52 protein-coding genes and 4 tRNA genes (1 of these 56 only partly in view) are annotated in these 43,710 nt (G+C 56.0%); 52 read left to right on the top strand and 4 right to left on the bottom strand.

From position 1 onward, the window contains the following. Positions 1 to 72: 72 nt before the first annotated feature. From birA to bfr, 50 genes are all read left to right on the top strand, one after another. Complete coding sequence (gene birA / locus KCG87_RS19195) at positions 73 to 1,026, top strand: bifunctional biotin--[acetyl-CoA-carboxylase] ligase/biotin operon repressor BirA (protein WP_098965873.1); 954 nt, start codon at positions 73 to 75, stop codon at positions 1,024 to 1,026. After that, a complete protein-coding gene (locus KCG87_RS19190; protein WP_098965871.1) occupies positions 1,016 to 1,765 on the top strand; it encodes a pantothenate kinase in 750 nt (249 codons plus the stop codon). Before birA ends, KCG87_RS19190 begins: the two co-directional genes overlap by 11 nt. Before the next feature lie 7 nt (positions 1,766 to 1,772). After that, positions 1,773 to 2,210 (top strand): hypothetical protein, encoded by a 438-nt coding sequence (locus KCG87_RS19185; protein ID WP_027614313.1) that lies wholly within the window; start codon positions 1,773 to 1,775, stop codon positions 2,208 to 2,210. Positions 2,211 to 2,352: 142 nt separating this feature from the next. Next, positions 2,353 to 2,437: transfer RNA gene (locus KCG87_RS19180), tRNA-Tyr, on the top strand. Positions 2,438 to 2,461: 24 nt separating this feature from the next. After that, positions 2,462 to 2,535, top strand: a tRNA-Gly gene (locus KCG87_RS19175). A gap of 26 nt (positions 2,536 to 2,561) precedes the next feature. Then, positions 2,562 to 2,637 (top strand) — tRNA-Thr (locus KCG87_RS19170). Between the two features lie 84 nt (positions 2,638 to 2,721). After that, a complete protein-coding gene (gene tuf / locus KCG87_RS19165; protein ID WP_210685724.1) occupies positions 2,722 to 3,915 on the top strand; it encodes an elongation factor Tu in 1,194 nt (397 codons plus the stop codon). A 53-nt stretch (positions 3,916 to 3,968) separates the two neighbouring features. Next, positions 3,969 to 4,044: transfer RNA gene (locus tag KCG87_RS19160), tRNA-Trp, on the top strand. A 45-nt stretch (positions 4,045 to 4,089) separates the two neighbouring features. Next, the gene (gene secE / locus KCG87_RS19155; protein WP_041074957.1) at positions 4,090 to 4,458 is read left to right on the top strand and encodes a preprotein translocase subunit SecE; all 369 of its coding nucleotides are present in this window, start codon (positions 4,090 to 4,092) and stop codon (positions 4,456 to 4,458) included. Positions 4,459 to 4,467: 9 nt separating this feature from the next. Continuing rightward, positions 4,468 to 5,001, top strand: coding sequence for a transcription termination/antitermination protein NusG (gene nusG / locus KCG87_RS19150; RefSeq protein WP_025113545.1), 534 nt, complete (start codon positions 4,468 to 4,470; stop codon positions 4,999 to 5,001). A gap of 117 nt (positions 5,002 to 5,118) precedes the next feature. Further along, on the top strand, positions 5,119 to 5,550 hold the full coding sequence (rplK, locus tag KCG87_RS19145; RefSeq protein ID WP_003228756.1) for a 50S ribosomal protein L11: 432 nt from the start codon (positions 5,119 to 5,121) through the stop codon (positions 5,548 to 5,550). Continuing rightward, positions 5,550 to 6,245 carry a 50S ribosomal protein L1 gene (gene rplA / locus KCG87_RS19140; protein ID WP_003228754.1) on the top strand — a complete coding sequence of 232 codons (696 nt, stop codon included), beginning with the start codon at positions 5,550 to 5,552 and terminating at the stop codon, positions 6,243 to 6,245. The genes rplK and rplA overlap by 1 nt, the downstream gene beginning before the upstream one ends. Positions 6,246 to 6,443: 198 nt before the next feature. Then, complete coding sequence (gene rplJ, locus KCG87_RS19135) at positions 6,444 to 6,944, top strand: 50S ribosomal protein L10 (protein ID WP_003228752.1); 501 nt, start codon at positions 6,444 to 6,446, stop codon at positions 6,942 to 6,944. Positions 6,945 to 7,018: 74 nt separating this feature from the next. Then, the gene (rplL, locus tag KCG87_RS19130) at positions 7,019 to 7,384 is read left to right on the top strand and encodes a 50S ribosomal protein L7/L12 (protein WP_007962228.1); all 366 of its coding nucleotides are present in this window, start codon (positions 7,019 to 7,021) and stop codon (positions 7,382 to 7,384) included. Positions 7,385 to 7,605: 221 nt separating this feature from the next. Beyond that, a complete protein-coding gene (gene rpoB / locus KCG87_RS19125; RefSeq protein WP_098965865.1) occupies positions 7,606 to 11,679 on the top strand; it encodes a DNA-directed RNA polymerase subunit beta in 4,074 nt (1,357 codons plus the stop codon). Between the two features lie 63 nt (positions 11,680 to 11,742). Further along, positions 11,743 to 15,942, top strand: coding sequence for a DNA-directed RNA polymerase subunit beta' (rpoC, locus tag KCG87_RS19120; RefSeq protein ID WP_027614261.1), 4,200 nt, complete (start codon positions 11,743 to 11,745; stop codon positions 15,940 to 15,942). 215 nt (positions 15,943 to 16,157) lie between these two features. After that, positions 16,158 to 16,529 (top strand): 30S ribosomal protein S12, encoded by a 372-nt coding sequence (gene rpsL / locus KCG87_RS19115; protein ID WP_003186084.1) that lies wholly within the window; start codon positions 16,158 to 16,160, stop codon positions 16,527 to 16,529. Positions 16,530 to 16,636: 107 nt separating this feature from the next. Beyond that, entirely contained in the window at positions 16,637 to 17,110 is a 474-nt protein-coding gene (gene rpsG / locus KCG87_RS19110; RefSeq protein ID WP_003228745.1) for a 30S ribosomal protein S7, read from the top strand. 30 nt (positions 17,111 to 17,140) lie between these two features. Beyond that, positions 17,141 to 19,246 (top strand): elongation factor G, encoded by a 2,106-nt coding sequence (gene fusA / locus KCG87_RS19105; RefSeq protein WP_007962223.1) that lies wholly within the window; start codon positions 17,141 to 17,143, stop codon positions 19,244 to 19,246. Between the two features lie 31 nt (positions 19,247 to 19,277). Further along, positions 19,278 to 20,471 carry an elongation factor Tu gene (gene tuf / locus KCG87_RS19100; RefSeq protein WP_024014521.1) on the top strand — a complete coding sequence of 398 codons (1,194 nt, stop codon included), beginning with the start codon at positions 19,278 to 19,280 and terminating at the stop codon, positions 20,469 to 20,471. Between the two features lie 158 nt (positions 20,472 to 20,629). Continuing rightward, positions 20,630 to 20,941, top strand: coding sequence for a 30S ribosomal protein S10 (rpsJ, locus tag KCG87_RS19095; RefSeq protein ID WP_003186070.1), 312 nt, complete (start codon positions 20,630 to 20,632; stop codon positions 20,939 to 20,941). 80 nt (positions 20,942 to 21,021) lie between these two features. Next, positions 21,022 to 21,657: a 50S ribosomal protein L3 gene (gene rplC, locus KCG87_RS19090; protein ID WP_003228738.1), complete on the top strand. Its 636-nt coding sequence runs from the start codon at positions 21,022 to 21,024 to the stop codon at positions 21,655 to 21,657. Between the two features lie 12 nt (positions 21,658 to 21,669). Next, positions 21,670 to 22,272, top strand: coding sequence for a 50S ribosomal protein L4 (rplD, locus tag KCG87_RS19085; RefSeq protein WP_003228735.1), 603 nt, complete (start codon positions 21,670 to 21,672; stop codon positions 22,270 to 22,272). Beyond that, positions 22,269 to 22,568, top strand: coding sequence for a 50S ribosomal protein L23 (gene rplW, locus KCG87_RS19080; protein ID WP_002555488.1), 300 nt, complete (start codon positions 22,269 to 22,271; stop codon positions 22,566 to 22,568). The genes rplD and rplW overlap by 4 nt, the downstream gene beginning before the upstream one ends. A 14-nt stretch (positions 22,569 to 22,582) precedes the next feature. Next, on the top strand, positions 22,583 to 23,407 hold the full coding sequence (gene rplB, locus KCG87_RS19075) for a 50S ribosomal protein L2 (RefSeq protein WP_003228734.1): 825 nt from the start codon (positions 22,583 to 22,585) through the stop codon (positions 23,405 to 23,407). A 16-nt stretch (positions 23,408 to 23,423) separates the two neighbouring features. Next, entirely contained in the window at positions 23,424 to 23,699 is a 276-nt protein-coding gene (gene rpsS / locus KCG87_RS19070) for a 30S ribosomal protein S19 (RefSeq protein ID WP_003228731.1), read from the top strand. A gap of 11 nt (positions 23,700 to 23,710) precedes the next feature. Then, positions 23,711 to 24,043, top strand: coding sequence for a 50S ribosomal protein L22 (gene rplV / locus KCG87_RS19065; protein WP_003103908.1), 333 nt, complete (start codon positions 23,711 to 23,713; stop codon positions 24,041 to 24,043). A 13-nt stretch (positions 24,044 to 24,056) separates the two neighbouring features. Continuing rightward, a complete protein-coding gene (gene rpsC, locus KCG87_RS19060) occupies positions 24,057 to 24,743 on the top strand; it encodes a 30S ribosomal protein S3 (RefSeq protein ID WP_003176422.1) in 687 nt (228 codons plus the stop codon). 12 nt (positions 24,744 to 24,755) lie between these two features. Continuing rightward, positions 24,756 to 25,169: a 50S ribosomal protein L16 gene (gene rplP / locus KCG87_RS19055; protein WP_003228729.1), complete on the top strand. Its 414-nt coding sequence runs from the start codon at positions 24,756 to 24,758 to the stop codon at positions 25,167 to 25,169. After that, positions 25,169 to 25,360 carry a 50S ribosomal protein L29 gene (gene rpmC / locus KCG87_RS19050; protein ID WP_002555481.1) on the top strand — a complete coding sequence of 64 codons (192 nt, stop codon included), beginning with the start codon at positions 25,169 to 25,171 and terminating at the stop codon, positions 25,358 to 25,360. Before rplP ends, rpmC begins: the two co-directional genes overlap by 1 nt. Positions 25,361 to 25,362: 2 nt before the next feature. Next, the gene (gene rpsQ, locus KCG87_RS19045) at positions 25,363 to 25,629 is read left to right on the top strand and encodes a 30S ribosomal protein S17 (RefSeq protein WP_003194644.1); all 267 of its coding nucleotides are present in this window, start codon (positions 25,363 to 25,365) and stop codon (positions 25,627 to 25,629) included. Positions 25,630 to 25,652: 23 nt separating this feature from the next. Then, complete coding sequence (gene rplN, locus KCG87_RS19040; protein ID WP_002555479.1) at positions 25,653 to 26,021, top strand: 50S ribosomal protein L14; 369 nt, start codon at positions 25,653 to 25,655, stop codon at positions 26,019 to 26,021. A gap of 11 nt (positions 26,022 to 26,032) precedes the next feature. Next, entirely contained in the window at positions 26,033 to 26,347 is a 315-nt protein-coding gene (rplX, locus tag KCG87_RS19035; protein WP_003186046.1) for a 50S ribosomal protein L24, read from the top strand. A gap of 20 nt (positions 26,348 to 26,367) precedes the next feature. Continuing rightward, complete coding sequence (gene rplE, locus KCG87_RS19030) at positions 26,368 to 26,907, top strand: 50S ribosomal protein L5 (protein WP_003210069.1); 540 nt, start codon at positions 26,368 to 26,370, stop codon at positions 26,905 to 26,907. A gap of 13 nt (positions 26,908 to 26,920) precedes the next feature. Then, positions 26,921 to 27,226, top strand: a complete 306-nt coding sequence (gene rpsN, locus KCG87_RS19025; protein ID WP_003228726.1) for a 30S ribosomal protein S14 — start codon at positions 26,921 to 26,923, stop codon at positions 27,224 to 27,226. Positions 27,227 to 27,435: 209 nt separating this feature from the next. Further along, positions 27,436 to 27,828, top strand: coding sequence for a 30S ribosomal protein S8 (rpsH, locus tag KCG87_RS19020; protein ID WP_007966178.1), 393 nt, complete (start codon positions 27,436 to 27,438; stop codon positions 27,826 to 27,828). A 12-nt stretch (positions 27,829 to 27,840) separates the two neighbouring features. Beyond that, the gene (gene rplF, locus KCG87_RS19015; RefSeq protein ID WP_007966176.1) at positions 27,841 to 28,374 is read left to right on the top strand and encodes a 50S ribosomal protein L6; all 534 of its coding nucleotides are present in this window, start codon (positions 27,841 to 27,843) and stop codon (positions 28,372 to 28,374) included. A 10-nt stretch (positions 28,375 to 28,384) separates the two neighbouring features. Then, on the top strand, positions 28,385 to 28,735 hold the full coding sequence (gene rplR / locus KCG87_RS19010) for a 50S ribosomal protein L18 (RefSeq protein ID WP_003186037.1): 351 nt from the start codon (positions 28,385 to 28,387) through the stop codon (positions 28,733 to 28,735). 3 nt (positions 28,736 to 28,738) lie between these two features. Next, positions 28,739 to 29,239: a 30S ribosomal protein S5 gene (gene rpsE / locus KCG87_RS19005; protein WP_003176409.1), complete on the top strand. Its 501-nt coding sequence runs from the start codon at positions 28,739 to 28,741 to the stop codon at positions 29,237 to 29,239. A 2-nt stretch (positions 29,240 to 29,241) separates the two neighbouring features. Continuing rightward, a complete protein-coding gene (rpmD, locus tag KCG87_RS19000; protein WP_003176408.1) occupies positions 29,242 to 29,418 on the top strand; it encodes a 50S ribosomal protein L30 in 177 nt (58 codons plus the stop codon). Positions 29,419 to 29,421: 3 nt separating this feature from the next. After that, positions 29,422 to 29,859, top strand: coding sequence for a 50S ribosomal protein L15 (gene rplO / locus KCG87_RS18995; RefSeq protein WP_003228720.1), 438 nt, complete (start codon positions 29,422 to 29,424; stop codon positions 29,857 to 29,859). Then, the gene (gene secY / locus KCG87_RS18990) at positions 29,860 to 31,188 is read left to right on the top strand and encodes a preprotein translocase subunit SecY (protein WP_003228718.1); all 1,329 of its coding nucleotides are present in this window, start codon (positions 29,860 to 29,862) and stop codon (positions 31,186 to 31,188) included. A 27-nt stretch (positions 31,189 to 31,215) separates the two neighbouring features. Further along, entirely contained in the window at positions 31,216 to 31,332 is a 117-nt protein-coding gene (gene rpmJ / locus KCG87_RS18985; protein ID WP_002555468.1) for a 50S ribosomal protein L36, read from the top strand. 130 nt (positions 31,333 to 31,462) lie between these two features. Beyond that, entirely contained in the window at positions 31,463 to 31,819 is a 357-nt protein-coding gene (gene rpsM, locus KCG87_RS18980) for a 30S ribosomal protein S13 (RefSeq protein ID WP_008374135.1), read from the top strand. A gap of 30 nt (positions 31,820 to 31,849) precedes the next feature. After that, on the top strand, positions 31,850 to 32,239 hold the full coding sequence (rpsK, locus tag KCG87_RS18975) for a 30S ribosomal protein S11 (protein WP_002555466.1): 390 nt from the start codon (positions 31,850 to 31,852) through the stop codon (positions 32,237 to 32,239). 18 nt (positions 32,240 to 32,257) lie between these two features. Further along, the gene (gene rpsD, locus KCG87_RS18970; protein WP_003176404.1) at positions 32,258 to 32,878 is read left to right on the top strand and encodes a 30S ribosomal protein S4; all 621 of its coding nucleotides are present in this window, start codon (positions 32,258 to 32,260) and stop codon (positions 32,876 to 32,878) included. Between the two features lie 22 nt (positions 32,879 to 32,900). Beyond that, positions 32,901 to 33,902: a DNA-directed RNA polymerase subunit alpha gene (gene rpoA / locus KCG87_RS18965; RefSeq protein WP_003186012.1), complete on the top strand. Its 1,002-nt coding sequence runs from the start codon at positions 32,901 to 32,903 to the stop codon at positions 33,900 to 33,902. Between the two features lie 42 nt (positions 33,903 to 33,944). Then, positions 33,945 to 34,331, top strand: coding sequence for a 50S ribosomal protein L17 (gene rplQ / locus KCG87_RS18960; RefSeq protein WP_003176402.1), 387 nt, complete (start codon positions 33,945 to 33,947; stop codon positions 34,329 to 34,331). Positions 34,332 to 34,570: 239 nt separating this feature from the next. Continuing rightward, positions 34,571 to 36,025, top strand: coding sequence for a catalase (locus KCG87_RS18955; RefSeq protein WP_027614253.1), 1,455 nt, complete (start codon positions 34,571 to 34,573; stop codon positions 36,023 to 36,025). A gap of 150 nt (positions 36,026 to 36,175) precedes the next feature. After that, positions 36,176 to 36,640 carry a bacterioferritin gene (bfr, locus tag KCG87_RS18950; RefSeq protein WP_003228714.1) on the top strand — a complete coding sequence of 155 codons (465 nt, stop codon included), beginning with the start codon at positions 36,176 to 36,178 and terminating at the stop codon, positions 36,638 to 36,640. A 64-nt stretch (positions 36,641 to 36,704) separates the two neighbouring features. On the opposite strand, the gene uvrA is transcribed toward bfr, so the two are convergent. Beyond that, positions 36,705 to 39,539: an excinuclease ABC subunit UvrA gene (uvrA, locus tag KCG87_RS18945; protein WP_027614251.1), complete on the bottom strand. Its 2,835-nt coding sequence runs from the start codon at positions 39,537 to 39,539 to the stop codon at positions 36,705 to 36,707. Positions 39,540 to 39,730: 191 nt separating this feature from the next. Between uvrA and KCG87_RS18940 the strand changes: the two genes are divergently transcribed. After that, positions 39,731 to 41,128 (top strand): MFS transporter, encoded by a 1,398-nt coding sequence (locus KCG87_RS18940; protein ID WP_027614250.1) that lies wholly within the window; start codon positions 39,731 to 39,733, stop codon positions 41,126 to 41,128. A 9-nt stretch (positions 41,129 to 41,137) separates the two neighbouring features. Next, a complete protein-coding gene (locus KCG87_RS18935; protein WP_007966163.1) occupies positions 41,138 to 41,656 on the top strand; it encodes a single-stranded DNA-binding protein in 519 nt (172 codons plus the stop codon). A 114-nt stretch (positions 41,657 to 41,770) separates the two neighbouring features. Here the strand turns inward: KCG87_RS18935 and KCG87_RS18930 are convergent, their stop codons facing one another. The 3 genes in view from KCG87_RS18930 to KCG87_RS18920 are tightly spaced (at most 17 nt apart) and all read right to left on the bottom strand, a layout consistent with a single transcriptional unit that may run on beyond the window. Continuing rightward, positions 41,771 to 42,928: a glutathionylspermidine synthase family protein gene (locus tag KCG87_RS18930; protein WP_098965860.1), complete on the bottom strand. Its 1,158-nt coding sequence runs from the start codon at positions 42,926 to 42,928 to the stop codon at positions 41,771 to 41,773. Between the two features lie 2 nt (positions 42,929 to 42,930). Then, positions 42,931 to 43,605 carry a DUF1190 domain-containing protein gene (locus tag KCG87_RS18925; protein WP_210558573.1) on the bottom strand — a complete coding sequence of 225 codons (675 nt, stop codon included), beginning with the start codon at positions 43,603 to 43,605 and terminating at the stop codon, positions 42,931 to 42,933. A 17-nt stretch (positions 43,606 to 43,622) separates the two neighbouring features. Next, a protein-coding gene (locus tag KCG87_RS18920; RefSeq protein WP_027614247.1) for a DUF350 domain-containing protein crosses the window boundary here: on the bottom strand, positions 43,623 to 43,710 show its end. The gene runs 338 nt beyond the window's last position; only the last 88 of its 426 coding nucleotides appear in the window; its start codon lies off the right edge, out of view — the gene reads right to left on this strand; its stop codon occupies positions 43,623 to 43,625.

Below are 43,710 nucleotides of genomic sequence, written 5' to 3'. Positions count from 1 at the left end.
GGTGCGCTTGATTTCTATGCAATCGCCCGGCTCATGGCTATTATTCGGACCTCATTGTGAGGCGAGACCTGCATGCTGACGTTGTTGAATCTATTAAAGGATGGTCGATTCCATTCCGGCGAGGCTCTGGGGGTTACCCTGGGAATCAGTCGAAGTGCGGTGTGGAAGCAGCTTCAGCATCTTGAGGCTGAGCTCGGGTTGTCCATAAACAAAGTCCGGGGCAGAGGCTATCAACTGGCTGCACCCTTGACGCTCCTCGACCCCCTGAAGATTAGTGCCTTAGCAGCGGTTTGGCCGATTACAGTCTTTGATTCCATCGATTCCACTAACGCAGAGGCGCTTCGCGCGATCAATCAGGGTCGAGCGGCGCCGTTTCTGGTATTGGCCGAACGACAGATTTCCGGTCGCGGTCGCCGAGGCCGCAAATGGGTAAGCCCTTTTGCTGAAAATCTCTACTACAGCCTGGTCCTGCGCATTGAAGGTGGCATGCGCCAGCTTGAGGGCTTGAGTCTGGTGGTCGGTTTGGCTGTTATGCATGCCCTGCGAAAGCTGGGGGTGGCGGGCGCAGGATTGAAGTGGCCCAACGATGTGCTGGTCGGGAACAAGAAAATCGCCGGTATTCTTCTTGAGCTAGTAGGGGATCCGGCAGATGTTTGCCATGTGGTGCTGGGTATAGGCATTAATGTGAACATGCAGGTTGCTGAGGAAGTTGACCAGCAATGGACGTCAATTCGACTCGAGACGGGTCAAACCTGCGATCGCAACGTCTTGGTGGCTGAGCTGAGCGACCAACTGCGCGGTTATATCCAGCGTCATCAGGTCCATGGTTTCTCTGCGTTCCAGGAGGAATGGGAAAAGGATCACATGTGGCAAGGTCGCCCGGTTTCTTTGGTTGCGGGCGTTAGTCATATAGAAGGCGTAGTGCTTGGTATTGATAGCCAGGGTGCGCTGCGCTTGAAGGTGGGCGGCGTGGAAAAAGTATTTAGTGGTGGTGAGCTCAGTCTGAGGTTGCGTGATGATTCTTGAGCTCGACTGTGGGAATAGCTTTATCAAGTGGCGCGTATTGAATACGGCTGCTGGCGGTCTTTTCGCGGAAGGTGTTGTCGACTCGGATCAAGCTCTGGTGGATAGCTTGTGCGCATTTGAGAACCTGTCGTTGCGCAAATGTCGGTTGGTCAGCGTAAGAACCAGCGAAGAAACTGCTGCGCTCACCCGAATTCTCGAGCAGACGTTCTGCATCTCGGTCGTGTGCGCCAAGTCGGCCAGTGAAATGTCTGGTGTCAGGAATGGCTATGACGACTATGAACGCTTGGGACTGGATCGCTGGTTGGCGATGCTCGGTGGCTTTCATCTGGCTGCCGGCGCCTGTCTGATTCTGGATTTTGGCACTGCTGTGACGGCCGACTTTATTAATGCCGAAGGTGAGCACCTTGGGGGATTCATTTGCCCAGGAATGCCCTTGATGCGTAACCAGTTACGTACGCATACCCGGAAAATCCGTTATGGGGACTTGGCTGCCGAAAAAGCGTTGACGAGCCATGCTCCGGGGCGCAGTACCGTCGAGGCGGTGGAGCGAGGGTGCTCTTTAATGTTGAGAGGTTTCGTTCTGACCCAGATGGAAATGGCTCGATCCTATTGGGGGGAGCGCTTTGCTGTCTTTATTACCGGTGGCGATGCTGGATTGGTGGCGGACGTCGTGCCTGATGCTCGGATCGTCCCTGACCTGGTATTTGTAGGGTTGGCGATGGCGTGTCCTTTAACTTGAGGTTTGTATGCGTTGGTTGTTCCTGCTGCTCGTTGTTCTCAATGTGTTCTATTACGTCTGGCATCAGCAGGAGGCGCCCTTGCGTGCAAAAGATGTCACTCCTCTCAGCATGTACCGCGGGTCCCAGCAAGATATTCGCTTATTGAGTGAGGCGACTGGTGACTCGGCGGGAGTGCAAGGCGCGCGCCATGCCGGACAGGAGTGTCTGTTTTTGGGTGGTTTGACTCAAGAAAGCAGCCTTTCCGCGCTACAGATGCGTCTAGCGGGCATGAGTGTGAAGGTTCAGGCATCGCAAAAGGATCTTCCCGAGCCTGGATATTGGTTACGCATTGCGCCCGAGAGCCAGCGTTTATTGGGGGATGTGCAGTTGCAGAACCTTTCCAAGGAATTCAATGAGTTAAAACATAAAATAATGCTGTGTGAGGGGGTTGCACCGCTGGAATAGTTTGCATAGAATGGCGCCCGCTCCACAGCGAACACCTAAACAGGTTGTCCAAGTAGAGCGGTGTCAACGCAGCTAACCTCAGGTTTTTAATGAGAAAATGCTTGACAGAAGGTCGGCATAGTATAGAATGCCGGCTCGCTTAGGAGGGGTTCCCGAGCGGCCAAAGGGATCAGACTGTAAATCTGACGTCTACGACTTCGAAGGTTCGAATCCTTCCCCCTCCACCATTTTTAGCGTGAGCTGCAAGCTCCGCGGGTATAGTTTAGTGGTAGAACCTCAGCCTTCCAAGCTGATGATGCGGGTTCGATTCCCGCTACCCGCTCCAAGTTTGCAGGTTGTGCAAAGTGTTACGCTCTTGTAGCTCAGTTGGTAGAGCACACCCTTGGTAAGGGTGAGGTCAGCGGTTCAAATCCGCTCAAGAGCTCCATATAACAAGGCAGATATGAAAATATCTGCCTTTGTTTTAATGGTAGATATCGTTCGTCTAATTCTTCTGTTGAGGGTGTTATCGATGGCTAAGGAAAAATTTGATCGTTCCCTGCCCCACGTCAACGTAGGGACCATTGGTCACGTTGACCACGGTAAAACCACTCTGACCGCTGCTCTGACTCGCGTCTGCTCCGAAGTTTTCGGTTCGGCCGTAGTTGAATTCGACAAGATCGACAGCGCTCCAGAAGAAAAAGCTCGCGGTATCACCATCAACACCGCACACGTTGAGTACAACTCGCTGATCCGTCACTACGCTCACGTTGACTGCCCAGGTCACGCTGACTATGTGAAGAACATGATCACCGGTGCTGCTCAAATGGACGGCGCTATCCTGGTTTGCTCGGCCGCTGATGGTCCGATGCCACAAACCCGTGAGCACATCCTGCTGTCCCGTCAGGTAGGCGTTCCGTACATCGTGGTTTTCCTGAACAAGGCTGACCTGGTAGACGACGCTGAGCTGCTGGAACTGGTTGAGATGGAAGTTCGCGACCTGCTGTCCACTTATGACTTCCCAGGCGACGACACTCCGATCATCATCGGTTCGGCTCGTATGGCGCTGGAAGGCAAAGACGACAACGAAATGGGCACCACTGCCGTTCGTAAGCTGGTTGAAACTCTGGATACCTACATCCCAGAACCAGTTCGTATGATCGACAAGCCATTCCTGATGCCAATCGAAGACGTATTCTCGATCTCGGGTCGCGGTACTGTTGTGACTGGTCGTATCGAGCGCGGTATCGTTCGCGTTCAAGATGCACTGGAAATCGTTGGTCTGCGTGACACCACTACCACCACCTGCACCGGTGTTGAGATGTTCCGCAAGCTGCTCGACGAAGGTCGTGCTGGCGAGAACTGCGGCGTTCTGCTGCGTGGTACCAAGCGTGACGACGTTGAGCGTGGTCAGGTTCTGGTTAAGCCGGGTTCGGTTAAGCCGCACACCAAGTTCACCGCAGAAGTTTACGTTCTGAGCAAGGAAGAAGGCGGTCGTCACACTCCGTTCTTCAAAGGCTACCGTCCACAGTTCTACTTCCGTACTACTGACGTGACTGGTAACTGCGAACTGCCAGAAGGCGTTGAAATGGTAATGCCAGGTGACAACATTCAGATGACTGTTACCCTGATCAAAACCATCGCGATGGAAGATGGTCTGCGTTTCGCTATCCGTGAAGGCGGTCGTACCGTCGGCGCTGGCGTCGTAGCTAAAATCATCGAATAAGCGGTTGTAATGTATTTTTCGGGCCGGCATAATGGTCGGCCTGATTTTGTTTTAGGTCAGTAGCTCAATTGGCAGAGCGACGGTCTCCAAAACCGTAGGTTGGGGGTTCGATTCCCTCCTGACCTGCCAGATTCACTCGGTGTGTCTGGCTTTCTTTTCACAGGATCTTCATAGATGACTCCTAAGGCTGAAGCTCAAGGCTCTCGCTTCGATCTGCTCAAGTGGCTTGTGGTAGCCGCTTTGGTGGTTGTGGGTGTAGTTGGCAATCAGTATTACGCTGCTTCGCCGATCCTGTACCGTGTACTCGCTTTGCTCGTAATTGCTGCTGTAGCTGCCTTTGTAGGCCTGCAGACTGCAAAGGGCAAGTCGTTCTTTGTACTGGTTAAGGAAGCGCGCACCGAGATTCGTAAAGTCGTATGGCCAACTCGCCAGGAAACCACGCAGACAACGTTGATCGTTGTTGCTGTGGTTATCGTTATGGCGTTGCTGTTGTGGGGTGTTGATTCCCTGCTCGGTTGGCTTGTTTCCTTGATTGTCGGCTAAGGGTGTCCCGTGGCTAAGCGTTGGTACGTTGTGCATGCTTACTCGGGTTACGAGAAGCATGTCATGCGCTCGCTGATTGAGCGCGTTAAGCTGGCTGGCATGGAAGATGGCTTCGGCGAAATTCTGGTTCCCACTGAAGAAGTGGTTGAAATGCGTAATGGCCAGAAGCGCAAAAGCGAACGCAAGTTCTTCCCAGGCTATGTGCTGGTACAGATGGATATGAATGAGGGTACTTGGCACTTGGTCAAGGATACTCCTCGGGTGATGGGATTCATTGGCGGTACCGCCGACAAGCCTGCTCCAATCACCGACAAAGAGGCGGAAGCCATTCTGCGTCGCGTGGCTGATGGTAGCGATAAGCCGAAGCCGAAGACTCTGTTTGAGCCGGGTGAGGTAGTTCGCGTTACTGACGGTCCATTCGCTGACTTTAACGGCACCGTCGAAGAAGTTAACTACGAAAAGAGCCGTGTCCAGGTGGCAGTGCTTATTTTCGGTCGCTCTACTCCGGTAGAGTTGGAGTTCAGTCAGGTCGAAAAGGTCTAGCTGAACAAGCATCCCAACCCCGCAGCCCTAGGCTGTGGGGTTTTGTCGTCACTGGGATAAACGCGCAAGTAACCGGGGAGCCTTTCGAGGCGTTCGAACCCGTAATTGGAGTGCCTCATGGCCAAGAAGATTACCGCTTACATCAAGCTGCAAGTGAAGGCCGCTCAGGCTAACCCAAGCCCACCTGTTGGTCCTGCTCTGGGTCAGCACGGCGTGAACATCATGGAATTCTGCAAGGCTTTCAACGCCCGTACTCAGGGTCTTGAAGCAGGTCTGCCGACTCCAGTGATCATCACTGTTTACAGCGACCGTAGCTTCACTTTCGAAACCAAATCCACCCCTGCTTCGGTTCTGCTGAAGAAGGCGGCCGGTCTGACCAGCGGTTCCGCTCGTCCGAACACCGTTAAGGTTGGCACTGTTACCCGTGCTCAGCTGGAAGAAATCGCGAAAACCAAAAACGCGGATCTGACTGCAGCTGATATGGATGCAGCCGTGCGTACTATCGCCGGTTCTGCTCGTAGCATGGGCCTTAACGTGGAGGGTGTGTAATGGCTAAGCTGACCAAGCGTCAAAAGGCTATCGCCGGCAAAATCGAAGCAGGCAAGGCCTACAACATTGTAGACGCTGCTGCTCTGCTGGCTGAGCTGTCGACTGTCAAGTTCAGCGAGTCGTTCGACGTTGCTGTAAACCTGGGTGTAGACCCGCGTAAATCCGACCAGGTTGTTCGTAGCGCTACTGTGCTGCCACACGGCACTGGCAAGACCGTTCGCGTTGCTGTGTTCACCCAGGGTCCAGCTGCTGAGGCCGCTCTGGCTGCCGGCGCTGACCGTGTAGGTATGGACGACCTGGCTGCCGAAATGAAAGGCGGCGACCTGAACTACGACGTAGTGATCGCATCCCCGGATGCCATGCGCGTTGTAGGTCAACTGGGTCAGATCCTCGGTCCACGTGGCCTGATGCCTAACCCGAAAGTCGGCACCGTAACTCCAGACGTAGCTACCGCGGTTAAAAACGCCAAGGCTGGTCAGGTTCGTTATCGCACCGACAAAAACGGCATCATCCACACCTCCGTTGGCAAGATCGGTTTCGATGCCGTCAAGCTGAAGGAAAACGTTGAGGCCCTGATCGCTGACCTGAAGCGTATCAAACCAGCTTCCTCGAAAGGTATTTACGTCAAGCGCGTTACCCTGAGCACCACTATGGGCCCAGGTCTGGTTATCGACCAGAGCTCGCTGGACGCGTAAGACAAAGGTTGGTGCGATTATTCGCGCCAATTGAAAGATTGGGGTCCCTGCCTGGCGGGGGCTATCCAAGACCGTAGGCGGCGCAAGCCTTAAACCACAAGCCTACGCAGATGGTGCTCCCGGTTCCTTACCGAATCAGACACCAAAACGACATTCGGTTTCGACCGAGTGAAACGGTAACAAGCAGGAGTTAAACCCGTGGCAATTAATCTCGAAGACAAGAAGGCCATCGTCGCTGAAGTCAACGAGGCTGCCAAAGTCGCTCTGTCCGCTGTCGTGGTTGATGCCCGTGGCGTAACAGTAGGCGCAATGACCGGACTCCGTAAAGAGGCTCGTGAAGCTGGCGTTTACGTACGTGTTGTACGTAACACCCTGCTCAAGCGCGCTGTTGCTGACACTGAATACAGTGTTCTCAACGACGTGTTCACCGGCCCGACCCTGATTGCATTCTCGAACGAACATCCGGGCGCTGCTGCCCGTATCTTCAAAGAGTTTGCCAAGGGTCAGGACAAGTTCGAGATCAAGGCAGCTGCGTTCGAGGGCAAGTTCCTCGCAGCTAATCAGATCGACGTACTGGCAACTCTGCCGACCCGTGACGAAGCAATTTCTCAGCTGATGAGCGTGATTCAAGGCGCTACCAGCAAGTTGGCTCGTACTCTGGCGGCAATTCGCGACCAGAAAGAAGCTGCCGCAGCCTAAGGCTCGTCAACTTCTCGCGTTTTTTGTTTATTTCGATGGTCGCGTAGGCCGTCCCCCAATTCAGGAATTGAGTCATGTCTCTGACTAACGAACAAATCATCGAAGCAATCGGCCAGAAATCCGTAGTGGAAATCGTTGAGCTGATCAAAGCGATGGAAGAAACCTTCGGTGTTACCGCTGCTGCTGCTTCGGCTGGCCCAGCTGTAGCTGCTGCTGCTGTTGAAGAGCAAACCGAGTTCAACGTTGTTCTGCTGGAAGCTGGCGAGAAGAAGGTTAACGTGATCAAGGCAGTTCGTGAACTGACCGGTCTGGGCCTGAAAGAAGCCAAAGAGAAAGTAGACGGCGCTCCTCAGGTTGTAGCTGAAGGCGTTTCGAAAGAAGCTGCTGAAGACGCTAAGAAGAAGCTGGAAGAAGCAGGCGCTAAAGTCGAGCTGAAATAAGTATCGACTTTGCTCCTCCAGCCCGAGCGTCAAGCGACAGGCTGATGGCTGGTGGCTCTTGCCACCGGCCTTTTTCCGTTATTGGCAGCCGACTGGGTCGGTGCTGATAAAGGCGCTGTAACCACCCGATGCGGTGGCGCAAACCATGGGGTTTGCACGATTTTCTGGCTGCTCCCGTCGGGAGGGGCCAAACAAGCAGGTGACCAAGCTGGGGAACGCTGATGGCTTACTCATATACTGAGAAAAAACGTATCCGCAAGGACTTTAGCAAGTTGCCGGACGTCATGGATGTGCCGTACCTCCTGGCCATCCAGCTGGATTCGTATCGTGAATTCTTGCAAGCGGGAGCGACTAAAGATCAGTTCCGCGACGTGGGCCTGCATGCGGCCTTCAAATCCGTTTTCCCGATCATCAGCTACTCCGGCAATGCTGCGCTGGAGTACGTCGGTTATCGCCTGGGCGAACCGGCATTTGATGTCAAAGAATGCGTATTGCGCGGTGTAACTTTCGCCGTACCTTTGCGGGTAAAAGTGCGCCTGATCATTTTCGACAAAGAATCGTCGAACAAAGCGATCAAGGACATCAAAGAGCAAGAAGTCTACATGGGCGAAATCCCATTGATGACTGAGAACGGTACCTTCGTAATCAACGGTACCGAGCGTGTTATCGTTTCCCAGCTGCACCGTTCCCCGGGCGTGTTCTTTGACCACGACCGCGGCAAGACGCACAGTTCCGGTAAACTGCTGTACTCCGCGCGCATCATTCCTTACCGCGGTTCGTGGCTGGACTTCGAGTTCGACCCGAAAGACTGCGTGTTCGTGCGTATCGACCGTCGTCGCAAGCTGCCGGCCTCGGTGCTGCTGCGCGCGCTCGGCTACACCACCGAAGAAGTGCTGGACGCTTTCTACACCACCAACGTATTCCACGTTAAAGGCGAAGGCCTGAGCCTGGAACTGGTGCCTCAGCGTCTGCGCGGTGAAGTGGCTGTCCTCGATATCCAGGACGATAAAGGCAAGGTTATTGTCGAGCAGGGCCGTCGTATTACTGCCCGCCACATCAACCAGTTGGAAAAGGCCGGGATCAAAGAGCTGGACGTGCCTCTGGACTACGTCCTGGGTCGCACCACCGCCAAGGTCATCGTGCATCCGGCTACCGGCGAAATCCTGGCAGAGTGCAACACCGAGCTGTCGACCGAAGTCCTGGCGAAAATCGCCAAGGCCGGCGTTGTTCGCATCGAAACTCTGTACACCAACGACATCGACTGCGGTCCGTTCATCTCCGACACGCTGAAGATCGACTCCACCAGCAACCAATTGGAAGCGCTGGTCGAGATCTATCGCATGATGCGTCCAGGCGAGCCGCCAACCAAAGACGCTGCCGAAACCCTGTTCAACAACCTGTTCTTCAGCCCTGAGCGCTATGACCTGTCTGCGGTCGGCCGGATGAAGTTCAACCGTCGTATCGGTCGTACCGAGATCGAAGGTTCGGGCGTGCTGTGCAAGGAAGACATCGTCGCGGTACTGAAGACTCTGGTCGACATCCGTAACGGTAAAGGCATCGTCGATGACATCGACCACCTGGGTAACCGTCGTGTTCGCTGCGTAGGCGAAATGGCCGAGAACCAGTTCCGCGTTGGCCTGGTACGTGTTGAGCGTGCGGTCAAAGAGCGTCTGTCGATGGCTGAAAGCGAAGGCCTGATGCCGCAAGACCTGATCAACGCCAAGCCAGTGGCTGCGGCGGTGAAAGAGTTCTTCGGTTCCAGCCAGCTCTCGCAGTTCATGGACCAGAACAACCCGCTGTCCGAGATCACCCACAAGCGTCGTGTCTCTGCACTCGGCCCTGGCGGTCTGACTCGTGAGCGCGCAGGCTTTGAAGTTCGTGACGTACACCCGACTCACTACGGTCGTGTATGCCCGATTGAAACGCCGGAAGGTCCGAACATCGGTCTGATCAACTCCTTGGCTGCTTATGCCCGCACCAACCAGTACGGCTTCCTGGAAAGCCCGTACCGCGTGGTGAAAGAGGGTGTGGTCACTGACGAGATCGTGTTCCTGTCCGCCATTGAAGAAGCCGATCACGTGATCGCGCAGGCTTCGGCGACCATGAACGACCAGAAAGTCCTGATCGACGAGCTGGTAGCCGTACGTCACCTGAACGAATTCACCGTCAAGGCGCCGGAAGACGTCACCCTGATGGACGTTTCGCCGAAGCAGGTAGTTTCGGTTGCAGCGTCGCTGATTCCGTTCCTCGAGCACGACGACGCCAACCGTGCGTTGATGGGTTCGAACATGCAGCGTCAAGCTGTACCAACCCTGCGTGCTGACAAGCCGCTGGTAGGTACCGGCATGGAGCGTAACGTGGCTCGCGACTCCGGCGTTTGCGTCGTGGCTCGTCGTGGCGGCGTGATCGACTCTGTTGATGCCAGCCGTATCGTGGTTCGTGTTGCCGATGACGAAGTTGAAACCGGTGAAGCTGGTGTCGACATCTACAACCTGACCAAATACACCCGCTCGAACCAGAACACCTGCATCAACCAGCGTCCGCTGGTGAGAAAGGGTGATCGCGTTCAGCGTAGCGACATCATGGCCGACGGCCCGTCCACCGACATGGGTGAACTGGCACTGGGTCAGAACATGCGCATCGCGTTCATGGCATGGAACGGCTTCAACTTCGAAGACTCCATCTGCCTGTCCGAGCGTGTGGTTCAGGAAGATCGCTTCACCACGATCCACATTCAGGAACTGACCTGTGTGGCCCGTGACACCAAGCTTGGCCCAGAGGAAATCACTGCAGACATCCCGAACGTGGGTGAAGCTGCACTGAACAAGCTGGACGAAGCCGGTATCGTTTACGTAGGTGCTGAAGTCGGCGCAGGCGACATCCTGGTGGGTAAGGTCACTCCGAAAGGCGAGACCCAACTGACTCCGGAAGAAAAACTGCTGCGTGCGATCTTCGGTGAAAAAGCCAGCGACGTTAAAGACACCTCCCTGCGTGTACCTACAGGTACCAAAGGTACTGTCATCGACGTACAGGTCTTCACCCGCGACGGCGTTGAGCGTGATGCTCGTGCACTGTCGATCGAGAAGTCCCAGCTGGACGAGATCCGCAAGGATCTGAACGAAGAGTTCCGTATCGTTGAAGGCGCGACCTTCGAACGTCTGCGCTCCGCTCTGGTAGGCCACAAGGCTGAAGGCGGCGCCGGTCTGAAGAAAGGTCAGGACATCACCGACGAAGTTCTCGACGGTCTTGAGCATGGTCAGTGGTTCAAACTGCGCATGGCTGAAGATGCTCTGAACGAGCAGCTCGAGAAGGCTCAGGCCTACATCGTTGATCGCCGCCGTCTGCTGGACGACAAGTTCGAAGACAAGAAGCGCAAACTGCAGCAGGGCGATGACCTGGCTCCAGGCGTGCTGAAAATCGTCAAGGTTTACCTGGCAATCCGTCGTCGCATCCAGCCGGGCGACAAGATGGCCGGTCGTCACGGTAACAAAGGTGTGGTCTCCGTGATCATGCCGGTTGAAGACATGCCGCACGATGCCAATGGCACCCCGGTCGACGTCGTCCTCAACCCGTTGGGCGTACCTTCGCGTATGAACGTTGGTCAGATCCTTGAAACCCACCTGGGCCTCGCGGCCAAAGGTCTGGGCGAGAAGATCAACCGGATGGTCGAAGAGCAGCGTAAAGTCGCTGAACTGCGTACCTTCCTCGACGAGATCTACAACCAGATCGGCGGTCGTAACGAAGATCTGGATAGCTTCTCCGATCAGGAAATCCTGGATCTGGCGAAGAACCTGCGTGGCGGCGTTCCAATGGCCACTCCAGTGTTCGACGGTGCCAAGGAAAGCGAAATCAAGGCCATGCTGAAACTGGCAGACCTGCCGGAAAGCGGCCAGATGCAGCTGACTGACGGCCGTACCGGCAACAAGTTCGAGCGTCCAGTTACCGTTGGCTACATGTACATGCTGAAGCTGAACCACTTGGTAGACGACAAGATGCACGCGCGTTCTACCGGTTCGTACAGCCTGGTTACCCAGCAGCCGCTGGGTGGTAAGGCGCAGTTCGGTGGTCAGCGTTTCGGGGAGATGGAGGTCTGGGCACTGGAAGCATACGGTGCCGCTTACACTCTGCAAGAAATGCTCACAGTGAAGTCGGACGATGTGAACGGCCGTACCAAGATGTACAAAAACATCGTGGATGGCGATCACCGTATGGAGCCGGGCATGCCCGAGTCCTTCAACGTGTTGATCAAGGAAATTCGTTCCCTCGGCATCGATATCGATCTGGAAACCGAATAACACGTGACGCGATCGAGAGCGGGGCAGGACTGCCCGCTCTCTGCTCCGCCAGGAGGAAAGGCCTTGAAAGACCTACTGAATTTGCTGAAAAACCAGGGTCAAGTCGAAGAGTTCGACGCCATCCGTATCGGATTGGCCTCGCCTGAGATGATCCGCTCGTGGTCGTTCGGCGAAGTTAAAAAGCCGGAAACCATCAACTACCGTACGTTCAAACCTGAGCGTGACGGTCTGTTCTGCGCCAAGATCTTTGGCCCGGTAAAGGATTACGAGTGCCTGTGCGGTAAGTACAAGCGCTTGAAGCACCGTGGTGTGATCTGTGAGAAGTGCGGCGTTGAAGTTGCGCTGGCCAAGGTTCGTCGTGAGCGCATGGCGCACATCGAACTGGCTTCGCCGGTTGCCCACATCTGGTTCCTGAAATCGCTGCCGTCCCGTATCGGCCTGCTGATGGACATGACCCTGCGTGATATCGAACGCGTTCTCTACTTCGAGAGCTACGTCGTTATCGATCCAGGCATGACCACCCTTGAAAAAGGTCAGTTGCTGAACGACGAACAGTACTTCGAAGCGCTGGAAGAGTTCGGTGACGACTTCGACGCCCGCATGGGTGCTGAAGCTGTCCGTGAACTGCTGCACGCTATCGACCTGGAGCACGAGATTGGTCGTCTGCGCGAAGAAATTCCGCAAACCAACTCGGAAACCAAGATCAAGAAGCTGTCCAAGCGTCTGAAGTTGATGGAAGCCTTCCAGGGTTCCGGCAACCTGCCAGAGTGGATGGTGCTGACCGTTCTGCCGGTTCTGCCGCCAGATCTGCGTCCACTGGTCCCGCTGGATGGCGGTCGTTTCGCGACTTCCGACCTCAACGATCTGTATCGTCGAGTGATCAACCGTAACAACCGTTTGAAGCGCCTGCTGGATCTGTCCGCTCCGGACATCATCGTGCGCAACGAAAAGCGTATGTTGCAGGAAGCTGTCGATGCACTGCTCGACAACGGTCGTCGTGGCCGCGCTATCACCGGTTCGAACAAGCGTCCTCTGAAATCCCTGGCTGACATGATCAAGGGTAAGCAGGGTCGCTTCCGTCAGAACTTGCTCGGTAAGCGCGTTGACTACTCCGGTCGTTCGGTAATTACCGTAGGTCCGACCCTGCGTTTGCACCAGTGCGGTCTGCCGAAGAAGATGGCTCTCGAGCTGTTCAAACCGTTCATTTTCGGCAAGCTGGAAATGCGTGGTCTCGCGACCACCATCAAAGCGGCCAAGAAAATGGTCGAGCGCGAACTGCCAGAGGTTTGGGACGTTCTCGCTGAAGTGATTCGCGAACACCCGGTTCTTCTCAACCGTGCACCGACCCTTCACCGTCTGGGTATCCAGGCGTTTGAACCGGTCCTGATCGAAGGTAAGGCTATCCAGCTGCACCCGCTGGTCTGCGCCGCGTACAACGCCGACTTCGACGGCGACCAAATGGCCGTGCACGTACCGCTGACGCTGGAAGCCCAGCTCGAAGCGCGTGCGTTGATGATGTCGACCAACAACATTCTGTCGCCAGCCAACGGTGAGCCAATCATCGTTCCGTCGCAGGACGTTGTATTGGGTCTGTACTACATGACTCGTGAAGCGATCAACGCCAAGGGCGAAGGTCGTGTGTTCGCGGATCTGCAGGAAGTTGACCGTGTGTTCCGTGCCGGCGAAGCCGCACTGCACGCCAAGGTCAAGGTTCGTATCAATGAAACCGTCAACGACCGTGACGGCAACAGCGTGAGCAACACTCGTATCGTCGACACCACTGTCGGCCGTGCGCTGCTGTTCCAGGTTGTGCCAAAAGGTCTGTCGTACGATGTCGTCAACCTGCCGATGAAGAAAAAGGCGATCTCCAAGCTGATCAACCAGTGCTACCGCGTGGTTGGTCTGAAAGAGACCGTGATCTTCGCTGACCAGTTGATGTACACCGGTTTCGCTTACTCGACCATCTCCGGCGTTTCCATCGGCGTTAACGACTTCGTTATCCCGGACGAAAAAGCCCGCATCATCGGTGCAGCCACCGACGAAGTGAAAGAGATCGAGAGCCAGTACGCCTCCGGCCTGGTAACCCAGGGCGAGAAGTACAACAAAGTGATCGACCTTTGGTCGAAGGCGAACGACGAAGTTTCCAAGGCGATGATGGCCAACCTCTCGAAAGAGAAAGTCATCGACCGTCATGGCGATGAAGTTGACCAAGAGTCCTTCAACTCGATGTACATGATGGCCGACTCGGGTGCGCGGGGTTCCGCAGCACAGATTCGTCAGCTGGCCGGTATGCGTGGTCTGATGGCCAAGCCGGACGGTTCCATCATTGAAACGCCGATTACTGCGAACTTCCGTGAAGGTCTGAGCGTACTTCAGTACTTCATCTCGACTCACGGTGCTCGTAAAGGTCTGGCGGATACCGCGTTGAAAACTGCGAACTCCGGTTACCTGACTCGTCGTCTGGTAGACGTGGCGCAGGATCTGGTTGTAACCGAGATCGATTGCGGCACCGAACACGGTCTGTTGATGACTCCGCACATTGAAGGCGGTGACGTTGTAGAGCCGTTGGGTGAGCGCGTATTGGGTCGTGTTATTGCCCGTGACGTATTCAAGCCAGGCACCGAGGACGTTATCGTTCCTGCCGGTACCCTGGTAGACGAGAAGTGGGTCGAGTTCATCGAGCTGAACAGCATCGACGAAGTGATCGTGCGTTCGCCGATCAGCTGCGAAACCCGCTATGGCATTTGCGCCAAGTGCTACGGCCGTGATCTGGCTCGTGGTCACCAGGTGAACATCGGTGAAGCGGTCGGCGTTATTGCTGCCCAGTCCATCGGTGAGCCGGGTACCCAGCTGACGATGCGTACGTTCCACATCGGTGGTGCGGCAAGCCGTACTTCCGCAGCCGACAGCGTTCAGGTGAAGAATGGCGGTACTGTCCGTCTGCACAACCTGAAACACGTTGAGCGAGTGGATGGCCACCTGGTTGCCGTGTCCCGTTCCGGTGAGCTGGCAATCGCTGATGACTTCGGTCGTGAGCGTGAGCGTTACAAGCTGCCGTACGGTGCTGTGATTTCGGTTAAAGAAGGTGACAAGGTCGACGCTGGCGCAATCGTGGCCAAGTGGGATCCGCACACTCACCCGATCGTTACCGAAATGAAAGGTACCGTGACCTACGTGGGCATGGAAGAAGGCATCACGATCAAGCGTCAGACTGACGAATTGACCGGTATGACCAACATTGAAGTACTCGACGCGAAAGATCGTCCAGCTGCGGGCAAAGAAATCCGTCCAGCAGTGAAGATGGTCGACGACAACGGCAAGGATCTGTTGCTGCCAGGCACTGACGTTATCGCTCAGTACTTCTTGCCAGCCAACGCCCTGGTCGGTGTTGCGGACGGTGCGAAGATCGCGATCGGTGACGTTATCGCTCGTATCCCGCAAGAAACTTCGAAAACTCGCGACATCACCGGTGGTCTGCCGCGTGTTGCCGACCTGTTCGAAGCTCGTCGTCCGAAGGAAGCGTCGATTCTGGCTGAAGTCAGCGGCACCATCGCGTTCGGTAAAGAGACCAAAGGCAAGCGCCGTCTGGTCATTACCCCGAACGACGGTAGCGATCCGTACGAAGAGCTGATTCCGAAGTGGCGTCACCTGAACGTGTTCGAAGGTGAACAGGTAAACCGCGGCGAAGTTATCTCCGACGGTCCGAGCGATCCGCACGACATTCTGCGTCTGCTGGGTGTGAGCGCGCTGGCCAAGTACATCGTGAACGAGATCCAGGACGTTTACCGTCTGCAAGGCGTGAAGATCAACGACAAGCACATCGAGACCATCCTGCGTCAGATGCTGCGTAAAGTTGAGATCTCCGAGTCCGGCGATTCCAGTTTCATCAAGGGCGACCAGATGGAACTGACTCACGTACTGGTAGAGAACGAGCGTCTGAGCGCGGAAGACAAGTTTGTCTCCAAGTTCACTCGCGTTCTGCTGGGTATCACCAAGGCGTCGTTGTCGACCGAATCGTTCATCTCGGCGGCTTCCTTCCAGGAAACCACTCGCGTACTGACCGAAGCGGCAGTCACCGGCAAGCGCGACTACCTGCGCGGCCTGAAAGAAAACGTGGTTGTGGGTCGTCTGATCCCGGCCGGTACCGGTCTGGCGTACCACAGCGAGCGCAAGCGTCGTCGTGATGCAGACAAGCCGTTGCGCGTAAGCGCCAGTGAAGTGGAAGCTGCACTGACCGAAGCGCTGAACTCGAGCGGTAACTGAGTTCTGCGGTAACTAAGCTGAGGCCCTGATCGCTCCGTTCGTCGAATCGAGACAAATTGTCAAGGTTCGACGGGCGGGGAGGTCGGGGCCTTGCCTTGACTGGGGACAAGATCCTCTTTAGACTCTTGATCCCCTAAATTTGGCGGGAATCCGTTCCTGTCATTTTGCTTTTCTTGCAAGACAATAGCGTCGCAAGACAACAGTGGAGCTAGTAGATGGCAACTATCAACCAGCTGGTACGTCAGCCGCGTAAGCGTATCGTCGAGAAATCCGACGTACCTGCGCTGCAGAACTGCCCGCAACGTCGTGGCGTGTGCACCCGTGTGTACACCACTACGCCGAAAAAACCTAACTCGGCACTGCGTAAAGTATGCCGTGTGCGTCTGACCAACGGTTTCGAGGTTTCCTCGTACATCGGTGGTGAAGGCCACAACCTGCAAGAGCACAGCGTGGTACTGATCCGCGGCGGTCGTGTAAAAGACTTGCCAGGTGTTCGTTACCACACCGTTCGCGGCTCCTTGGATACTTCCGGCGTTAAAGGCCGTAACCAGGGTCGTTCGAAGTACGGTACCAAGCGTCCGAAGTAATCGGTCGTTTTGCAGATTTTCATTTTATTGAGTCGATAAGAGTAAGGTCGGGCTTGCATCCACTGGATCTGTCCCGAACTAACCTGAAGACCGCTTGAGGGCTTATCATGCCAAGACGTCGCGTAGCAGCAAAGCGTGAGATTCTGGACGATCCGAAATACGGAAGCCAGATCCTCGCCAAATTCATGAACCACGTTATGGAAAGCGGCAAGAAAGCCGTTGCCGAGCGTATCGTTTATGGTGCCCTGGAAACCGTGAAGGCTCGTAAGGCCGGCACCGATCCCCTGGAACTCTTCGAAAAAGCACTCGACGCCATCGCTCCGCTGGTCGAAGTGAAGTCGCGCCGCGTTGGTGGTGCTACTTACCAGGTTCCGGTCGAGGTTCGTCCTTCCCGCCGTAACGCTCTGGCAATGCGCTGGTTGGTAGACTTCGCCCGTAAGCGTGGCGAGAAGTCTATGGCTCTGCGCTTGGCTGGCGAACTGCTGGATGCTGCTGAAGGTAAAGGTGCTGCTGTTAAGAAGCGTGAAGACGTGCACCGTATGGCCGAAGCCAACAAAGCTTTCTCGCACTACCGCTTCTAATTTTAGCTTCACTAATTTTGCGAGGGCTTTATGGCTCGTACTACTCCGATTAGTCGCTACCGTAACATCGGTATCGTCGCTCACGTGGATGCTGGTAAAACCACCACCACCGAGCGCGTCCTTTTTTACACTGGCAAAAGTCACAAAATGGGCGAGGTGCATGACGGCGCCGCGACCACAGACTGGATGGTTCAGGAGCAGGAGCGTGGTATTACCATTACTTCTGCTGCCATTACCGCCTTCTGGAAAGGTTCCGAGAAGCAGTACCCGCACGAGCACCGTTTCAACGTCATCGATACCCCGGGCCACGTAGACTTCACCATTGAAGTTGAACGTTCCCTGCGCGTACTCGACGGCGCTGTGGTTGTATTCTGCGGTACTTCGGGTGTTGAGCCGCAGTCGGAAACCGTATGGCGTCAAGCCAACAAATACGGCGTTCCACGTCTTGTTTACGTAAACAAGATGGACCGTGCTGGTGCCAACTTCCTGCGCGTGATCGGTCAGATCAAACAGCGTCTGGGTCACACTCCGGTGCCGATTCAGCTGGCTATCGGTTCGGAAGACAACTTCCAGGGCCAGATCGACCTGATCAACATGCAGGCTGTTTACTGGAACGACTCTGACAAGGGTATGGTTCCTGTTCGCAAGGAAATCCCTGCGGACATGCTCGAGCTGGCTACTGAGTGGCGCAGCAACATGGTTGAGGCTGCGGCCGAAGCCAGTGAAGAGCTGATGAACAAGTACCTGGAAGGCGAAGAGCTGTCGATCGAAGAGATCAAGGCCGCTCTGCGTCAGCGCACTATCGCTGGCGAAATCGTTCTGGCAGTGTGCGGTTCGTCGTTCAAGAACAAGGGCGTTCCCCTGGTTCTCGACGCCGTTATCGACTTCCTGCCTGCTCCAACCGACATTCCAGCTATCAAGGGCTCGAACCCTGATAACGAGGAAGAGGAAATGGAGCGTCACGCAAGTGACGACGAGCCGTTCGCGGCACTGGCGTTCAAAATCGCTACCGACCCATTCGTGGGTACCTTGACCTTCGTCCGTGTTTACTCGGGCGTGTTGAACTCCGGCGACGGCGTGATCAACTCGGTTAAAGGCAAGAAAGAGCGCGTGGGTCGTATGGTGCAAATGCACGCAAACGCCCGTGAAGAGATCAAGGAAGTGCGCGCTGGCGACATCGCGGCCCTGATCGGCATGAAGGACGTCACCACTGGTGAAACCCTCTGCAACGCTGACAAGCCAATCATCCTGGTTCGCATGGACTTCCCGGAGCCGGTTATTTCGGTTGCCGTAGAGCCTAAGACCAAGGATGACCAGGAAAAAATGGGTATCGCACTGGGCAAGCTGGCTCAGGAAGACCCGTCTTTCCGTGTTAAAACTGATGAAGAGACTGGTCAAACGATCATCTCCGGCATGGGCGAGCTGCACCTGGACATCCTGGTTGACCGGATGCGCCGTGAGTTCAACGTCGAAGCCAACATCGGCAAGCCTCAGGTTTCGTATCGTGAGCGCATCACGAAGAATTGTGAAATCGAAGGCAAGTTCGTTCGTCAGTCCGGTGGTCGCGGCCAGTTCGGTCACTGCTGGATCCGTTTTGCTCCTGCTGATGAAGGTCAGGAAGGTCTGCAATTCGTGAACGAAGTTGTAGGTGGTGTGGTTCCTAAGGAATACATCCCGGCTATCCAGAAGGGTATCGAAGAGCAGATGAAGAACGGCGTTGTTGCCGGCTATCCGCTGATCGGCCTGAAGGCAACCGTGTTCGATGGTTCTTACCACGACGTCGACTCCAACGAGATGGCGTTTAAAGTGGCTGCTTCCATGGCGACCAAGCAACTGGCCCAGAAGGGTGGTGGTGAGTTGCTCGAGCCGATCATGGCGGTAGAGGTTGTTACGCCTGAAGACTATATGGGTGATGTAATGGGCGACCTTAACCGTCGTCGCGGCATGATCCAGGGTATGGAAGACACAGTGTCCGGCAAGGTTATCCGTGCCGAGGTTCCACTGGGTGAGATGTTCGGTTATGCGACCGACGTTCGTTCCATGTCTCAGGGTCGCGCAAGCTACTCTATGGAATTCAAAAAATACGATACGGCTCCGTCGCACATCGTCGAATCCGTAACCAAAAAACAAGGCTGATTCAGCCCCTTTAGGCTAGGAGTTAATTGTCGTGGCTAAAGAAAAATTTGATCGTTCCCTACCGCACGTCAACGTTGGCACCATCGGTCACGTTGACCACGGTAAAACCACTCTGACCGCTGCTCTGACTCGCGTCTGCTCCGAAGTTTTCGGTTCGGCCGTAGTTGAATTCGACAAGATCGACAGCGCTCCAGAAGAAAAAGCTCGCGGTATCACCATCAACACCGCTCACGTTGAGTACAACTCGACTATTCGTCACTACGCTCACGTTGACTGCCCAGGTCACGCTGACTACGTGAAGAACATGATCACCGGTGCTGCCCAGATGGATGGCGCGATCCTGGTTTGCTCGGCCGCTGATGGTCCGATGCCACAAACCCGTGAGCACATCCTGCTGTCCCGTCAGGTAGGCGTTCCGTACATCGTGGTTTTCCTGAACAAGGCTGACCTGGTAGACGACGCTGAGCTGCTGGAACTGGTTGAGATGGAAGTTCGCGACCTGCTGTCCACTTATGACTTCCCAGGCGACGACACTCCGATCATCATCGGTTCGGCTCGTATGGCGCTGGAAGGCAAAGACGACAACGAAATGGGCACCACTGCCGTTCGTAAGCTGGTTGAAACTCTGGATACCTACATCCCAGAACCAGTTCGTATGATCGACAAGCCATTCCTGATGCCAATCGAAGACGTATTCTCGATCTCGGGTCGCGGTACTGTTGTGACTGGTCGTATCGAGCGCGGTATCGTTCGCGTTCAAGATGCACTGGAAATCGTTGGTCTGCGTGACACCACTACCACCACCTGCACCGGTGTTGAGATGTTCCGCAAGCTGCTCGACGAAGGTCGTGCTGGCGAGAACTGCGGCGTTCTGCTGCGTGGTACCAAGCGTGACGACGTTGAGCGTGGTCAGGTTCTGGTTAAGCCGGGTTCGGTTAAGCCGCACACCAAGTTCACCGCAGAAGTTTACGTTCTGAGCAAGGAAGAAGGCGGTCGTCACACTCCGTTCTTCAAAGGCTACCGTCCACAGTTCTACTTCCGTACTACTGACGTGACTGGTAACTGCGAACTGCCAGAAGGCGTTGAAATGGTAATGCCAGGTGACAACATTCAGATGACTGTTACCCTGATCAAAACCATCGCGATGGAAGATGGTCTGCGTTTCGCTATCCGTGAAGGCGGTCGTACCGTCGGCGCTGGCGTCGTAGCCAAAATCATCGAGTAATTCTCTTTTATAGAGTCTGCTTGATGAATTGAAAAAGCCCCCGCTCAGCGGGGGCTTTTTTATTGGGTTGACACCTATCTGGGGCGTCTATAGAATTGCGCCTCCTTTTAACGGGCGTATTGCGCCCGGTGGGAATAGCAGCCGGAGTCTGAAATCCAATGCAAAATCAGCAAATCCGTATCAGGTTGAAGGCTTTCGACCATCGCCTGATCGACCAATCAACCCAGGAAATCGTGGAAACCGCGAAACGTACTGGTGCTCAAGTGCGTGGTCCAATTCCACTGCCTACCCGTAAAGAGCGGTTCACCGTTCTGGTTTCCCCGCACGTCAACAAAGACGCGCGTGACCAGTACGAAATCCGCACTCATAAGCGCGTTCTGGACATCGTCCAGCCAACGGATAAAACCGTTGATGCTCTTATGAAGCTTGATCTTGCGGCCGGTGTGGAAGTGCAGATCAGCCTCGGCTAAGACTCGGTCTTGGTCGTGTAACGCTCTGAAATGGGCGGCCATAGCGGGTGAAAGCCCCGTACACTCATGAGGTTTACAACATGACTATTGGTGTAGTCGGTCGTAAATGCGGTATGACCCGTATTTTCACCGAAGAAGGTGTCTCCATTCCGGTCACGGTCATTGAGATCGAGCCGAATCGCGTCACCCAGTTCAAAACTGAAGAGACCGATGGCTATCGTGCAGTGCAAGTCACTGTCGGCGAGCGTCGTGCTTCGCGTGTAACAGCAGCTCAAGCTGGTCACTTCGCTAAAGCGAACGTTGCCGCTGGTCGTACCACCATGGAATTCCGTCTTGAAGAAGGCGAGTACCAGGCTGGCGATCTGATCAACGCTGAAATCTTCGCCGCTGGTCAACTGGTTGATGTAACCGGTCAGTCCAAGGGTAAAGGCTTCCAGGGTACGATCAAGCGTTGGAATTTCCGCGGGCAAGATAACACCCACGGTAACTCCGTATCCCACCGCGTCCCAGGCTCTATCGGCCAGTGCCAGACTCCTGGTCGTGTATTCAAGGGCAAAAAAATGTCCGGTCATATGGGCGCTGAGCGCGTGACCGTGCAGTCCCTGGAAGTAGTGCGCGTGGACGCTGAACGCAATCTGTTGTTGGTCAAGGGCGCTGTTCCTGGCGCTACTGGCGGCAACCTGGTTGTACGTCCAGCAGCCAAGGCTCGCGGTTAAGGGGAAGCTGACATGCAATTAAATGTAAATGACGCTCAAGCGATCGAAGTTTCCGAACTGACATTTGGCGGCGAGTTCAACGAGACGCTGGTTCACCAAGCAGTCGTGGCCTACATGGCCGGCGGCCGTCAAGGTAGCAAGCAGCAAAAGACCCGTTCCGACGTTCGTGGTGGCGGTAAGCGCCCATGGCGTCAGAAAGGTACTGGCCGTGCTCGTGCCGGTACTATCCGTAGCCCAATCTGGCGTGGCGGCGGTACCACTTTCGCAGCTCGTCCACAGGATCACTCCCAGAAGCTGAACAAGAAGATGTATCGCGCAGCAATGCGTTCCATCCTTGCTGAGCTGGTGCGTACTGATCGTCTGGTCGTGGTTCAGGATTTCGCTGTTGAAACTCCGAAAACCAAAGATCTGCTGGGCAAGCTGAACAACATGAGCCTGACCGATGTTCTCATCGTGTCGGACGCTGTTGATCAGAACCTGTACCTGGCTGCTCGTAACCTGCCACACGTAGATGTACGTGACGTGCAAGGTTCCGATCCAGTTAGTCTGATCGCATACGACAAGGTGTTGATCACTGTGTCGGCCGTGAAGAAATTCGAGGAGCTGCTGGGATGAACCAGGAACGCGTATTTAAAGTTCTGCTTGGCCCGCACGTTTCCGAGAAGGCTACGGTTCTGGCAGACAAGAAAGGCCAGTTCGTTTTCAAGGTTGCTACTGATGCAACCAAGCTGGAAATCAAGAAGGCCGTCGAAAGCCTGTTCAGCGTGAAAGTAGAGCGCGTCACTACCCTGAACGTTCTGGGTAAGAGCAAGCGCACTGCTCGCGGTCTGGGCAAGCGTAATGACTGGAAGAAGGCAGTTATCTCCCTTCAGCCAGGCCAAGATCTCGATTTCAGCAGCAGTGCTGAGTAAGGAAGGGGTGCATCATGGCAATCGTTAAATGCAAACCGACTTCCCCTGGCCGCCGTTTTGTGGTCAAGGTGGTCAACCAGGAGCTGCATAAAGGCGCTCCTCACGCACCGCTGCTCGAGAAAAAATCGAAGACTGGTGGTCGTAACAACAATGGCCGTATTACCACTCGTCACATCGGTGGTGGTCATAAGCAGCATTACCGTATGGTCGATTTCCGTCGCAACGACAAAGATGGCATCGTCGCCACTGTCGAGCGTATCGAATACGATCCAAACCGTACTGCTCACATCGCACTGCTCTGCTACGCAGACGGCGAGCGTCGCTACATCATCGCCCCTAAAGGCGTGAGTGCTGGCGACCAACTGATCGCAGGCGCTCTGGCTCCAATCAAGCCAGGCAACGCTCTGCAACTGCGCAACATTCCAGTCGGTTCTACCGTACACGGCATCGAACTGAAGCCAGGTAAAGGCGCGCAGATCGCTCGTTCCGCTGGTGCTTCGGCTCAGCTGATCGCTCGTGAAGGCGTGTACGTTACCCTGCGTCTGCGTTCCGGTGAAATGCGTAAAGTCCTGGCTGAATGCCGTGCGACCCTGGGCGAAGTCTCGAACTCCGAGCACAGCCTGCGTTCGCTGGGTAAAGCTGGTGCCAAACGCTGGCGTGGCGTTCGCCCAACCGTTCGTGGTGTTGCCATGAACCCGGTTGACCACCCACATGGTGGTGGTGAAGGTCGTACCTCTGGTGGTCGTCATCCGGTATCGCCATGGGGCTTCCCGACTAAGGGCGCGAAGACTCGTGGTAATAAGCGTACCGACAAAATGATCGTCCGTCGTCGCAAGTAAATAGAGGGATACGACAGTGCCACGTTCTCTGAAAAAAGGTCCTTTTATTGATCTTCACCTACTGAAGAAGATCGAAGTGGCGGCGGAAAAGAACGATCGCAAACCAATTAAGACTTGGTCGCGTCGTTCGATGATCCTGCCACAAATGGTCGGTCTGACCATCGCAGTACACAACGGCCGTCAGCACGTCCCAGTTCTCGTGAACGAAGACATGGTTGGCCATAAACTGGGCGAGTTCGCCGGTACCCGCACTTATCGTGGGCACGTGGCTGACAAGAAAGCCAAGCGTTAAGGGGTAAGGAAATGGAAGTAGCCGCTAAGTTGTCGGGCGCTCGAATCTCCGCCCAGAAAGCCCGCTTGGTCGCCGACCAGATCCGCGGGAAGAAGGTGGGCGAAGCGCTCAACCTGTTGGCTTTCAGCAGTAAGAAAGCCGCCGAGATCATGAAGAAAGTGCTGGAGTCGGCCGTAGCCAACGCCGAGCATAACGAAGGCGCAGACGTTGATGACCTGAAGGTCAGCACCGTTTTCGTCAACGAAGGGCGTTCGCTGAAGCGCATCATGCCACGTGCCAAAGGCCGTGCTGATCGCATCGTCAAGCGGTCTTGCCATATCACTGTCAAGGTTGCTGACAAGTAACGGAGTCGAAGAGATGGGTCAGAAAGTACATCCCATTGGCATTCGCCTGGGAATCGTCAAGGAGCACACCTCCGTCTGGTACGCAGACGGTCGGACTTATGCGGACTACTTGTTCGCAGATCTGAAAGTGCGTGAGTATCTCCAAGACAAACTAAAAAGCGCGTCCGTAAGCCGTATCGATATCCATCGTCCGGCCCAAACTGCACGCATCACCATCCACACCGCTCGTCCAGGTATCGTTATCGGGAAGAAAGGTGAAGATGTTGAGAAACTGCGTCAGGACCTGACCAAGCAAATGGGTGTGCCTGTGCACATCAATATCGAAGAGATCCGCAAGCCGGAGCTCGACGGTATGCTGGTTGCGCAGAGCGTAGCTCAGCAGCTGGAGCGTCGTGTAATGTTCCGTCGCGCTATGAAGCGCGCAGTACAGAACGCCATGCGCATTGGTGCCAAAGGCATCAAAATCCAAGTGAGCGGTCGTCTCGGCGGTGCTGAAATCGCACGTACTGAATGGTATCGCGAAGGTCGTGTGCCACTGCACACCCTGCGTGCCGACATCGACTATGCCAACTACGAAGCTCACACCACCTACGGTGTGATCGGTGTAAAGGTTTGGATCTTCAAAGGCGAAGTAATTGGTGGTCGCCAAGAAGAGCTGAAACCACAAGCACCAGCGCCTCGTAAAAAAGCTGCTAAGTAAGGGGTACGCCAAATGTTGCAACCAAAGCGTACGAAGTTCCGCAAGCAGATGACCGGCCACAACCGTGGTCTGGCACTGCGCGGTAGCAAAGTCAGCTTCGGCGAGTTCGCGCTGAAGTCTGTTGCTCGTGGTCGTCTCACCGCTCGTCAGATCGAGTCAGCGCGTCGTGCTCTGACCCGTCACGTAAAACGTGGTGGCAAGATCTGGATCCGTGTATTCCCGGACAAGCCGATCTCCAAGAAACCTCTCGAGGTTCGTATGGGTAAAGGTAAGGGTAACGTGGAGTACTGGGTTGCCCAGATTCAGCCAGGCAAAGTCCTGTATGAAATCGAGGGTGTTTCTGAAGAGCTGGCGCGTGAGGCTTTCGCCCTGGCTGCTGCAAAGCTGCCGCTCGCCACCTCCTTTGTTAAACGGACGGTGATGTGATGAAAGCGAATGAACTTCGTGAAAAATCCGCACAGCAGCTGAACGAGCAACTGCTCGGCTTGCTGCGCGACCAGTTCAATCTGCGTATGCAGAAAGCAACTGGCCAGTTGGGGCAGTCTCATCTGCTCTCGCAAGTTAAGCGTGACATCGCTCGCGTGAAGACTGTGCTCAACCAGCAGGCAGGTAAGTGATCATGGCTGAAGCCGAAAAAACTGTCCGTACGCTGACTGGCCGTGTTGTCAGCGACAAGATGGACAAAACCATCACCGTTCTGATCGAGCGTCGCGTTAAGCACCCGATCTACGGTAAATACGTTAAGCGTTCGACTAAGCTGCACGCGCACGACGAAACCAATCAGTGCCACATCGGCGACAAAGTCACTATTCGTGAAACTCGTCCGATGGCCAAGACCAAGTCTTGGGCGCTGGTTGATGTTCTCGAACGCGCTGTGGAAGTCTAAGGGCTAGGGGTCGGAGAAATTATATGATTCAGACTCAATCCATGCTCGATGTGGCCGATAACAGCGGCGCTCGCCGCGTTATGTGCATCAAGGTGCTGGGTGGCTCCCATCGTCGTTACGCTGGTATCGGTGACATCATCAAAGTTACCGTCAAGGAAGCAATTCCTCGCGGTAAAGTGAAAAAAGGCCAAGTGATGACTGCTGTTGTAGTCCGCACTCGTCACGGCGTACGTCGTGCTGATGGCTCCATTATCCGCTTTGATGGCAACGCTGCTGTTCTTCTGAACAACAAGCAAGAGCCGATCGGCACCCGTATCTTTGGGCCAGTGACCCGTGAACTTCGTACTGAGAAGTTCATGAAGATCGTCTCGCTCGCCCCAGAAGTGCTGTAAGGAGATCCGACATGCAAAAGATTCGTCGTGACGACGAGATCATCGTGATCGCCGGCAAAGACAAAGGTAAGCGCGGTAAGGTGCTGAAGGTTCTTGCTGACAACCGTCTGGTTGTTGGTGGTCTGAACCTGGTCAAGCGTCATACCAAGCCTAACCCGATGTCGGGCGTACAGGGCGGTATCGTCGAGAAAGAAGCGCCACTGCACGCTTCCAACGTCGCCATCTTCAACGGCGAAACCAACAAGGCTGACCGCGTTGGTTTCAAAGTAGAAGACGGTAAGAAAATTCGTGTCTTCAAGTCGACCCAAAAAGCGGTTGATGCTTGAACACTGCTAGGTAGAAGACCATGGCACGACTAAAAGAGATTTACCGGAAGGAAATCGCTCCGAAACTTAAGGAAGAACTTAAGCTTTCGAACGTGATGGAAGTTCCGCGCGTTACCAAAATCACCCTGAACATGGGTCTGGGCGAAGCGATCGGCGACAAAAAAGTCATCGAGCACGCTGTTGCTGACCTGGAAAAGATCACCGGCCAAAAAGTCGTTGTGACCTACGCTCGTAAATCCATCGCTGGCTTTAAAGTCCGTGAAGGATGGCCGATCGGCGTCAAAGTGACTCTGCGCCGTGAGCGTATGTACGAGTTCCTGGATCGTCTGCTGTCGATCTCCCTGCCTCGGGTTCGCGACTTCCGCGGCCTGAATGCCAAGTCCTTCGATGGTCGTGGCAACTACAGCATGGGCGTGAAAGAGCAGATCATTTTCCCGGAAATCGACTACGACAAGATCGATGCTCTCCGCGGTCTGGACATTACCCTGACCACCACTGCCAAGAACGATGATGAAGGCCGCGCTCTGCTGCGTGCTTTCAAATTCCCGTTCCGCAACTGATTGGAGTAGGAAAATGGCCAAGAAGAGCATGAAAAACCGTGAGCTGAAGCGTCAGCTCACTGTTGCCAAGTACGCCACCAAGCGTGCAGCGCTGAAAGCTATCATCGTTGATCTGAACGCAAGTCCAGAAGCGCGTTGGGAAGCTACCGTAGCTCTGCAGAAGCAACCACGCGACGCAAGCGCTTCGCGCATGCGTAACCGTTGCCGCCTGACTGGTCGTCCGCACGGCGTTTACCGCAAGTTCGGCCTGGGCCGTAACAAACTGCGTGAAGCGGCAATGCGTGGTGACGTTCCAGGTCTGGTTAAAGCCAGCTGGTAATCGCTGTCAAAGCCTTGATGGTCGGGTTCGCAAGAACCTGACCATCGGTGGCCTTGAATCTGAATCAAGCCCCTTTTGGGGCTTGATTCATTTCTGGGGTGTGTCTAGAATGACCGGCTCGCCTGAGCCCGTGTTTTTCATGCCCGGAGTTTCTCGGCGACATGTAGTAGCCGCAAGGCTAATTTTTCTGTATTAGGAGCGTCTAGCCCATGAGTATGCAGGACCCGTTAGCGGACATGCTAACTCGAATCCGTAATGCCCAGATGGCTGAAAAGTCTGTCGTAAGCATGCCGTCTTCCACGTTGAAGGTGGCTGTAGCAAAAGTCCTGAAGGACGAAGGTTACATCGCGGATTTTCAGATCACCACCGACGCTAAGCCGTCGCTGTCCATCTCGCTGAAATACTTCGAAGGCCGTCCGGTCATCGAGGAAGTGAAGCGCGTTAGTCGTCCAGGCCTGCGTCAGTACAAGTCCGTTGAAGATCTGCCGAAGGTTCGTGGCGGTCTTGGCGTGTCTATCGTCTCCACCAACAAAGGTGTGATGACGGATCGTGCTGCGCGCGCTGCCGGTGTCGGCGGCGAAGTTCTTTGCACTGTGTTCTAAGGGGGGATAAGCATGTCTCGCGTCGCTAAGAACCCCGTTAAGCTGCCAGCCGGTGTCGAAGTAAAATTCGCAGGCCAACAGCTTTCGGTGAAGGGTGCCAAGGGTACTCTTGAACTGAACATCCATTCGTCCGTTGAGATCGTTGAAGAAGCCGGTGAGCTGCGTTTCGCTGCTCGCAATGGCGATCAACAGACTCGCGCAATGGCCGGTACCACGCGTGCGTTGGTAAACAACATGGTCCAAGGCGTAAGCCAAGGCTTCGAGCGCAAGCTCCAGCTGGTCGGTGTTGGTTACAAAGCGCAAGCAAAAGGTCAGGTGCTGAACCTGGCTCTTGGCTTCTCGCACCCAGTGGATTACGAACTGCCGCAAGGCATCACCGCTGAGACTCCTAGCCAGACCGATATCCTGATCAAGGGCATCGATAAACAGCTGGTAGGTCAAGTGGCCGCTGAGATCCGCGACTTCCGTCCACCAGAGCCGTACAAAGGCAAAGGTGTGCGCTACGCGGACGAAGTCGTCCGTCGTAAAGAAGCCAAGAAGAAGTAGGGCATAGCAAATGACCGACAAAAAAGTTACTCGACTGCGTCGCGCTCGCAAAGCACGCCTGAAAATGCACGAACTCGAAGTCGTGCGTCTCTGCGTGTTCCGCTCGTCGCAGCACATCTACGCCCAGGTCATCTCGGCCGACGGCAACAAAGTCCTGGCAAGCGCCTCGACTTTGGATAAAGAACTGCGTGATGGCGCCACTGGCAACATCGACGCGGCCACAAAGGTTGGCCAGCTGGTCGCTACGCGTGCTAAGGCCGCTGGCGTCTCGCAAGTGGCTTTCGACCGCTCTGGCTTCAAGTACCATGGCCGCGTTAAAGCGCTGGCTGATGCTGCTCGTGAAGCTGGGCTGGAGTTCTAAGTTATGTCAAATAACGACCAAAAGCGCGACGAAGGCTACATTGAGAAGCTGGTTCAAGTTAACCGCGTAGCCAAAACCGTTAAAGGCGGCCGTATCTTCACTTTCACCGCGTTGACCGTGGTTGGTGATGGTAAAGGGCGTGTTGGCTTCGGCCGTGGCAAGTCGCGTGAAGTGCCTGCTGCGATCCAGAAGGCAATGGAAGCTGCTCGCCGCAACATGATTCAAGTTGACCTGAACGGCACTACCCTGCAGTACGCAATGAAGTCCGCTCACGGCGCTTCGAAGGTGTACATGCAGCCTGCTTCTGAAGGTACCGGTATCATCGCTGGCGGCGCTATGCGTGCTGTCCTCGAAGTTGCTGGCGTTCAGAACGTTCTGGCCAAGTGCTACGGCTCGACTAACCCGGTAAACGTGGTTCACGCCACTTTCAAAGGTCTGAAAGCCATGCAATCTCCTGAGTCCATCGCTGCCAAGCGTGGTCTGACTGTCAAGGAGATCTTCTGATCATGGCTACCGTTAAAGTTACGCTGATCAAAAGCATGACCGGCCGCATCCCTAACCACAAACTGTGCGTTAAGGGTCTGGGTCTGCGTCGCATCGGTCACACTGTAGAAGTCCAGGATACTCCCGAGAATCGCGGGATGATCAACAAGGCTTACTACATGCTGCGTGTCGAGGGTTAATCGATGAAACTCAATGATCTGAGTCCAGCGCCGGGTTCCCGTCGCGAAAAGCATCGTCCGGGCCGTGGTATCGGTAGCGGTTTGGGTAAGACTGGTGGCCGTGGCCACAAAGGTCAAACCTCCCGCTCCGGTGGCACTATTGCTCCAGGCTTTGAAGGCGGTCAACAGCCGCTGCATCGTCGCCTGCCGAAGTTCGGTTTCGTTTCCCTGAAAGCCATGGACCGCGCAGAAGTGCGTCTGTCCGAGCTGGCCAAAGTGGAAGGCGACATCGTCACCGTGCAGTCCCTGAAAGATGCCAACGTGATCAACGTCAACGTACAGCGTGTGAAAATCATGCTGTCCGGTGAAGTGACTCGCGCTGTCACTATCGGCAAGGGAATCGGCGCCACCAAAGGTGCGCGTGCGGCTATCGAAGCAGCTGGCGGCAAGTTCGAGGAATAAATGGCTAAGCAAGGTGCTCTCTCTGCGCTCGGCAAAGGCGGTATGTCTGAACTCTGGGCTCGTCTGCGTTTTCTGTTCCTGGCGATTATCGTCTACCGAATAGGCGCACACATCCCGGTTCCAGGTATCAACCCGGACCGACTCGCAGACCTGTTTCGACAGAATGAGGGGACCATTCTTAGCTTGTTCAACATGTTCTCCGGCGGCGCGCTGGAACGGATGAGCATCTTTGCACTGGGGATCATGCCGTACATTTCGGCATCGATCATCATGCAATTGATGACCGCCGTCAGCCCGCAGCTGGAGCAGTTGAAGAAGGAAGGTGAAGCTGGCCGTCGCAAGATCAGCCAGTACACCCGCTACGGCACCGTCGTCCTCGCTCTCGTTCAGGCTATTGGCATGTCCATTGGTCTGGCGGGGCAGGGCGTTGCGTTCACTGGTGACTTTGGCTTCCATTTCGTCGCGGTATCCACTTTTGTGGCTGGTGCGATGTTCATGATGTGGCTGGGTGAGCAGATTACTGAGCGTGGTGTAGGCAACGGTATCTCGATGTTGATTTTTTCGGGTATCGTCGCCGGTCTTCCGAGAGCAATCGGGCAGTCTTTCGAGTCTGCGCGTCAGGGTGATATCAATATCTTCGCCTTGGTTGCCATCGGTTTGCTGGCAGTAGCGATTATCGGTTTCGTGGTGTTCATTGAGCGTGGCCAGCGTCGTATCGCTGTTCACTACGCCAAGCGTCAGCAGGGCCGCAAGGTTTTTGCTGCGCAGACAAGCCACTTGCCGCTGAAGGTGAACATGGCCGGTGTTATTCCGGCTATTTTCGCGAGCAGCATTTTGCTGTTCCCGGCTTCGTTGGGTGCCTGGTTTGGTCAGTCTGAAGGTATGGGCTGGTTGCAGGACATCTCGCAGTCGATCGCTCCTGGTCAGCCGTTGAATATTCTGCTGTTTAGTGCAGGGATTATTTTCTTCTGCTTCTTCTATACGGCGTTGATGTTCAATCCGAAAGACGTAGCGGAAAACCTGAAGAAGTCCGGTGCCTTTATTCCGGGCATCCGTCCAGGTGAGCAGTCTGCACGCTATATTGATGGCGTTCTGACTCGCTTGACCATGTTCGGTGCTCTTTACATGACGGCCGTGTGCCTGTTGCCCCAATTCCTGGTGGTTGCAGCAAACGTTCCGTTCTACCTTGGCGGGACCTCGTTGCTGATCGTGGTCGTGGTTGTGATGGACTTCATGTCCCAAGTACAATCGCACCTCGTTTCGCACCAGTACGAATCCCTGATGAAGAAAGCCAACCTGAAGGGTTACGGCAGCGGCATGTTGCGCTGAGTACCCATAAGGTTCGAGGAGTTGGTGATGAAAGTTCGTGCATCGGTGAAAAAGCTGTGCCGTAACTGCAAGATTATTCGCCGCGAAGGTGTTGTTCGAGTAATTTGCAGCGCGGAACCGCGTCACAAACAGCGCCAAGGCTGAGTGTGATTGTGCTTCAAGCCCGGCAGCTAGTGCGCTGCCGGGTTGATTATTTGTTATTACAGCGATATTATCTCGCGCCCTATTTCTTGGCTTCCGGGGCGTAGGTAGCTGTCAATTGGAGTCCCACTGAATGGCCCGTATTGCAGGCGTTAACATTCCAGATAACAAGCATACTGTTATCTCGCTGACCTACATCTATGGTGTCGGTCGCACTACTGCGCAGAAAATCTGTGCAGACACTGGGGTAAACCCAGCAGCAAAGATCAAAGATCTGAGCGACGAGCAAATTGAACAGCTGCGTGGCGAAGTGGCGAAGTTCACCACTGAAGGTGACCTGCGTCGCGAAATCAACATGAAAATCAAGCGCTTGATGGACCTCGGTTGCTATCGCGGTCTGCGTCATCGTCGCGGTCTTCCAGTACGCGGTCAGCGTACCAAGACCAACGCGCGTACCCGTAAAGGTCCGCGTAAGCCGATCCGCAAGTAATCGCCCCAGCGAATCGACAGGAATTTAATCATGGCAAAACCTGCTGCTCGTCCTCGTAAAAAAGTTAAAAAGACAGTGGTTGATGGCATCGCCCACATCCATGCTTCTTTTAACAACACCATCGTGACCATTACCGACCGTCAAGGTAACGCTCTTTCCTGGGCTACCTCCGGTGGTTCGGGTTTCCGCGGTTCCCGCAAGTCCACCCCGTTCGCTGCTCAAGTAGCTGCTGAGCGTGCTGGTCAAGCTGCGCTGGAATACGGCCTGAAAAACCTCGACGTTAACGTCAAGGGTCCAGGTCCAGGTCGTGAATCCGCAGTCCGCGCTTTGAACGGCTGTGGCTACAAGATCGCCAGCATCACCGACGTGACGCCAATCCCGCACAACGGGTGCCGTCCGCCGAAGAAGCGCCGCGTGTAATCCAGGAGATTGTAAAGAATGGCTCGTTACATTGGTCCAAAATGCAAACTCGCTCGTCGCGAAGGCACCGATCTCTTCCTGAAGAGCGGCGTGCGCGCGATCGAATCGAAGTGCAACATTGAAGCAGCACCTGGTATCCACGGCCAACGCCGCGGTCGCCAGTCCGACTACGGCACCCAACTGCGTGAAAAGCAGAAGGTCCGTCGTATCTACGGCGTTCTCGAGCGTCAGTTCAGCGGCTACTACAAAGAAGCTGCTGGCAAGAAAGGTGCAACCGGTGAAAACCTGCTGCAACTGCTCGAATGCCGTCTGGACAACGTTGTATACCGTATGGGCTTTGGTTCGACTCGTGCCGAATCCCGTCAGCTGGTATCGCACAAGTCGATCAGCGTTAACGGTCAGACCGTAAACGTTCCGTCGTATCAGGTTCGTGCTGGTGACGTGGTCGCAGTTCGCGAGAAAGCAAAAAACCAACTTCGCATTGTCCAAGCTCTCGATCTGTGTGCCCAACGTGGCCGCGTAGAATGGGTAGAAGTAGACACTGAGAAGAAGTCGGGCGTTTTCAAGAACGTTCCTGCTCGCAGTGATCTGTCCGCCGACATCAACGAAAGCCTGATTGTCGAGCTCTACTCCAAGTAAGGGCTAGAAAATAGGTGCATCCATGCAGATTTCGGTAAATGAGTTCCTGACACCCCGCCACATTGATGTGCAGGTTGTCAGTCCAACCCGCGCCAAGATCACTCTCGAGCCTCTCGAGCGTGGTTTTGGCCACACCCTGGGCAACGCGCTGCGCCGCATCCTGTTGTCCTCAATGCCCGGCTGCGCAGTAGTCGAGGCCGAGATTGACGGTGTGCTCCACGAGTACAGCGCCATCGAAGGTGTACAGGAAGACGTAATTGAAATCCTGTTGAACCTTAAAGGTCTGGCCATCAAGCTGCACGGTCGTGACGAAGTTACGCTGACCTTGTCGAAGAAGGGTTCGGGGGTGGTTACCGCTGCCGATATTCAGCTGGATCATGATGTCGAGATCGTTAACCCCGATCACGTAATCGCTAACCTGGCGTCTAACGGCGCCCTGAACATGAAGCTCACCGTAGCTCGTGGTCGTGGTTATGAACCAGCCGACTCGCGTCAGAGCGATGAAGACGAAAGCCGCAGCATTGGTCGCTTGCAGCTCGACTCTTCGTTCAGCCCGGTTCGCCGTATCGCATACGTGGTGGAAAACGCCCGTGTCGAGCAGCGTACCAACCTGGACAAGCTGGTTATTGATCTGGAAACCAACGGTACTCTGGATCCTGAAGAGGCTATCCGCCGCGCTGCAACCATCCTGCAACAGCAGTTGGCTGCGTTCGTCGACCTCAAAGGTGACAGTGAGCCAGTGGTTGTCGAGCAGGAAGACGAGATCGATCCGATCCTGCTTCGCCCGGTTGACGATCTGGAACTGACTGTACGTTCGGCTAACTGCCTTAAGGCGGAAAACATCTACTACATCGGCGACCTGATTCAGCGTACCGAAGTAGAGCTGTTGAAGACTCCGAACCTGGGCAAGAAATCCTTGACTGAAATCAAGGACGTTCTGGCCTCCCGCGGTCTGTCCCTCGGCATGCGCCTCGACAACTGGCCGCCTGCAAGTCTTAAGAAGGACGACAAGGCGACTGCCTGATCGTCGTAATCACCGAACGTAGTGTTTGGTAAGGAATGAACCATGCGTCATCGTAAAAGTGGGCGTCACCTGAGCCGCACCAGCTCGCACCGCAAGGCCATGTTCCAGAACATGGCGGTGTCGTTGTTCGAGCACGAGCTGATCAAGACTACTCTGCCAAAAGCCAAAGAACTGCGCCGCGTTGCCGAGCCGCTGATCACTCTGGCCAAGACAGACAGCCTGGCTAACCGCCGTCTGGCTTTCGACCGTACTCGTTCGAAAGCTATCGTTGGTAAGCTCTTCAACGACCTGGGCAAGCGTTACGCTACCCGTGAGGGTGGCTACCTGCGCATCCTCAAGTGCGGCTTCCGCGCTGGCGACAACGCGCCTATGGCGTACGTCGAGTTGGTTGATCGTGCTACTGCTGGCGAAGCTGTATCCGCCGAGTAAGACGTCAGTCTGAAACGAAAAACCGGGCCTAGTGCCCGGTTTTTTGTGCCCGCAAGAAATGCGCTGTTCGTACAAGCTTCTGACATTGTTGTGTTGCCACTATGTGCAGGGAAGCATAATTAGTAATTATCTATCGATGACTGCAAGTTAATGAATTTGTAGGTGTCTCATCGATGATCAATACTTCCCAGCAAGCCGATTAGCCGGCAGTTTCAAGACTGACAGAGGAAGAAGACCGTATGAGCCAGATCAAAACGCTTACGACCGCCAGTGGCGCACCTGTCGCCGATAACCAGAATTCTCGCTCCGCCGGCCCCCGTGGCCCGCTGCTGCTCGACGATTTTCATCTGATCGAGAAGCTTGCCCATTTCAACCGTGAAAACATTCCTGAGCGCCGCGTGCACGCCAAGGGCTCGGGTGCTTACGGTACGTTCACCGTGACCCGTGATATCACCGAATACACCAGCGCCAAACTGTTTGAGGCCGTGGGCAAGCAAACGCCAACGTTCTTGCGCTTCTCCACTGTAGGCGGCGAACGTGGCTCGGCTGACACTGAACGTGATCCACGTGGGTTCGCCCTCAAGTTCTACACCGAAGAGGGCAACTGGGACATCGTTGGCAACAACACCCCTGTTTTCTTCATTCGTGATCCACTGAAGTTTCCCGACTTTATCCACACGCAGAAACGTCTGCCGCAGAGCAACCTGAAAAGCGCCCAGATGATGTGGGACTTCTGGTCGCATTCGCCGGAAGCACTGCATCAAGTGACCATTCTGTTCTCGGATCGTGGCATTCCCGACGGCTATCGCCATATGCACGGCTTCGGCAGCCACACCTACAGCCTGATCAATGCCAAAGGTGAGCGTCACTGGGTGAAGTGGCACTACAAAACCAAGCAGGGCATCAAGAACCTGGCACCAGCCGATGCTGCGCGCCTGGCGGGTACCGATCCGGATTACGCTCAGCGTGATCTGTTCGAAGCCATCGAGCGTGGCGATTTCCCGAAATGGCGCGTATGCATTCAGATCATGACCGAGGCTCAGGCTGCAGCGCACTACGAGAACCCGTTCGACGTGACCAAGACCTGGTCGCAAAAGGAGTTTCCGCTGATCGAGGTCGGCGAACTGGAGCTGAACCGCAACCCGCTGAACTACTTTGCCGAGGTCGAGCAAGCCGCATTCGGTCCGAGCAACATGGTTCCAGGTGTCGGTCTGTCGCCGGATCGCATGCTGCAAGGCCGCGTGTTCGCCTACGCCGATGCACACCGCTATCGCGTGGGCACAAACCACCAACAATTACCGGTGAATGCGCCGCGCAGCCCGGTGAATACGTACCAGCGCGACGGCTCGATGGCCTTCGGCAGCAATGGTGGTGCAGCACCTAACTACGAACCGAACAGCTACATTGAATCACCGAAGCAAGCTCCGCACTACGCCGAGCCTGCACTGGCATTGAGCGGTGCTGCTGACCGTTACGATCATCGCGAAGACACCGATTACTACAGCCACGCCGGTGCGCTGTTCCGTCTGATGAGTGACGAGCAGAAAGCCTTGCTGGTCAGCAATATCGCCGGCGCCATGAGCGGGGTTTCACCTGATGTGGTTGATCGTCAGTTGCAGCATTTCTATAAGGCCGATCCGGCGTATGGAGAAGCAATCGCAAAGCTGCTCGACGTACAGCTTAACGAAGTCTAAACGAGAAGCAGAACCGCCCTCATTGGGGCGGTTTTTGCGTTATTTAGGCTGGTTTTCTCAGAATATCTTCGCTTTTATTGCGCGAAACGGGGTGACCTTCCGGTCAGCTTGGTTCAAACTACAGACTTTCAAGCAGGGAGATGTAGGGCGATGCAAGGCCACCCAGACGTAATCGATTACCTCAACACGTTGCTGACCGGCGAACTGGCCGCGCGTGACCAATATTTTGTTCACTCGCGGATGTATGAGGACTGGGGTTTCACCAAGCTCTACGAACGAATCAACCACGAGATGGAAGAAGAGGCCGGTCACGCCGACGCACTGATGCGCCGGATCCTGATGCTCGAAGGCACACCGCGCATGCGCCCGGACGATCTCGACGTCGGCACCACCGTCCCGGAGATGCTCGAAGCAGATCTGCGTCTCGAGTACAAAGTCCGCGCCGCTCTGTGCAAAGGCATTGAGTTGTGCGAGCAGCACAAGGATTATGTCAGTCGCGAAATCCTGCGTGTTCAGCTCAACGACACTGAAGAAGATCACACCTACTGGCTGGAAAAGCAGTTGGGCCTGATCAAACTCATCGGTCTCGAGAATTACCTGCAATCTCACACCTGATTGCACAGACACAAAAAAGCCCCTGTCACGGTTGAAGTGACAGGGGCTTTTTCATGCCCGGAGATCAAGCCCGATCGCGAATCAGCAATGGCTTGAGGTAATGACCAGTGTGAGATTGCTTCATCTCGGCCACTTCCTCCGGCGTACCGGTGGCGATGATCTGACCACCCTTGGAGCCGCCCTCCGGCCCCAGATCCACCAGCCAGTCGGCGGTCTTGATCACGTCCAGGTTGTGCTCGATCACCACTACGGTATTGCCGTGGTCGCGCAAGCGATGCAGCACGTCGAGCAATTGCTGGATATCCGCAAAGTGCAGGCCGGTGGTCGGCTCATCGAGGATATACAGAGTTTTGCCGGTGTCGCGCTTGGACAGCTCGCGTGACAGCTTGACCCGTTGCGCCTCACCACCGGACAGCGTGGTTGCCGACTGCCCGAGCTTGATGTACGACAGGCCCACATCCATCAACGTCTGTAGCTTGCGCGCCAGCGCCGGTACCGCGTCGAAGAACTCCCGCGCCTCCTCGATGGTCATCTCGAGGGTTTCGTGGATGCTCTTGCCCTTGTATTTGATCTCGAGGGTTTCGCGGTTGTAGCGCTTGCTCTTGCACACATCGCACGGCACGTAAATGTCCGGCAGGAAGTGCATTTCCACTTTGATCAGGCCGTCGCCCTGGCACGCCTCGCAGCGACCGCCCTTGACGTTGAACGAGAAGCGCCCCGGGCCGTAACCACGGGAGCGCGACTCAGGCACGCCGGCGAACAGTTCGCGGATCGGTGTGAACAGCCCGGTGTAGGTCGCCGGGTTGGAACGCGGCGTACGGCCGATCGGGCTCTGGTCGATATCGACGACCTTGTCGAGATGCTCCAGGCCCTTGATGCTGTCATGTGCGGCCGCTTCCAGCGTGGTCGCACCATTGAGTGCAGTAGCGCTCAATGGGAACAGCGTGTTGTTGATCAGCGTCGACTTGCCGGAGCCGGAAACGCCGGTCACGCAGGTCAGCAGACCGATCGGGATTTCCAGATCGACGTTGCGCAGGTTGTTGCCGCGCGCGCCCTTGAGCGACAGCGTCAGCTTCTTGTTACGCGGCGTGCGTTTGGCCGGCACTTCGATCTTCACCCGCCCCGACAGGTATTTACCGGTCAGGGAATCCGGGTGCGCCATGACTTCGGCCGGCGTGCCTTCAGCCACGATCTGCCCGCCGTGCACCCCGGCGCCCGGCCCGATATCCACCACATAGTCGGCCAGACGAATCGCGTCTTCGTCGTGCTCGACCACGATCACCGTGTTGCCGATGTCGCGCAGGTGCTTGAGGGTGCCGAGCAACCGGTCGTTATCGCGCTGATGCAGGCCAATGGACGGTTCGTCGAGGATGTACAGCACCCCAACCAACCCGGCGCCGATCTGGCTGGCCAGACGAATGCGCTGCGCTTCGCCACCGGACAGGGTGTCGGCGCTGCGATCCAGCGACAGATAGTCGAGGCCGACGTTGACCAGAAATTGCAGGCGCTCGCGGATCTCCTTGAGGATCTTGTCGGCGATTTCGCCGCGACGGCCGGTCATCTTCAGTTCGCCAAAGTACTCGCAGGCATCGCCGATCGGCAGGTTGGTCACTGCCGGCAGGGTTTTCTCACCCACCCACACGTGCCGCGCTTCACGACGCAGACGAGTGCCGCGGCAATCCGGGCAAGCCTGGGTGCTGAGAAACTTGGCCAGCTCTTCGCGCACGCTGGCCGATTCGGTTTCGCGGTAGCGACGCTCAAGGTTCGGCACGATACCTTCGAACGGGTGCGAACGTTTGACGATGTCGCCGCGGTCATTGAGGTACTTGAAGTCGACATTCTGCGAGCCGCTGCCGTGCAGGATCTGTTTCTGCTGTTCGGCGGTCAGCTCGTTGAACGGCTTCTCAAGACTGAACTTGTAGTGCGAGGCCAGTGAGCCGAGCATCTGGAAGTAATAGACGTTGCGCCGGTCCCAGCCGCGAATCGCGCCCTCGGCAAGAGTCAGTTCACCATTGACCAGGCGCTTGATGTCGAAGAACTGCTTCACGCCCAAGCCATCGCAGGTCGGGCAGGCGCCGGCCGGGTTGTTGAAGGAGAATAGCTTCGGCTCAAGCTCGCTGATGGCATGGCCGCAGATCGGGCAGGCAAAGCGCGCGGAGAAGATCATCTCTTCACCTGGCTCATCGTCCATCGGCGCGACCAAGGCAATGCCGTCCGCCAGCTTCAGTGCGGTTTCGAACGATTCGGCCAGACGCTGCTGCAGGTCGGCGCGGACCTTGAAACGGTCGACGATCACATCGATCGAGTGCTTCTTCTGTTTATCCAGTTTCGGCAGTTCATCGAGTTCGCAAATGCGGCCGTTGACCCGGGCGCGGACGAAGCCTTGGGCACGCAGTTCTTCGAATACCGACAGATGTTCGCCCTTGCGCTCGCGGATCACCGGCGCCAGCAACATCAGTTTGCTGCCTTCCGGTTGTGCCAGCACCAGGTCGACCATCTGGCTGACGGTCTGCGCTTCCAGCGGAATGTCGTGATCCGGGCAGCGCGGCGTACCGACACGTGCATACAGCAGACGCAGGTAGTCGTAGATTTCGGTGATGGTGCCGACCGTGGAACGCGGATTGTGCGAGGTCGACTTCTGTTCGATGGAGATCGCCGGCGACAAACCTTCAATGGTGTCGACGTCGGGTTTTTCCATCATCGACAGGAACTGTCGGGCGTAGGCCGACAGGGATTCGACATAGCGGCGCTGACCTTCGGCGTACAGCGTGTCGAAGGCCAGGGACGACTTGCCGGATCCGGACAGGCCGGTGATGACGATCAGTTTGTCCCGTGGCAGGGTCAGGTCGATGTTCTTCAGGTTGTGGGTACGGGCCCCACGTATCAGGATCTTGTCCAAAGTGGCCTCGCTCGGCGGGCGTCGAAAACGTAGGAGTATACGGGCAAATACTGGATGGATGCACACTATCAAACGAAGGGTTTTTTACCTTGCATGAAGAGAGTTTCATCTATACGCGTCATAGCGTCGCGATATACCCCGTCTTTCGATGGGACTGGTAGAATCGCCGCCGGTTCACACGAGGTTTTTCCATGCACGATCCCCACAGCGAACGCATGAGTGGCAGCGAGACCCGCGCAGCGAGCGGTCTGGCCCTGGTGTTCGCCTTCCGTATGCTTGGCATGTTCATGGTGTTGCCGGTACTGGCGACCTACGGCATGGACCTGGCGGGAGCGACCCCGGCCCTGATCGGGCTGGCGATTGGCGCTTACGGCCTGACCCAGGCGATTTTCCAGATTCCGTTCGGGATTATTTCCGACCGTATCGGCCGGCGTCCGGTGATTTTCCTCGGGCTGGTGGTCTTCGCCCTCGGCAGTGTGCTGGCGGCTCAGGCCGATTCGATCTGGGGCGTGATCGCCGGACGCATCCTGCAAGGCGCCGGGGCAATTTCCGCTGCGGTGATGGCGTTGCTTTCCGACCTGACTCGCGAACAACACCGCACCAAAGCCATGGCCATGATCGGCATGACCATCGGTCTGTCGTTCGCCGTGGCCATGGTGGTCGGGCCGTTGCTGACCCGCGCGTTCGGCCTGTCCGGACTGTTCCTCGCGACGGGCGGCATGGCCCTGTTCGGGATCGTCATCGTAATGTTCATGGTGCCGAAATCCACCGGGCCATTGAGCCATCGAGAGTCTGGTGTGGCGCGTCAGGCCTTGATGCCGACGCTCAAACATCCCGATCTACTGCGCCTGGACCTGGGCATTTTCGTGCTGCACGCGATGCTGATGTCGAGCTTCGTCGCACTGCCGCTGGCGCTGGTGGAAAAGGCCGGTTTGCCCAAGGAGCAGCACTGGTGGGTTTACCTGACCGCACTGCTGATTTCTTTCTTCGCCATGATCCCGTTCATCATCTACGGCGAGAAGAAACGCAAAATGAAACGAATTTTGCTCGGTGCCGTCCTGACGCTGATGCTCACTGAGCTATTCTTCTGGCAGTTCGGTGACAGCTTGCGGGCTCTGGTGATCGGCACGGTGGTGTTCTTCACCGCGTTCAATCTGCTGGAAGCTTCGTTGCCGTCGCTGATCAGCAAGGTTTCACCGGCAGGCGGGAAGGGCACGGCCATGGGCGTGTATTCCACCAGTCAGTTCCTCGGTTCGGCACTCGGCGGGATACTCGGCGGCTGGCTGTTTCAGCATGGCGGTCTGTCGGTTGTGTTCCTTGGATGTGCGGGTCTGGCTGCCATCTGGCTGGCCTTTGCTGTTACCATGCGCGAACCTCCCTACGTGACGAGCCTGCGCTTGCCGTTGTCGCCCGAAGCGATCCGCGAAGCGGGTCTGGTCGAGCGCCTCAAGGCCCTCGTAGGGGTAACAGATGCAGTGATAGTTGCTGATGAAGCGGCTGTTTACATCAAACTGGACAAAGAATTAGTGGATCGCGACACCCTCGAACGCCTGGTGAACAACCCGGCCGGGGCTGCTTGCGAAGCCTAGGAGAACGTTATGGCCCGTGGGGTTAACAAAGTCATATTGGTCGGCACTTGCGGCCAGGATCCCGAAGTTCGCTACCTGCCTAACGGTAACGCCGTGACCAACCTGAGTCTGGCAACCAGCGAACAGTGGACCGACAAGCAAACCGGTCAAAAGGTCGAGAAGACCGAATGGCACCGTGTTTCGATGTTCGGCAAGGTTGCGGAAATCGCCGGCGAGTACCTGCGTAAAGGTTCGCAGGTGTACATCGAAGGCAAGCTGCAGACCCGCGAGTGGGAAAAAGACGGTATCAAGCGTTACACCACAGAAATCGTGGTCGACATGCAAGGCACCATGCAACTGCTCGGCGGCCGTCCACAACAGGGCGACCAACAAGGCGGTGGCAACAACTACCAGCAGCAGGCGCCACGCCAACAGGCTCCGCGTCCGCAGCAGTCGGCTCCACAACAGCGTCCAGCCCCGGCTCCACAGCAGGCTGCACCGCAACCGGCCCCGGATTTCGACAGCTTCGATGACGACATCCCGTTCTGATTCGCTGCTGCATCCACGCTGAATAAAAAAGGCCCGTCGTTCAACACGACGGGCCTTTTTTGTGGCGCAAGGTCCGCGATTACCACTGATCTCCTGTGGGAGCGGGTGTGTGTTTCAGTCGAGGATCAGGTGCGGCAGAAACCGGCTTGAATCCTTGGTGATCAGACTGTTGTCTTCGCGCACGCCGATCCCCGCCGCCTGATCACCAATCACCCACGAGCCGATCAGCGTGTAGCTGTCGTCGAACTTCGGCAATGGCGCAAATTCCTGCAGGATGAATGGCGCATCGGTGTAGGGCCCGCCTTCTTTGACGATCAGACCTTCTGCCGTTTGCAGTTCGATATTCGCGCCTTCGCGGGAGAAGTACGGTTTGCGTACCCAGCCCTTGGGCACCGCACTGGCCGGATTCGGATCAAGGTGCGCCGCGAGCAGATTCGGATGCCCCTTGTGCAGCTCCCACAGCAAAGGCAGCGCGCCTTTGTTCGACAGGATCGACTTCCACGCCGGTTCGAAGAACTGCGTATCGCTTTCGGCGATTGCCGCACCGAATGGCTCGTGGAAAATAAATTCCCAGGCATGCAGCTTGAACAGGTGCGGGATCCAGCGATCCTCAAGGTCGACGAAGCAACCCTCGGCGGTCAGGCCGATGTCTTCGATGTCGATGTGCCGGGATTCGATGCCGACCTTTTCCGCGATCAGGCGCAAGTAGTCGGTGGTCCCCTTGTCTTCGACCGAGTCTTTCATCGACGCAAAGTAGAACGGCCGCTTGAGCTGCAACTCGGCAAACGCCTGGTGCAGCTTGGTATCGATGCTGTTGAACTGGTCGGCATGGCGCGGCAGCATCCCGCGCTCGATGCACTGCTCCAGCCAGCCCCACTGAAACGCCGCTGCCTCATAAAGGCTGGTCGGCGTGTCGTAGTTGAGTTCCAGCAGCTTTGCCGGGCCGTTGCCGCTGTAGGAAAAGTCCATGCGCCCGTACAGATGCGGATGACCTTCCAGCCAGGACGTGCGGATCATGTCGTAGTACGGCGCCGGGATGCTCAGGCGATCCAGCAGCTCTTCGCTGTGCACCACGCGGTCGACCAGGTCCATGCACATCTCGTGCAGTTCGGTGGTCGGATCCTCCAGATCGTTTTCAATCTGCGCGAGCGTGAACTGGTAGTAGGCGCTTTCGTCCCAGTACGGCTCGTCGTCGATGGTGTGAAACAGAAAACCGAGGCTTTCGGCCGTCTGTTTCCAGTCGGGGCGCTCGGCGCAGTGGATTTTCTTCATGGTCAGCTGCTCGAACTGCCCCAGCCGCCCCAACCGCTGCGGGCGGAAGACTGGCTGCCGAAGCCGCCGCGGGACGTCGACGAAGCGACGTTGACCGGTTTGCTTCGGGAGTTGTCGTAGCGGGTGTCGGTGCGAGTAGCCGGCGCCGATTCGATTTTGCGGTACTGCGCCGAGGTGTTGTAGGTCTGGCGCGTATCGCGATCGCGATAGACCGTGCGATTGGCGTTGTTGCTCATCGCATTGCCGATCAGCCAGCCCGTCAGCCAACCGTTGCCGCCGCCGGACGAGTGCGAAGTACTTTGTACGTTCTGGGCGGCGGCTTCACCGGCAGGCATCTGCGCATTGGCAAGCGCATTCAGGTCCTGTGGCGCCTCGCCGTTCTGCGGTACCTTGAAACCGCCGAGCTTCGGCACGAAGCGGCCATCGGAGTTTTTCTGGCACCAGTCGGCGGCAAAGTCTGCGTCGCACTTGGCCTTGTCATCGTAGGCCGGCGCAATACGTCGATGTTCGGTCAATGCCGCGACGTAGGCGTTGGAACAGACGTCGGCGGCCACTTCGGCGCCGACGCACTCCTCGACAGATTGGAAGCGTTGCTGCTCCTGCGCGGCAACCTCGCCGGAAATCGCCAGCGCCACCGAAGCGGCGAGAGACAGTTGAACGTACTTGCTGCGTTTCATCGAAGGCTTCCTGCCGATCAGTTGGACGGGGTCATGCACGCGGCGTTAAGCATGCCGACGCTGATGGCCACTGCGGCCACATAGATACCCGAAGCGATTTCACCG

This window comes from Pseudomonas sp. MWU347, from assembly GCF_017947305.1.
Lineage (GTDB): Bacteria > Pseudomonadota > Gammaproteobacteria > Pseudomonadales > Pseudomonadaceae > Aquipseudomonas > Aquipseudomonas putida_A.
This window is presented reverse-complemented; position numbering and strand designations above follow the sequence as displayed.

What these genes read in the sequence shown, in the direction of transcription:
- birA (WP_098965873.1), top strand. Translation starts at nt 73, where the DNA reads ATGCTGACGTTGTTGAATCTATTAAAGGATGGTCGATTCCATTCCGGC.
- KCG87_RS19190 (WP_098965871.1), top strand. Translation starts at nt 1,016, where the DNA reads ATGATTCTTGAGCTCGACTGTGGGAATAGCTTTATCAAGTGGCGCGTA.
- KCG87_RS19185 (WP_027614313.1), top strand. Translation starts at nt 1,773, where the DNA reads ATGCGTTGGTTGTTCCTGCTGCTCGTTGTTCTCAATGTGTTCTATTAC.
- tuf (WP_210685724.1), top strand. Translation starts at nt 2,722, where the DNA reads ATGGCTAAGGAAAAATTTGATCGTTCCCTGCCCCACGTCAACGTAGGG.
- secE (WP_041074957.1), top strand. Translation starts at nt 4,090, where the DNA reads ATGACTCCTAAGGCTGAAGCTCAAGGCTCTCGCTTCGATCTGCTCAAG.
- rplK (WP_003228756.1), top strand. Translation starts at nt 5,119, where the DNA reads ATGGCCAAGAAGATTACCGCTTACATCAAGCTGCAAGTGAAGGCCGCT.
- rplA (WP_003228754.1), top strand. Translation starts at nt 5,550, where the DNA reads ATGGCTAAGCTGACCAAGCGTCAAAAGGCTATCGCCGGCAAAATCGAA.
- rplL (WP_007962228.1), top strand. Translation starts at nt 7,019, where the DNA reads ATGTCTCTGACTAACGAACAAATCATCGAAGCAATCGGCCAGAAATCC.
- rpoB (WP_098965865.1), top strand. Translation starts at nt 7,606, where the DNA reads ATGGCTTACTCATATACTGAGAAAAAACGTATCCGCAAGGACTTTAGC.
- rpsL (WP_003186084.1), top strand. Translation starts at nt 16,158, where the DNA reads ATGGCAACTATCAACCAGCTGGTACGTCAGCCGCGTAAGCGTATCGTC.
- rpsG (WP_003228745.1), top strand. Translation starts at nt 16,637, where the DNA reads ATGCCAAGACGTCGCGTAGCAGCAAAGCGTGAGATTCTGGACGATCCG.
- fusA (WP_007962223.1), top strand. Translation starts at nt 17,141, where the DNA reads ATGGCTCGTACTACTCCGATTAGTCGCTACCGTAACATCGGTATCGTC.
- rpsJ (WP_003186070.1), top strand. Translation starts at nt 20,630, where the DNA reads ATGCAAAATCAGCAAATCCGTATCAGGTTGAAGGCTTTCGACCATCGC.
- rplC (WP_003228738.1), top strand. Translation starts at nt 21,022, where the DNA reads ATGACTATTGGTGTAGTCGGTCGTAAATGCGGTATGACCCGTATTTTC.
- rplD (WP_003228735.1), top strand. Translation starts at nt 21,670, where the DNA reads ATGCAATTAAATGTAAATGACGCTCAAGCGATCGAAGTTTCCGAACTG.
- rplW (WP_002555488.1), top strand. Translation starts at nt 22,269, where the DNA reads ATGAACCAGGAACGCGTATTTAAAGTTCTGCTTGGCCCGCACGTTTCC.
- rplB (WP_003228734.1), top strand. Translation starts at nt 22,583, where the DNA reads ATGGCAATCGTTAAATGCAAACCGACTTCCCCTGGCCGCCGTTTTGTG.
- rplV (WP_003103908.1), top strand. Translation starts at nt 23,711, where the DNA reads ATGGAAGTAGCCGCTAAGTTGTCGGGCGCTCGAATCTCCGCCCAGAAA.
- rpsC (WP_003176422.1), top strand. Translation starts at nt 24,057, where the DNA reads ATGGGTCAGAAAGTACATCCCATTGGCATTCGCCTGGGAATCGTCAAG.
- rplP (WP_003228729.1), top strand. Translation starts at nt 24,756, where the DNA reads ATGTTGCAACCAAAGCGTACGAAGTTCCGCAAGCAGATGACCGGCCAC.
- rpmC (WP_002555481.1), top strand. Translation starts at nt 25,169, where the DNA reads ATGAAAGCGAATGAACTTCGTGAAAAATCCGCACAGCAGCTGAACGAG.
- rpsQ (WP_003194644.1), top strand. Translation starts at nt 25,363, where the DNA reads ATGGCTGAAGCCGAAAAAACTGTCCGTACGCTGACTGGCCGTGTTGTC.
- rplN (WP_002555479.1), top strand. Translation starts at nt 25,653, where the DNA reads ATGATTCAGACTCAATCCATGCTCGATGTGGCCGATAACAGCGGCGCT.
- rplX (WP_003186046.1), top strand. Translation starts at nt 26,033, where the DNA reads ATGCAAAAGATTCGTCGTGACGACGAGATCATCGTGATCGCCGGCAAA.
- rplE (WP_003210069.1), top strand. Translation starts at nt 26,368, where the DNA reads ATGGCACGACTAAAAGAGATTTACCGGAAGGAAATCGCTCCGAAACTT.
- rpsN (WP_003228726.1), top strand. Translation starts at nt 26,921, where the DNA reads ATGGCCAAGAAGAGCATGAAAAACCGTGAGCTGAAGCGTCAGCTCACT.
- rpsH (WP_007966178.1), top strand. Translation starts at nt 27,436, where the DNA reads ATGAGTATGCAGGACCCGTTAGCGGACATGCTAACTCGAATCCGTAAT.
- rplF (WP_007966176.1), top strand. Translation starts at nt 27,841, where the DNA reads ATGTCTCGCGTCGCTAAGAACCCCGTTAAGCTGCCAGCCGGTGTCGAA.
- rplR (WP_003186037.1), top strand. Translation starts at nt 28,385, where the DNA reads ATGACCGACAAAAAAGTTACTCGACTGCGTCGCGCTCGCAAAGCACGC.
- rpsE (WP_003176409.1), top strand. Translation starts at nt 28,739, where the DNA reads ATGTCAAATAACGACCAAAAGCGCGACGAAGGCTACATTGAGAAGCTG.
- rpmD (WP_003176408.1), top strand. Translation starts at nt 29,242, where the DNA reads ATGGCTACCGTTAAAGTTACGCTGATCAAAAGCATGACCGGCCGCATC.
- rplO (WP_003228720.1), top strand. Translation starts at nt 29,422, where the DNA reads ATGAAACTCAATGATCTGAGTCCAGCGCCGGGTTCCCGTCGCGAAAAG.
- secY (WP_003228718.1), top strand. Translation starts at nt 29,860, where the DNA reads ATGGCTAAGCAAGGTGCTCTCTCTGCGCTCGGCAAAGGCGGTATGTCT.
- rpmJ (WP_002555468.1), top strand. Translation starts at nt 31,216, where the DNA reads ATGAAAGTTCGTGCATCGGTGAAAAAGCTGTGCCGTAACTGCAAGATT.
- rpsM (WP_008374135.1), top strand. Translation starts at nt 31,463, where the DNA reads ATGGCCCGTATTGCAGGCGTTAACATTCCAGATAACAAGCATACTGTT.
- rpsK (WP_002555466.1), top strand. Translation starts at nt 31,850, where the DNA reads ATGGCAAAACCTGCTGCTCGTCCTCGTAAAAAAGTTAAAAAGACAGTG.
- rpsD (WP_003176404.1), top strand. Translation starts at nt 32,258, where the DNA reads ATGGCTCGTTACATTGGTCCAAAATGCAAACTCGCTCGTCGCGAAGGC.
- rpoA (WP_003186012.1), top strand. Translation starts at nt 32,901, where the DNA reads ATGCAGATTTCGGTAAATGAGTTCCTGACACCCCGCCACATTGATGTG.
- rplQ (WP_003176402.1), top strand. Translation starts at nt 33,945, where the DNA reads ATGCGTCATCGTAAAAGTGGGCGTCACCTGAGCCGCACCAGCTCGCAC.
- KCG87_RS18955 (WP_027614253.1), top strand. Translation starts at nt 34,571, where the DNA reads ATGAGCCAGATCAAAACGCTTACGACCGCCAGTGGCGCACCTGTCGCC.
- bfr (WP_003228714.1), top strand. Translation starts at nt 36,176, where the DNA reads ATGCAAGGCCACCCAGACGTAATCGATTACCTCAACACGTTGCTGACC.
- KCG87_RS18940 (WP_027614250.1), top strand. Translation starts at nt 39,731, where the DNA reads ATGCACGATCCCCACAGCGAACGCATGAGTGGCAGCGAGACCCGCGCA.
- KCG87_RS18935 (WP_007966163.1), top strand. Translation starts at nt 41,138, where the DNA reads ATGGCCCGTGGGGTTAACAAAGTCATATTGGTCGGCACTTGCGGCCAG.
- KCG87_RS18930 (WP_098965860.1), bottom strand. Translation starts at nt 42,928, where the DNA reads ATGAAGAAAATCCACTGCGCCGAGCGCCCCGACTGGAAACAGACGGCC.
- KCG87_RS18925 (WP_210558573.1), bottom strand. Translation starts at nt 43,605, where the DNA reads ATGAAACGCAGCAAGTACGTTCAACTGTCTCTCGCCGCTTCGGTGGCG.